Origin of the sequence: Occallatibacter sp. (assembly GCF_049582745.1) — a bacterium.
GTDB lineage: Bacteria > Acidobacteriota > Terriglobia > Terriglobales > Acidobacteriaceae > Telmatobacter.
In genome coordinates this window covers 1-40,708 of the sequence record NZ_JBAUUO010000025.1, presented here as the reverse complement: position 1 = coordinate 40,708, position 40,708 = coordinate 1, and the positions used below count along the sequence as shown (strand labels likewise).

Genomic DNA, 40,708 nt, shown 5'->3' with positions numbered 1-40,708 from the left:
GGCTACAAAGTGAAACACTGTCTTCCCTAAATCAATACCGATCGTACGAATCTCCATGGAACACCTCCTTTGCTTACCTCTACACCCTCCGGGAGGGCTTAGGCGGCGGACCATGCCAGTAATAACCCCTGTTTTGCCGTTTTGGGGTTACTTCCCGGTGAAGATGATCCTTTCGAAGGCCGAGCATTCACTTCACCTTACCGGTGTCACGAAACCTGCCTCTAACGGTTGCTACAACTGAGTACAAGACTGCGACCGCGAAGCCAGATCCCAACCAATATGAATGTGCGCGCAAGAGAGCAGAGGCAATGAGGCTGAAGCTACATAACAAGAGCACTTGACCCCAGATGCTCCACGATCTCGGGGCGCCAAACCTAAACGCAATCATCATTAGAATTGCGACTGCCCCAGTCAGATAAATCGCGAAAAGCATCGCGCCCTCTCTGCCACTCCAAGTGGCAAATCCGGATCATTGTGAAGAGTATATGTCTGGATAATCAGTTTCGCTTCGGTTCTGGGTGTGTGGTGGACAACTCGTCACTATGCCTTTCCTTCGCCTCCCGATGCTTGCTCCCGGCTACGGCCCCCGGTTTGGGACGAGTCGGCGGTGATCCGCACCGAACCGCTCAGTAGGGATCGTGGTCGATCTTGAAGGAAAGCCGGAGTTGTCTCGATTCAGCACACGGCTCATTCCCGGATCACCAGGATCATAACGAACATGGAGTGCGTTGATTGGCATGATGGCTGACTGGACAGTCTCGCCGGATGTCTCGTCAACCGGGTAGCCGACGCACGAGCCATAAAACGTCTCGCCATTGACCGAATACGAGAAGACAAGAACAGGACGGACACGACCCACCAAAACCGGATCGGTTGTGAATCTCGAAACAGCAGCATTGGCGAGTGGCCAATCCTCGGCTTCGTGAGCACGTCTTTCCGTGCGAATCTTCTTCACGATCGACTCTATCAACGGAAAGATATCTCTGCCGCCCATATCCTGCCGGAAGTATACGTTGGCCCTCCGCACGCATGCTTGCGGTTGTGGGCTATTCGGAAATGTGCGATCTGGAACCAAACGAAGAGCAACTGCAGGTTCCTCCACTGCGCTACGCTCCGGTCGGAATGACAGTCCTGGAAGGGAGGAGTCATGGTTCCGGGCGAGTGGTGGTCAATTGGGAAGTGAACTCGTTTTTGGGCTGTTTCCGTTTGCGGGGCAGATTGGTTGTTTTGCCTGATGCGGGCGTGTGTTTGGTCAGGCGGCTCTGGAGGCGAGGAATGCGATGTAGAGGCCGGAGCCGACGATGAGCGATCCGCCGAGGACCATCCAAAGGGTAGGAAACTCATGAAACGCGAGAAAGGAAACGATGGCGCCGGTGACCAGCTGGGTGTAGTGGTACTGGGAGACGTTGGACGCCGCGGTGTGACGCCGGGCGATGAAGAAGCAGATGCTTCCTGTCGCGCAGAAGGCACCCGTTGCAAAGAGCGCCAGGAGCAATCGCGCAGTGATTGGCTCGGCATGCCAGAGCATGCAGCCGGAGCCGGCCACGGCCATGACGATTCCGGAGAAGACGGTCAGGCTTTCGGGAGTTTCGGTCTGGGTAAGGATGCGGGACCAGACCATGTTCACCGAGAAGCAGGAAACGCAGACGAGACATGCGGCGTAACCGATCCAGTCGCCCTGGCGGGAAGAGCCGAAGGGATTGACGGCGATGACGACGCCTGCGAATCCGATGGCGATGGCGAGCGACTTGCGCAGGCCTGGATTCTCGTGGAGGAAGATCGCCGCGAGAACGGTGATGACGCCGGGCGCCATGAAGACGAGGATGTAGAAGAGCGTCAACGGCACATGGCGCAGTGCAACGACGACGCAGAGGTTGTTGGCGAGATCGAGAGAGGAGCGGACAAGTTGACGGCGCGGATGGGTGGGCCAGAGGGATGAGATTTCGCGGCGTGCGAGTGTGTAGGCAGCGAGGAACAGCGTGATGAATAGGCCGAGAAATCCGATGACTTCGTAAGCCGGGAGGCGCGATCGGCCGACGAACTTGATGATGCTGTCGGCGAAGACCCAGCATGTGAATCCGCTGACGGCGAGCAGGATTGCGGTGAGATCGGACGGTCGAGTGGGCGCTTTGCTTCGGAGAAGCTCGGGTTGGGGATTGGTGGTCAGGACGGCAGGACCGCAGTTGGGCTGAGATCAGGGTAACAGCGAGGTTGGCGGGGTTAGCGGCGGGGTTTGGGTTTGGCGGGCGGGATGTAGTGGAAGCGGACGAGATAGATTTTGTCGCCGCTGCCGTGTTTAGCGACTTTGAGCAGGTCGAGGACGCCGAGGAATCCGGATGCGCGGGCCAGCGCGGGAGTGATGTCGGGGAAGCCGATGGGCTCGATGGAGTCGACTTGGATTTCGCCTTCTTCCATGCGATAGCGTCCGCCGACTTTGACGCGGGGGCTTTTCCAGATGCGGATACTCGAAGTGATGTCTCCGCGACGAACGCCTTCGCGGAGGCGCTTAGTGAACAACATGGGAGAGAGTTTACGCGGACGGCGTGCCAGGAGCGCGGGTCAGCGAGAATTGCGCGAGATCCGATGCTTTCAAGGAAACTATGGATTGGCTTGAAGACCGGAGAAGGGTCCGAATCGAGGCTCTGTAGGGTACCATCAAGACTGCAGGGAGTACGGAATGCAACAGTTATTGAATCTGGCTGGTTGGCCGCCTCAGGGGGGCGCTGGGCCATTTGATACTCGCAAAGCCGCCTTTGCGAAGTCTCCGGAAACGGTGACTTTCAGGAAAGTGGACAGGATTGTGGGCACGCGCATCGACATGACCTGCATGTTCGGCAAAGAGGTGGTGACGTTCCGGTTCTTTGCTTCGAGCAGGGGGATGGCGGAAAATGTTGCCGAGGTTCTCGGGCACAGCACGGGTCAAAGCTTGCGCGACCTGGGTTTGCTCTACGTTGCCGACATCGAAGAATAGGGACTGACCATCAAATCTCCCAATGAAACGAGCCACTGCGCGATGTTGCGCTTAAAAACGCCTACGGTATGGTGATCCGTGGCGGGACACAAGAATCGGCCTCGATTCGGCGTCTGAAGGCCTCGAAAGCGCTCCTGTTCGTGACGGCAATGCTGCGGATGAGCGGGTAAATCGCTGTATTTTCGGTGCAAGCTTTCTTTTTTGCGGCTTTGCGGTGTGGTTTGTCGTCTAATTGAGCAAGATGAGTACCGTTTCGGCCATACGATCGTTGTTTGTACCGGGCGCTGCAGCCGCAGCCGAAGAGCAGGTTCGACAGGAGAATCATGCTGTATCTGAAGGACTTAAGCGGCAAGATGTTGGACTGCTGGATCAACTGATTGTGCGCTATCAGCACCGGCTGCTGCGGTATCTGCTGTTTTTAACCGGAAACCGCGAGATGGCCGAGGACATGTTCCAAGAGGTCTGGATGCGGGTGCTGACCCGTGGTGGGCAGTTCAACGGGAAGGCCCGGTTTGAGACCTGGCTGTTTACGATTGCGCGCAACCTGGTGATCGACCAGCGGCGGAAGCGGACGATGAGCAGCCTGGACGAGATGTTTGAGGCAGGCGGCGATGACGACAAGCCGATGACCTTTGAGGTTGCCGATCGCGAGCCGGGACCGTTTGACCGCGTGGCGAACGTGGAAGACCGGGAACAGATTTCGACCGCGCTGCTGCAACTGGATACGCTGTATCGCGAAGTTCTGGTGCTGCGGTTCCACGAGGACCTTTCGTTGGAAGAAATTGCGAAGGTGACGCGGGCTCCGCTGTCGACGGTGAAGTCGCGGTTGTATCGCGGCATGGCCTCGATCAAGCCGCATCTGGAACGCGAGCGCACGCAGGCGCACCGCCGGGAGGCTGTGTGACCGCACCGGGGCCGGTGACGGAACCCTCGGCACGTGGCGAACTGGTGAAAGCCATGGCGGGCTTTGGCGCGGATCGCGAACGAGCGACGGCAGACCGGACACGGCGCGTGGTGGTCGCTTCAGCAGGGGTAATGCAGGAACAGCGTGCGGGCCGGAAGCGGGTGCGCGCGATGGTGCTGGCGGCGACGCTGGTGGTGTTCTTTGTAGTGGGGCCGCCGGTGTGGTGGGTGGCGGAGACGCTGATTGAGGAAGAGCACCTAACCAGCTTGATGAGCGAGCTGGCGGTGTGGGGATTCTTCTCGGTGACTGCGCTGTTGGGTTCGGCGCTGCTGGCGGGGTGGTTGCGGCGGAAGTCGTAGGGTGCTGCTTTAAACATCTCTCAGGTGCTAAAGCCCTCAATTGTTTTGTTGCGATTGGGCCCGCGACCCATAAATGGGTTCCCCGAGCCGTGCCCTTGTTACAAAGCAGTGGGTTCGTCGAGTTTTTCAGCAAGCTGTGAAGTCGTGCCCTTTCAAAGCCAAATCTATGGCGGTTACGGCATGACTCAAGCCGCTCCACGGACGAAGACCTGTCCGTGGGGAACCCGGAGAGTCATGCCCTGATACAAACCCTCCCTCGCGTAACTTCGTAATGTGCAAAAGCCAGGAAACTATCGCAGGCGAGATGCATTTCCTCTATACTCAGTCGCAACTTCACTGCGATTGTGTTCGTCCATTGAATAGTATTCGGTGCGGCCAGATTGCTGCTCGATCCCTCGGGGCGGGGGTGAAACTCTTATGCGTAAACCTGAACTGATCAACCCGAACGAAGATACGCGGCTGGTGCCGTTGTGGTCGATTGCGATCGCGGCGGCGGTGTTTGTATTGGTGGAGTACTACTTCTGGCTGGTGTTTCCGAAGACACAGCACCATGTGACGCCGCTCGGGTTCCGCATCTACCTGAACCTGTCTTGGGGGTTGCTGGCATCGCTCTATTTCCTGATGGTGGGATACGTGAGCAAGGACGCGCCGCGGCGGGCGATGAGTGCGCGATTCTGGATGCTGATCTGCTTTGTGATGCCGGGCGGGATTGGGGCGGTGCTGTACTTCCTGCTGCGGGCGCCGCTGGTTTCGAAGTGCCCGGCGTGCGGGACACATGTGCAGAGCGATTTTCACTTCTGTCCGCAGTGCAATTATCAGCTAACGGCAAGCTGCGGGAGTTGCTTCAGAACGGTGCGGGGAACGGATCAGTACTGCACGCGGTGTGGGCATGAGCTGGAAAGCGACAAGATGCCGGCGCGGCTGCATTTACAGGGATTAGGGATTAGGGATTGAGGGACACGACAAGGGACAAAGGGACAAAGGGACGTGGGGACATAGGGACATAGGGACGTAGGGACAAAGGGACAGTAAGACTAAAGGTGGTCGTTCTTACACGCTGATTTTTAATTGAAGATAGATTAGAGATTCATTCCTTACCGCGGTTCGCTTCACCGCACAGGCGGGTACACTGTAGTTTGCGCCGTGGCTGTGCCTTCCGTTCTTGTTATGACAATTTCCGCGCTGATTATCGATGACGAACAACTGGCTCGCGACGAGCTGGCGTACCTGCTTGAAGCAGCCAAGGACGTTGAAGTTGTGGCGCAGGGAGCGAACGGCATCGAAGCCGTGGAATTGATCGAAGAGCATCACCCGGACCTGGTGTTTCTGGATGTGCAGATGCCGGGGCTGGATGGGTTTGCGGTGATCCAGCGGGTGATGGATCGGCATCGCAAGCACAAGGACAGCAACGGATGGGGTCTGCCGCAGTTTGTGTTTGCGACGGCGTATGACCAGTACGCCGTGCGCGCATTTGACGTGAACGCGGTGGATTATCTGCTGAAGCCGTTTGATCGGGAGCGCGTGGAGAAGGCGCTGGAGCGGGTGCGCGGGCGGATCACAAACGGCGCGGCTGCGGCAAATGGGAGCGGAGAGTCGCCGATTGAATCGCAACTGGACGCGCTGCTGAGTCTGCTGAAGAGTCCGCAGGGCGGGGCACGCGGGACACAGCCGGCAAAGCTGATTGTGCAGGCGGGAAGCAGGCTACTGTTGGTGGACCAGGCGGATATCTGCTTCGCGGAGATTGAAGAAGGCGTGATCCGCGTGGTGACGCAGCAGTTTGAAGGACAATCGAAATGCCGGACCATTGAGGAGCTACTGGATCAACTGGATCCGGCGGTGTTCTGGCGGGCGCATCGCAGCTTCGTGGTGAACATCAACCAGATTCGCGAAGTGGTGCCATGGTTCAAATCGACGTACCAGCTGCGGATGAATGACAAGAAACAGACGGAGATTCCGGTGAGCCGGGCGCAGACGAAACGGCTGCGGGAATTGTTCAATCTGTAGCGCTGGTATCGCAGCGTCGGTGGGCGAATCTCGCGAGAAAGCTCCCAACTACAAAAACAGGTCCTTCGACTCCCTGCGGTCGCTCAGGATGACACATCGTCTCTTCATTCCGCCCAGGTACTTCTGCGCAGACGCCCTGGGTTCAATCGTAGCGTTCGAAGATGATTTGTTTGCGGTGCCAGCCAAAGCCGGCGAGTTTTTCGCGGACGCTGGCGACCATGTTATTGAGGCCGCAAATGTAGGCGTAGATGTCGAACTTGAGGTCGGACGGGAGAATGGACGGATCGGGCGCGGGCACGGGGAGCTGCTGTCCGAGGCGCGCGGCACGCTCTTCGACGATGCGGGCGACGTGGTCCTGCACGTAGCCGCGAAGGCCTTTCCAGCTTTCGTCGGCGCGGCTGAGCGTGTGCAGGTAATGGAAGTTGGGCTTGCGCGCAGCGAGTGCTTCGAATTCTTCGCGGTAGTAGAGCTCGCTTTCGTGGCGGGTGCCGTAGACCATCCAGATCTCTTTGCCTTCGCTGCGGTCGATGCCGGCGTCGGGACCGGATGCAGGGAAGAGCCACTGCGCAAAGGCGCGCATGGGTGCGATGCCGGTGCCGGTGGAGATGAAGATGGAGTCGGTAACGGGCTGCTTGAGGATAAAGTGGCCGTGCGGTCCGTGGACCTGGATAGTCCCGCCTGGGGGGAGATCGGTGAGATCAGCGAGGTGGTTGGAGAAGAATCCCTGGGGCACACGATTGACGCAAAGCTCGAAATGGTTGACGTTGGCGGCGGAGGCGATGGAGTAGGCGCGGGTTTGCTGCTTACCGTTTGGGTCGGTAGCGACGGCGGAGATGAACTGGCCGGAGACGAAGGGGAAAGATTCGATGTCTTCAAGAACGAAATCGAAGTGGTAACACTGGGCCGATTCAGAGATGCACGTTTTGCTTGCCAGACGTGCTGTATACAGTTCACGCGCCAAGGTGGATTCTCGCTTGCAAAAGGAAATCAGGCAAAAAGAGCGCCAAGCACAGTATATCGTCCGGCGTGCGCGGAACTGGCGGGCTTCGGGACGGGCTGATAGGAAAGTTTGCGCGATGAAAGCCGCGGCTTCGGAGATTTCGCTTCAAGCCAGTGCGTGCCAACAGAGTTGGAGACCCATGACGAAGAGCCAAAGAGAGAGCGCGAGGCGCATGGTGCGGACCGGGATGCGGGAGGCGAGTCCAGTGCCGACGAGAGCGCCGAGGACTCCGCCGCCGATGAGATTGACGAGGAGTGCCGAGTTGAGACCGGCACTTTGAAGATGGAGCGTGCCGCCGATGAGCGCCAGGCAAAGGCCGAAGGCGAGATCGGTGCCTACGATGCGGCGGGCGTCGAGCGGGGTCAAGCCGAGGAGTGCGAGGGTGCCGAGTGCGCCGGCGCCCGAAGACGAGAAGCCGACTTCAGCGCCGATGGGGAGCATGACGAGGGCGAGCCACCTAGGGGAGTTGGTACGCTGCGCGGGTTCGGCGGCGGGGCGGAAGTGGCGGAAGATGTGCCACGCGGAAGAGACGGCGATCATGATGCCGAGCGCGAGGAAGAGCCAGAGGTTGTTGGCTGCGTTGTGGGCGACGCGCTGGAAGATGAGCGAGCCGATGGCTACGCCGGGGATTCCGGTGGCGAGGATGATGGCCAGGGTGCGCCACTCGACCTGGCGACGCCAGATCTGCACGGGGACGACGACAAGCTTCACAGCGGCGGAGTAGGCGAGGGCGGTGCCGACGGCTTCGGCGACGGGCACGTGGAGAAACAGGATCAGCAAGGGCGCGATGAGCGTGCCGGCGCCGACGCCGGTGATGGCGATGAGCGCGGCGATTGCGAATCCCAGGATGAGTTCCATGGCGGTCTCCGGTGTTAGTGAGCCTGCAGGTGGATGCCGCACTCGAGCTTGCGGCCGGACCAGCGGCCGGAGCGCGGATCGTTTTCGTCGAAGGGCAGGCTGGTGCAGGGAGCGCAACCGATGGAGGTGTAGCCCTGTTCGTAGAGCGGGAGGAGCGGGATCGAATGCTGCTCGGCGTAGTGCCAGACGTCGCGGGTGGTCCACTCGGCGAGAGGGCTCAGCTTGGCGAGAATTTTGCCGGTGGGCAGGGTGAAGAACTCGTGCGTCTGGAGGTTGGCGCGCGATTTGGACTGCTGGCGACGCAGGCCTGTGACCCAGGTGGTGTAAGAGCCGAGGGCGCGGAAGAGCGGCTCGACCTTGCGCAGACCACAGCAGCGATCGGGCGCGGTCTGGTTGAGAATGCCAAATTGCGATTCCTGCTCGGCGACGGATTGCTCGGCCTGGACGTTGACGAGATTCAGGTTCCACTCGGAGGCGATGCGATCGCGATAGGCGAGCGTTTCAGGGAAGTGGTAGCCGGTTTCGAGGAAGATGACCGGTATTCGGGGTTGAAGCTGGAGCACCATGTGAAGCACGGCGACGTCTTCCGTCTGGAAGCTCGAGGTGATGCAGGCGCGCTGCGCGTGCTGGAGGTGCTGGCGGAGGAAGCTCGAGGCGGTGAGAGCGAGAGCGTCAGATGCCGAGGCCGTTGTCATTGTCGTCTTCTCCTGTGGGGATTGAAGCGAGGCGGTGAATTTCGTTGAGGATCTGGTCAGGGGCAACGTAGATGAGGTCAGAGGAAATCTCAGCGGGGGTTGCATTGACTCCGTCGGCCCGCGTGAATGTAATGGGCGTGGCTTGATTTGACTCAAGGATCACGAATGCGCCGAGACGCGCAAAAGTGAGGAGCTGAGGCGAGACCGACGTCCATGTGCGGAGGACGATGGCGCCGTCAGTGAGAAGCGACCTTTCGATCTGAGCGGCAAGGTCTGCGCGGTTTCCGACATTGAGCAACCCTGCGGTTGCATGTTCGCGAGCTGAATTGGATTCGTCGTGGATGGCGCGAATCATGCCGGCGCCGGCGGTGGTGTTGTCTGAGGGATCGATGAGGATGAGACTGCCGGTGACACGGCTTTCGCGGTAGAGATCGGCGAGCAGGGGGCGGCTGGTTTCGATAACGACGTGGCCGATGTCGTTGAGAGCGAGTTGGGAGGCTGAGTTTTCGGCGAGGTGTTCGACGTCGATGCGGGAGCGGAGCTCGGTGATAGTGGCGCGAACGGTCTGGCTGGTGTGCTTGAGATGGTAGGTTGCGCCGGGGCGCAGAGGCTTGGAATGCATCCAGACGACGGTGGCTTCCATGCGGCTGGTTTTGCGGGGCGGCGCGGAGATGGAGGCGATCATGTCGCCGCGGCTGAGATCGATTTCGTCTTCGAGGGTGAGGACGATGGGCTGGGGCGCGCGGGCGCGCGGGAGATCGCCGTCGAAGGAGGAGATGGTGCGCACGCGGGTGCGCCGGCCGCTGGGAAGCGCGAGGACTTCGTCACCGGGATGGATGGCGCCGGCGGTGATCTGGCCGGCGAAGCCACGGAAATCCTGATGTGGGCGGACGACGCGCTGGATGGGCAACCGGAAGGTTGCCTGTGTGCGCTCGATGGCGAGAGGCAGGGTTTCGAGGAGTTCAAGAATGCTGGGGCCGGTGTAGAACGGCATGCGCTGGCTGCGATGGACGACGTTGTCGCCGTCGAGGGCGCTGACGGGCACGGGGATCAACTGCGGAATTTCGAGCTGACGGGCGAGGCCCTGCAGGCTGGCGCTGTGGCGGTTGAAAACTTCTTCAGAGAAGTCCACCAGGTCCATCTTGTTGATGGCGGCGATGACGATGGGAATGCCAAGCAGGCCGGCGATGCAGGCGTGGCGGCGGGTCTGGGCGAGGATGCCTTTGCGCGCGTCGACGAGGACGATGGCGACGTCGGCGGTGGATGCGCCGGTGGCCATGTTGCGCGTGTACTGCTCGTGTCCGGGGGTGTCGGCAATGATGAATTTGCGTTTCGGTGTGGAGAAGTAGCGGTAGGCGACGTCGATGGTGATTCCCTGCTCGCGTTCGGCGCGAAGGCCGTCGGTGAGCTGGGCGAAGTCGATCGCGGCGTTGCGGGTGACGGAGCGGATGTGGTCGTCGTAGACGTTGTGGGAGTCGTAGAGCAGGCGACCGATGAGCGTGGACTTGCCGTCGTCGACGCTGCCGGCGGTGGAGAAGCGGAGCAGGTCTTTGGACAACTCGGCTTCGAGGCGCTGTTCGATGGGGATTTCCGGAGTGGCTGCGGGAGCACCTTCTGTGGCCTCTGGAAGAACTGAATGGACTCCGAGGATTTCCTCAGGGGCTAAAGCCCCGACTATATTTGGGCTCTTATCGGCACGACTGAAGTCGTGCCCTGACGCTTCTTGTTCTCTCGAGAAAGTTCTTTGGGGACCGATGGAGTCATGCCCTGACGCTTCTTGCGTTTCTGACAGAATCTGGCTTACCTCAATTGTGCTTGGTTCGACGGTGGCCATTAGAAGTAGCCCTCGCGTTTTTTCAGTTCCATGGAGCCGTCCTGATCGTGGTCGATGATGCGGTTGGCGCGCTCGGAATTGCGGACGGCCATTAATTCCTCGATGATTTTCGGAACCGTATCTGCTTCGGAGCGGATGGCGCCAGTGCAGGGGCTGCAGCCCAAGGAGCGCAGGCGGCAGGTGACCCACTGCTCTTCGCCGGGGAGGCCCTGAATAAAGGGCTGTTCGAGGGGGATGATCGAGTCGGCGCGGACGAGCATTTTTCGCGGCTTGGCGAAGTAGAGCGGGACGATGGGGATCTTTTCGAGATGGATGTAGTGCCAGATGTCGAGTTCGGTCCAGTTGGAGAGCGGAAAGACGCGGATGCTTTCGCCGGGACCGATGCGGCCGTTGAAGAGCGACCATAGCTCGGGGCGCTGGTTCTTGGGGTCCCACTGACCGGTGGCATCGCGGAAGGAGAAGATGCGCTCCTTGGCACGGGATTTTTCTTCGTCACGGCGTGCGCCACCGAAGGCCGCGTCGAAGCCGTGAGCGCGGAGGCCATCGAGGAGAGCCCGGGTTTTCAGGAATCCGCAGCAGCGCTGGGTGCCGAGTTTGATGGGATTGGCGCCGTCGGCGAGGGCTTCTTCGTTGCGCCAGACGATGAGTTTGAGGCCGAGTTCGGCGGTGTAGCGGTCGCGGAATTCGAGCATCTCGCGGAATTTGTAACCGGTGTCAACGTGCAGGAGCGGAAACGGAATGGGCGCGGGATAGAAGGCTTTCTGCGCGAGTCGCAGCATGACGGAGGAGTCTTTACCGATGGAGTAGAGCATCACCGGGTTCTGAAACTCGGAGGCGACTTCGCGGAAGATGTGGATGCTCTCAGCCTCGAGGAGCTGGATGTGGCTCAGGCGCTCGGCGTGGTTGCGCTCGGCTAAGAGTTGCGCGTCGCGGCTCTCGGCGTGAATTATGTTTGGCTCGACGGCGGCAGTGGCTGTCATGTTTCTCCGAATCGATGTTTTGAGGGCAATAAAAAACCCGCGGCGGCAGGGAGGCTGCGGCGCGGGGTATGGGGGATTCCTGGTGAGTCTAGTGGAGGCTTATCCCATAGTCCGGCGCGGCGCACAACAACATGCGCAACAAGCGACCGGCATGGAACAGAGACTCATTGGGTCTACTATACGGGGGACTCGATGTGAGGTCAATCACACGGAGCTGCGTGGCGATGGAACGGGGTTCGCTGTTGAGGCCATGCGGACATTGAGACGCGCGGCCGCCTGGTCTTCCAGAAGGAAGGTTCAACGGAGATCGATCAGCAGAGCTTGTCGGCAGCCGCGGCGAGGTCAAAGTCTTTTTGGGTAATGCCGCCGGCGTCGTGGGTGACGAGGGCGAGACGGACCTTGCTGTAGCGGATGTCGATGTCGGGGTGGTGGCCTGCGCTTTCGGCAAGATCGCCGACCTTGTTGACGAAGGCGAGAGAGGCGCGGAAGTCCTTGAAGAGAAAGGTGCGGACGAGTTCGCCGGATTCGATCTGCCAGTCGGGGACGGCGACCAGACGGGATTTAATTTCAGCGTCGGATAGAGGTGGCATGGAGTTCCTCCCTGGGGAATCGGTCCGGCGAGTCAGGCGGACCCAAGCACTCACTATAGGTTGGGATGCGAGGCAGCAGTTGAAATTTGTGCGCCAGATATGGTAACTAATCGTTTAGTTGTTGCGTCCAATAGATGCAAGGATGGATCAGGCTGGTTGCCGGCCGAATGGAATCAATGAGTTAAAGATGCCTCCGAAGAAATCAAACACGTTAACCGAAGCCGAGTTGAGGCTGATGAAGATTCTGTGGCGGCGCGGCGAGTCGGCGGTAAACGATCTCGTTGCGGCGATGCCCGAGGATGAGCCGCTGGCGTACAACTCAGTGCTGACAACGATCCGGATCCTGGAGCAGAAGGGCTACGTGGAACACCGGCAGGAAGGGCGCGCGTTTGTCTACCGGCCCTTGATGCTGGAGCAGGAGGCGGGCCGCAGCGAGGTGAAGCACGTGCTGAGCCGGTTTTTTGGCAACTCGCGGGAGCAGTTGTTGCTCACATTACTCGGAGACGGCGAGATTTCGCGGGAAGAGCTTGAGCGACTAAGGGCGGCGATTCGAAACGCAAAACCCGACGAGGTCAATGAGATCTAGATGATGCACATGGCGACACTAATCGGCGATCTTGAAATGACGGTTTCAGCAGTCTGGGCGTGGCTTGCCTGGGTGTGCGAGCCTGCCGCGACGACGCTGGTGACTTCGATCTGGCAGGGCGCGGTGATTGTTTGCGGGTTGGAGATTGCGCTGAGGCTGATGCCGCGGATCTCAGCCGCGCATCGCTTTGCGGTGTGGGCGGCGGGATTTGCGGTCGCATTGGGACTGCCGTGGTTGCCGCTGTTGCATTTCGGTACGAGCGGCGCTGAATCTGCCGGCGCGGCATTGGCAGGGAGCGCAACGGCTCCGCTGCTGCAGCTGGATGCGCGATGGGTGCTGGCGATTGCGGCGCTGTGGGCTGGAGCTTCGGTGGTGCGCGGGGCACGTGTGGCGCTGCACTCGGTTCGGCTGCGGCGGTTGTGGAAGGCCGCGCGACCCGTTGAGGTGAGTGCGGCGCTGGTTGACGCGCTGAAGGATGTGCGCGGCGGACGGGTAAAGATCTGCACGACAGAGACGCTGGGCCGGCCGAGCGTGATCGGGTTCCTGGCACCTCGGATTCTCATTCCCGCATGGCTGATGGCGCGGTTGACGACAGGCGAACTGGAACAGATTGTTCTGCATGAAGCGGAACACCTGCGCCGGCGAGACGACTGGACGAACCTCGCGCAGAAGCTGGCACTTGTTGTGTTTCCGCTGAATCCCGCGCTGGTGTGGATGGAGCATCAACTGTGCCGCGAGCGGGAGATGGCGTGCGACGAGGGCGTGGTGCGTATTACGAATGCGCCGCGCGCGTATGCAGCATGCCTGGCGAGCCTTGCAGAGCGAGGACTGGAGCGGCGGGCTGAGGCGTTGTCGCTTGGTGCGTGGCAGAGGCGGTCAGAACTGGTGCACCGGGTGCATGGAATTCTGTGGCGGAAGCGGAGGCTGAGCACGGCTGCGGCGGGTGCGCTGCTGGGCACGGTGGGCTGCGCGCTGGTCGCCGGATCGGTCGAGATGGCGCGGTGTCCGCAACTGGTGGCGTTTGTGCCGGAGCAGAAGAGCCTGGCCATGACACCGGCGAGACAGCGCGAGATGACGGCGATGCTGGCGCGAGAGAATGCCGAGGCGCAGATGACGTTGCCGCCGGGATTCCGCGCGGTGCCGGCCAGGGCAGTGATGCCGAAGATTGGCCGCAGGAGCCTGGTGAAGTTCGCACATCACGATGCGCGGAAGAGCTCGGCCACAGTGAACACGGATGCAACCGAGAGTGCACGCGAGAACGCGAAAGCCGATGTGGCCGGCGACCGCGTGAACCCGGGTCCGGAACAGCAATGGGTGGTGCTGGCGGCGTGGGAAGAAGTGCAAACCGTAAGCCGCACTTCCTCGAGCACGGCGCGTGATTATGAGGCGAGCGCCGTTGCGCAGGATGGCGCCGCAGAAACAGAGCAGAACAACAACGGCACACCAGCAGGACAGGCGGCAAGCAAGACGCCGCATCAGAATCAGACAAGCAGCCAATACACGGTGACGCGGCTGATTCTCAGAGTGATCCCAGCAAATGCAAAGTCCACTCAGCCGGCGACCGGGGCGGTGCGCGGCGGCTGGTTCGTGATTCAACTGTAAGCTCAACTTCAAAACATCAAGGTGAGGTAACTATGTCGGTAACAACTAATTCATTAGTGGCAAAGATGAGGAAGTTTGGGGCACCGGCCGGAGCGGCTGCAGCAGTGCTTCTCGGCTTTTCGTTTCTGATTGGGCATTGTGTTGCGCATGCAGCGAGCAATGGAGCGGCTTTGAGTGGCGGCGCTCCGATGGATGACAACAGTGTGTCGTCGCTGGTGGCCCTGGATAACGCCGTGGAAGCCGTGGCGGCGAGGGTAACGCCGGCGGTGGTAAACGTGTCGGTCACGGCGCATGTTTCCGGGCAGGATGCGGACAGTGAGGACGACGGGCAGGATTCAGGCGGCGGTCAAGTTCCGCAGAATGCGATTCCGCCGGAGTTCCGCCGGTTCTTTCAATTTGGCGGCGGCGGGCAGGCGCAGCCGCAGATCGAGCATGGAATTGGCAGCGGCATCATCATTTCGCCGGACGGCTACATCGTGACCAACAACCACGTTGTGAATGGAGCGACGCAGGTTCGCGTAACGCTGAATGACCGGCGCGTGTTTCCGGCGAAGGTGGTTGGTGTGGACAAGCTGAACGACCTGGCGGTGATCAAGATCAACGCGCACGATCTGACGACGATTGCGTGGGGCGACTCGACGAAACTGCGTCCGGGGCAGACGGTGCTCGCGTTCGGGAGCCCGTTTGGCTACTTCCAGTTTTCGGTGACGCGCGGCATTGTGAGCGCGCTCGATCGGCCGAATCCGTACTCAGACGATGCGCGGAAGCCGGGGGATTTCATCCAGACAGATGCGGCAATCAATCCAGGCAACTCGGGTGGACCGCTGGTGGATGCGCATGGAGAGCTTGTCGGGATCAACACGTTCATCATCACGAATAACGGATCGTTTGCAGGCGCGGGATTTGCGATTCCCTCGCACATCGTGCGGGCATCGGCCGAGTCGATCATCAAGGACGGAACGGTCCACCATGGTTATCTCGGCATCAGCATGAACGATGTGACGCCGGATAACTCGAGCTTCTTCAACCTGCCGGATGCGACGGGCGCAATCGTCAGCCAGGTGACGCCTGACTCGCCCGCAAGCCGCGCCGGATTGAAGAGCGGCGACGTGCTGCGCGAATTGAACGGCAGCAAGATCAGGAATGGCAGCCAACTGCAGGTGGCGGTGAGCCAGACTGCGCCGGGCTCCGACATCAAGCTGGGGATTCTCCGCGATGGAAAGCCAGAGACACTGAGCCTGAAGGTCGGCGAATACAAGGGCGGCAGCCAGGTTGCCGAGAGCGGCGGCGGTTCGAAGCAGCGTGGAAAGCTGGGGCTGGCAGTCGACGATCTGACCCAGGATGCACGTCAGCAGTTCAATATTCCGGCAGGTGTGCATGGCGCAGCGATAGCGAGCGTTCGGCCGGCGAGCCCCGCGGATGATGCGGGCCTTGCCCCTGGCGATGTGATCGAGGAAGTGGATCGCAAGCCAGTGGCGAATGCGGAAGAGTTTGCGAATGATGTCCACGCTGTTCCGGCGGGCAAGGACATCCTGTTGCTGGTTTGGTCGCATGGCGGCGCAAGCTACCGCGTGGTGCATCCGGCACAGAGCGAACAGAACGGCGATTAAGCAAAGTGTTGTAAGCAAGACTGACGGCCGCCGCATCTCCTCGAAGTGCGGCGGCCCTTTTTGCATATGGATGATCTGCGTGAGGAGTCACGATACGGCGATGTGGCCGAAGAAGAGGGAAGCAGCAACGATTGGAGATCGTCACTCGACCGTGACGGATTTTGCGAGATTGCGGGGCTGGTCAACGTCGCAACCGCGGCGGACGGCGATGTAGTAGGCGAGCAACTGCAGCGGGACAATTTCGATGAGGGGCGAGAGGAGCTCGAATGCGGGGGGGATGAGGATGACGTGTTCTACGAGGCCGGCGAGCGTGGTGTCGCCCTCGGTGGCGATGGCGATGACGCGGCCGGAACGCGCGGTGACTTCCTGGATGTTGGAGAGGGTTTTCTCGTAGCGGAGTTTTGAGGCGGGATCGGCTTCGTCGCGAGTAGCAAGGACCACTACGGGAAGGGTCTCGTCGATGAGGGCGTTGGGGCCGTGCTTCATTTCGCCGGCGGGGTAGCCCTCAGCGTGGATGTAGGAGATCTCTTTAAGCTTGAGCGCGCCTTCAAGCGCGATGGGGAAATGAATGCCGCGGCCGAGGTAGAGAAAATCGCGCGCGTTGGAAAAGCTGGTCGCGAGTTGCTCACATTGAGGGGAGCAGGACTTGAGGACTTCTTCGATCTTGGCGGGAATACGGCTGAGCTCTTCAATGAGCTGAACCGAGCGTTCCTTGTTGAGGCGACCGCGGAGTTGACCGAGTTTGACGGCAAGCAGAAAAAGCGCGGTGAGCTGGGCGGTAAAGGCTTTGGTGGAGGCGACGCCGATCTCAGGGCCGGCGTGGGTGTAGATGGCACCGTGGGCTTCGCGGGCAACCATCGCTCCGACAACGTTGCAGATGGCAACCGTTTTCGAACCCAGGCTGATCATCTCGCGCTGGGCGGCGAGGGTGTCGGCGGTTTCGCCGGATTGGGTGATGAGCAGGCCGAGGGCGTTGCGATCGGGGATGGGATTGCGGTAGCGATATTCGCTGGCGTAGTCGACATCGACGGGAAGGCGCGCGAGACGTTCGATCATGTATTTGCCGGCGAGAGCGGAGTGCCAGCTGGTGCCGCAGGCGGCGATGTTGATGCTGGAGGCGCCGGCGAGTTCGTCGTCGTCGATATCCATTTCGCCCAAGTAAATGCTCCCTGAATCCAGAGAGACTCGGCCGAGGGTGGTGTCGCGAATGGCGCGCGGCTGCTCCCAGATTTCCTTGAGCATGAAGTGCTTGTAGCCGCCCTTTTCCGCCTGGATGGGGTCCCAGTGGATGCGCTGTAATTCGCGCTCGATGGGCTTGCCGTTGAAGTCGGTGAGCTTGACGCCGTCGAGGGTGAGGATGGCCATGTCGCCGTCGGCGAGGAAGTAGATGTTGCGGGTGTGGTGGAGGATGCCGGGAACGTCCGAGGCAACGAAGTATTCGCCTTCGCCTACGCCGATGACGACGGGAGGTCCGGAGCGGGCGGCGACAATCTTGTCGGGCTCGGCGGAGGAGAGGATACCGAGGGCGAAAGCGCCGGTGAGGCGCTTGACGGCGCGGCGGACGGCATCTTCAAGGAGGACGGGCGTGCCGGATGCGACGGCATCGTTCTGAATCTGCTCGATGAGGTGGGCAATGATTTCGGTGTCGGTTTCCGTAACGAACTTGTGGCCCTGGGCGGTGAGTTCGCGCTTGAGGTCGAGGTAGTTCTCGACGATGCCGTTGTGGACGACGACGATGCGGCCGGTGCAATCTCGGTGCGGGTGGGCGTTCTCTTCGGTGGGTCGGCCGTGGGTGGCCCAGCGGGTGTGACCGATGCCGAAGGTGCCGTCGATGGGATGGTCGCGCAGGACTTCTTCGAGATTGCCGAGTTTGCCGGGGGCGCGGCAGACTTCGAGGAGGGCGGTGTTGGGGCTGCCGACGGCGATGCCGGCTGAGTCGTAGCCGCGGTATTCGAGGCGACGCAGGCCCTCGATGATGACGGGGACAACCTTCTTACGACCGACGTAACCGACGATTCCGCACATGATTGGATTCTATGCGAGGCAGTTGGACGGAGGTTATAGCACTTTCGATGAATGACCGTGAACAGCGGCGAGTTCGACGAACACGATCTATTCCTCTATGCGGTATGTGAACTCTTCGATGACGGGGTTGGTGAGAACTTCGCGGGCGATGCGCTCGACCTGGGTGCGCGCAGCCTGCGGATCGAGGCCATCTGCAAGAGATAAAGCGAAGTACTTGCCCTGGCGGACGGAGGAGACCTCGTTGAAACCGATCTTACGCAAGGCATTGTGGATGGTTTGGCCCTGTGGATCGAGGACCGATGTCTTTAACGTGACGTAGACATGCGCCTTCATTATCCGTGATTATATAAGGGTCAATTGACGTTGTCGGGCACCCGCTATATTCGTGCATCGAGCCCCGCGTTCTGAAGGTGAGCGGGGCCGTACGTTTATCAGGGCGTCATTCAGGGCGCCGGACTACTCCCCCAACGGCTGAAGGAGAAGGAAGAACGATGGTTAATTATCTTGAGTTGCCGATCGGCGACCGCGCGCCCGAGGTGTTTCGGGCAGTAATTGAGATTCCCAAGGACGGAACGAACAAGTTTGAATATGACAAGCAGTTGCACGTCTTCAAGCTGGACCGGAACCTGCATTCGCCAGTGCACTACCCTGGAGACTACGGGTTTATACCATCGACGCTGAGCGACGATGGCGATCCGCTGGACGTTCTGGTGCTGGTGCCGGGGCCAACGTTCCCCGGATGCGTGCAGGAGGTGCGGCCAATCGGCCTGCTGGAGATGATGGATCAGGGTGTGCTGGACGAGAAAGTGCTGGCGGTAGGCAAGAATAATCCGCGTTACGCGAATGTGTGGAATTACACGGATATTTATCCGCACATGCTGAAGGAGATTACCCACTTCTTCTCCATATATAAGGATCTGGAAGGCAAGCGGGTTGAGATCAAGGCCTGGCACGATGCGGCATATGCACGGGACCGTGTGATTCGGGCCGCGAAACTCTTTGTTGATGGAAAGCCAAGGCCTGTCGCAGTGAAGCAAAAGGTGGCGAAATAGACTGACGGGTTGGCAAGCTGAAAAGGCAGGCCGCGCGAGCGATTGCGCGGCCTTTGCTTTTTGGATTGCGGAAATAAGACCTAGTCTGCCGAGGCGGCAGCCAGCCGGCGACGCGCAAAACGCGCTGCCGTAAGCCAGTAGAGAACGGGGCCAAGCAAACCGACGGCGAGTGAGAACACAAGCGCGGAGACCGTGTTGTGCGCCAACGAGATTTCTTCTCGGCGGGATGCGTATAGGGCGTACCCGATCAGCACGGCGGGACCAATTCCGAGCGAACAGGCAAATGCGAGATTGCCGGCTTTGAAGGGCCGGGTGAGATTGGGCTCGCGGATGCGGAGCACGACCAGCGCGACAAACTCGAGGAGCAGGCTCGAGCCGTAGAGAATGAGATCGATGGAGATGAGGCGTTCGAATTTCAGGTTGAGGGCGAGCGCCCATCCGAGTCCGCAAAGCAGCACGCTGACCCAGGGAACATTGTGGCTGTTGCGGCGAGCGACAAAGCGCGGAAGCATGCCGTCTTCGGCCATGGCCATGGGCAGGCGCGTGTAACTCATCATCAGCGCGTTGAACATGCCGATGCCGCAGAGGGCACCGCCGGCGACGACTGCGACGCCGAGCAGTGGACCGCCGATCGCGTCGGCCGCGGTCATCCAATCACCTGTAGAAAAGCTGTCGACAGATAGGCCGGCGAGCGCCATTGCGAGGAGCGGCAGAATGTAGGTCACGGCGGCCAGCATGGCGGCAGCGATCATGGCTCGCGGATAATTGCGCTGCGGATTCTCCACCTCCTGGGCAACGGTGGAGGCGTTGTCCCACCCCATGTAATTCCACATGGCCACCAGTACGGCGGTCGAGAGCGCGGCATCAGAGCCGGCATTTGCCCAGTGGATCGCGGGATGGAGCGTGAATTCGCGCCAGAGGCCGAGCGCCATGAAGACGACGAAGGGCGCCAGCAGAAGCGCGAACAGGCCGACGGACCCTTCGCCGACAGCAGGCGCGCCACGCAGGTTCCAGGAGCAGCAGAAAATGACGACGGCCAGCGACCAGGCATATCCATGCCAGCCGGAGGTCAGGCCCGGATTGAATTTGCCGAGATAGAGAACAAAGATCGCCGGGTAAATGGCCATGTCGAAGACGCTGGCGGAGAGCGAAAGCCAGCCTTCCTGGTATCCCCAGAAGGGACCAAGCGCGCGACGCACCCAGACATAGAAGCCACCCTCAGCGGGAATGGCGCTGGCCAGTTCGCCAATCATGAGAGCGGTGGGCAGCGACCACAAAATCGGCAGGACGAGAAGAATGATGATGGCGCGCGCAAATCCCGCTCCGCCGAGGATGTCTTCAATGCCGTATGGGCCGCCTGACACCATGAAGTACGTGGCGGCAATGAGCGGCAGCAACCGCATCTTGCGCTGTGCGGGTTTGAGTGTCCGGGGCATTGATGTGAATGTAACAAAAAGTCAAGGTCAGTTGAGACTTGTCGGGACTGATTTGAAGTTGAGTTGAGACCTTGGATTTGCTGAACATGCTTCTGCATAACCGGGGGAGCTGATCAATCTTGCTCTGAATGGCCTCATCGGGATTGGGCGTAATGCGTTCGGGTTGAGGTCCATGATCATGAATTCTAGGAACTTGCCGACAGCCTCGATTACGTCCCACCTCAAGTCGATGTTTGCGGATCGAGGAAGCAATCCCCTCGGCGATAATCTTCAAACCGCGCAATGGGCTGGTAAACATCTTTCAAAAACCGCAGGTGAGCTGGTCGACGGAAGCCCGAGTATCGCGCTGAATGTCGTACATGGGTTTCACGAATGCCACTTCATCGATGCCAACGGTTATGGAGCCAACGCGCTGTGTGCAACGGCGGCCAAACGATGTGTTCGTTTAGGGCGACGACAGCAACAAGAACCTTCTCAATGACGTCTTTCCTCGATTGATTTGGAAGGCCGACTCTTATCCGACCCTTCCCAGAAACAACCTGGCGACTGGATGTCGCTCTGTACTCAGCTATCACATCAGTTGGCATTCTCGACAAAACGCGTTTGTGTGACTCCAAGCGATGTGACGCCAATCACCATATGTTGTTCATCCACTCCTGCTCCGCAGAAATGGGATTGTCTACTCACTGCTTTAGGCTCACAATGAGTCCGGTTACTGGCGTCCTTTCGCGTGGTGTTCGGGCCGATGCAAAGCGTTTTACTAACGAATTGGGCCTGTCGAAAACGACGGGAGTTTTTCCTAAATGACTCTAGAAGTTGTCGCGATAACGCATCCGAGAAAGCCTCCTGCAGAAGCTGTCGAATGCAAGGAGGAATTGGTTCGGCGGGTGGCAGCGAGTGTGACCTTCGCGAAATCGCCGCGACTTCAAGCGTTTTTCCTCTACGTATGTCGATGCGCCCTAGAGGACAAGCCCCAGGAGGCAACTGAGCAGCCAATCGGGATCTACGTCTTCGGGCGGCATTCCGGATACAACCCAAATGACGACAATATCGTTCGCTCCCAAGCTCGCGTACTAAGGATGAAGTTGGAGCATCACTTCGCCAACGAGGGCAAGGACGAAGCGATCGTCATCGCGATTCCGAAGGGCCAATACCTGCCGATCTTTGAGACTCGAACTGCTGAGAAGCTTGCCCTGCCGGAGATTCCTAGACCAACGGAACGAGAGAATCGCCACTTGAGATGGACTCTGGTTGGAGTGGCGATTGTGCTAGGCCTCCTACTGGCATGGCTTGGAAGCATCGCGTTGACGCCAAGATCCGTGGACTCGCTGTCCACGGTCACTCCATCCAACCGAGGGTCAGTGGGGACCCAGCCCGTAACCAACGAACCAACAAGAAGTCAACGAGTATCGAACTCGGGAACCAGCGAAATCAGGATCGCAGCCGGTCACGCTGGAGCGCCTTATATTGACGTGTTGGGGCATCGGTGGGATGCAGATCACTACTTCGAAGGTGGAGAAGTCAAGCCCGGCCCCGCGCACTTCTTTCCCCCGGTGCCCGACGAGGGTTTGTTCAAAACGATGCGGGAGGCTGCCTCAGCCGACCTCATGTTGCCGCAATGGCAACGAGGATTTCAATACGACATCCCGCTACCTGCCGGAGTGTACGAGTTGAGACTCTACTTTGCCGATCCAATTCGGCAGCCGGATGTAGACCGGAAAGAGGACGCGCAGAACCTCCGCCACCTTGAAGTTGAGTTGAATGGACATCCATTGTTGGTCGACCTAGACCCAATCGCCGACGCCGGCGCCGCCGCCGTAGATGTCCGTGCTTTCAAGGATGTGCAGCCGGCACAAGATGGCAAACTCCATCTCGAGTTTCGCTCGCGTTGGGGGCAGCCCGCATTTGTAAGCGCCATCGAATTGACTCCCGGTACACCGGGAAAGCTGAGGCCGATCCGAATCTCTGCGCACCAACTCGATTTCATCGATGCCGATGGCACACGATGGAGCGGGGACAACAACTTTATTCAAGGGCGCACCTGGACAGAGCCGAGACCCCGCGGCAGCTCCAAAGTTTCCGCCCTGTACGAAACAGAGCGACACGGCAATTTCAGTTATGCTATTCCGGTTCCACCAGGCAGTTACACCGTCAAACTTCGTTTTCTTGAGTCGTTCTTCAGCCCTCTGGTTCCGGAGGCGTTTTGTCATGGCGTGGGCTGCAGAGTGTTCGATGTGACTTGCAATGGCGTTGTACTGCTGCAGGATTTCGACATCGTGCAGGCTGCGGGTGGCGCTTTCCGACCCGTAGTACGCGAATTTCACGGTCTTCACCCTAACGGCCAGGGAAAGCTCCTGCTCTCCTTTTCGCCCAAGGCGAATTATGCTGAAGTCAGGGCTATTGAAGTCATCGATGAAGGCGGGAACTAGCTCACATGGTTTGCTCTCGGCTGCAAGCATCTCCCTCCAGCTTCGCGGTCCTCGAAACTCCTGCACTCCAACGGGTAGGCCCCTCATATGGTGATCCCGCAAGCGGCTCAGTCCACTACCGCGCCGTTTTCGCCAAAGTTTCGCCGTGATTCACGGTGTAATCCCGCATATACACACCGTGATACCCCTTGACGTCATTTGGCCTAGCTGATTAGATTCACGCGGCATTATCGCAGAGGGAAAGACAGCGTCAGCTTGTCGTCTCATTGTAGTAAATCGATTTTCTAAACCGATTTAGAATGTGCACGGCGCACTGGCGGAACCTCTGCAGACTCGATGCCAGAGGAAGTGAGGAGCGCTCTGAAGGTTGTTGGCATTAATACCCTGGATGGCGTTGGCCAAAGGGCCTAGGGCTCGCATAAATGTTTCGCGGGGTATGAGTTCCTGTGAGCCTGAATAAAGACAGATAAGCAGAATTCGAGCATTGCGTACCTGGCGTGAATTTCACGCTTCGGAAGGAGAGGCTAATTATGAAACATTGGATTTCTCGCATGAACCCACGGCGAGGGAGAAGCTGGCTACTAGCGGTTGGGGCAGTGTTTCTCTTCTTGTCGAGTCTGGCCACAGCGCAAGAAGGAACGATCCTCGGCACCGTCAGCGACCCCACCGGCGCCGTGGTTTCGCACGCCAGCGTGAGCATGGTCAACCTCGAAACAGGGTTGAACTCGGTGTTCGTTTCGGACGGCGCCGGCCTATATGTCGCACCGGGTCTGCCCATCGGCCACTACACCATCAAGGTCACGGCATCCGGCTTCAAAGCAATCGAGAAAACCGGTGTGGTGCTCCAGGTGGGCGACCGCCTGCGCCTCGATTTCGCGCTGCAGGTTGGAGCCCAGACTCAGACCGTCACTGTCGAGGCCGATGCCCTCCACCTGCAAACCGATACCGGCGAGGTGAGCAACATGATCACCGCCACGGACATCGAGAAGCTGGAGATGAACGGCAGAAGCCTCGTGTCGATGGAAGCGATGGTTCCCGGCGCTGTCAGCATGCAGGGCTCTCAACAAGTGCCGTCCTCGCAGGGCTCGGACGCAGCCGTTGAATTCAATGGCCAGCGTGTAAGCCACAACCTGTGGTTGATGGATGGCGGCGAAGCCGCGGACCGCGGCGGCGGCGGCGCTCCGATTGTCTCGCCCTCGCTAGAGGCCGTTGCCGAAGCCCGCACCATGACCTCGAACTACAGCCCCGAGTATGGACTCTCTTCGGGCGGGACCATCAGCTCCACGTTTAAGTCGGGAACCAGGCAGTTCCACGGAGAAGGCTGGGAGTTCTTCCGCAACGACTATCTGGACGCCAGGAACTACTTCACCAAGGGCAAACCCGAGAAACTGCGCTACAACATTTTCGGCGCCAACATTGGCGGTCCGGTCAGTTTCCATCCCAACCAGAGCGAGCCCAAGACTTTCTTCTTCTACAACCAGGAGTGGAGAAGGTTCGTAAACAGCAGTGGAGTCATCAATCAGCTGGTTCCGATGACATCCGAGTACCAGGGCAACTTCGCGGGAACGGGATTGACCCCGTCGACGCCGTGCGCCTTCCAGATCAACCCAGCAATGCAGACTGCCTTCGCGAATGCCGGCGTACCGCTCAGTACGAGTACGACGACAAACGGGGTCACGACCTGCAACGGCGACAAGACCTTCCCGAACAATGCGATCCCCAGCTCGCTGCTCGACAAGAATGCGCAAGTGCTGCTGACCGAGGGAAAGATCTTCCCGGCGCCGAACAAGGGCACAACTGCCGCTGACTCGTATTTCAATGAGCCGGTCGCCGAGCCGAACATCATTACGGAAGAGCTGGCTCGCGTCGATCACAAATTCAGCGACAAATTTTCGGTGTTCGGACACTGGGTCTCAGAGCAGACCACGCAGGGCTACGCCACGGTGATGTGGAGCGGCGACAACGTGCCCACCGTCGGCAACACGTTTGGCAATCCGGCGTACAGCGCGGTGATCCACAGCACTTACATGATCAATCAGAACCTGGTGAACGAGACCGCGTTCAACTATGACTCCAATCAGATCCACATTCTGCCTTTCGCGGCGTATGGCGCCAAGCTGGCAGCGCCGTCAGACTATACCTATGACCGCGTGTTCACGGGACCGATTCCGGGAAGCGTAATGCCGTCCATTGCTCTGCAGAAGCAGACAGGGACCAATTACAGCCCCAACTGGTCGCCCTGGAACAACGTGGCGAAGGACTACTCCATCCGCGACGATATCTCCTGGGTTAAGGGCGCGCACCAGTTCAAGTTTGGTGGAAGCTGGGCGTTCTTCACCAAGGTGCAGGACGCCTTCGCCCCGGTAGAGGGCAACTTCGGGTTCAACGGGTATTACACCAACTACGACTTTGCCGACTTCCTGTTAGGTCTGGCGCAAAACTACAACGAGTCAGCGGTTCACCAGGCGGGCACGTGGAACAACATCAGCCCGGCAGTTTACTTTGGTGATAACTGGCGCGTAAGCCCGCGGCTGACCTTGAACCTGGGCCTGCGCTGGGACGGTATCCCGCACACCTACGAGGCACACAACCGTTCCTCAAACTTCTATCCAAACCTCTACAACCCTGCCAATGCAGCCACGTTCGACACGGCCGGCAACCTTTGCAGCGGCGCGTCCGATCCCGGCTGCACGGCCATCAGCCCTGGGCTGGGTTCGGGTTCCGGCTCCATTCTGAGCTCTTACAAGTTCTATCTGAATGGAATTGGTATCGGCGGCGTCACTCCCGGGATCTCCAAAGGATTGGCTGCCAACCAGAACGGATGGGCCCCGCGTCTCGGCTTCTCTTATGACGTAAGCGGACAAGGGAAAACCGTGGTTCGTGGCGGCTTCGGCATGATGTACGAGCGCATTCAGGGCAACGACATGTATGACGGCGCCACCAACGTTCCCGCTAACGCCTCGGTCAACTTCAACAACGTCCTGCTCGCCAGTCCCAAGACCAGCGCTGCCACTGGAACCGCGCTGACGGCACCGATCGTGGTGGCCAGCATCCAGGGGATTGAAGCGGACAGCTACAAGCTGCCATCGACAGCGCAGTACAGCGTTGGAGTTCAGCACCAGCTCGCCGCCGGCACGATATTCGATGTTTCGTACGTTGGCACCCTGCTGCGTCACCAGAGCGACGACAGGGATATCAACCTGCCGCCCGTCACCGCTCTGCCTGGGCTGATTGCGAGCAGCAGCAACTACAACCAGCTTCTTCCATATCGCGGATTCGCCGGAATCAGGCAGTTCATGAACGAGGCTAACGGCGAATACAACAGCATCCAGACGAGTTTGCACCTGAATATTCACCAGGATCTGCAGGCTCAATTCGGCTACACCTATGCCCACGCTTACGACACCAGTCAAAGCAACGGGAACGGGTTCGATCTGGATAATATTTCCAATCCCTACGCGGGCTGGAAATTCGATTGGGGTCCGTCAATCTTCGACCGGCACCAGGTGGCATTCCTCACATACGAATGGTCCATGCCGTTCTTCCGTCATTCCACGGACCTGGCCTCAAAGGTACTGGGAGGCTGGGAACTGGCCGGAACTTCTGTCTTCCAGGGAGGAGGGCCGCTCAACGTCACTCTCGGCGGCAACCAGGGCAGCAACGGCCTGCAAAATGGAACCAACCGGCCAAATCTGCTCGGGTCTGTTTACTATCCGAAGGTGCAATCCTCCAAAGGCATGCAATGGTTCAGCCCGGGCTTCGGGGTGAATAATCCAACCTTTGGAACCCCGGCTCTGGGTTCGTGGGGCAACCTGCCCTTCAACGCACTGCGTGGACCGGGTACTCAAAATTGGAATATGGCCTTGCATAAAATCTTCCGCTTCACAGAATCCTCGAACGTCGAGCTCCGCCTGGAGGCGTTCAATGTCTTCAACCACACGCAATGGCAAGCGAACGGCAACCAGGGCGGCATCGGAACCAACCTGAACGGAGGAAACTTTGGACTGATCACCTCCGCGGCCGCTTCCAGACAGCTCCAACTCGCCGGGAAAATCCACTTCTAACCGCAGTTAACACTGCATTTCTTGAGGCCTCGCTCCCGACGGGAGCGGGGCCTCTGTTCCTGTCCTGCGGTATTCGATCTCCTTGAAGTGCGCGGTTGTGGCGCGAGAGCTAATCTATCGCCTGACCATTCGCTGTCATGGACGCCATCCTTTTCGGCTCCAGCTAATAGGCTCTAGGGATGTGCGTCCGTCGCGTCCATTTCCGACGCTAGCTCGACTTTGCCGGGGACCGGGGTGAAAATGGGGTCGTCGCCGGCCCAGGGCGCCGGGCATGTTTTTCCCTGCTGGTAGCGAATCAGGTTCTGGCGCAAGGAACGCGCGAGCCCGTCCTGGTGAGACGCTTCCAACTGCCCGATGACCGCCTGCTGATACGCGGCGGCTTGCTGAAATTGGCCATCCGCGGCGAGAGCCATGGCCAGAGTGATTCCAACCTCCAACGGGTTGCCTTCCTGATTCCTCACGAGAGTTTCGACAATGCGTAGCGAGCGGCCCGGGTCGCGCACGGCCGGATCGGGCGCGGCTGCCAATACTCTCGCCAGTGCATCGGCGATGTCAGGATCGCGGGGAAGCGCCGCCGCGGCGTCCTCAAGCAGCGTCCGCGCCCGCGCGTACGAACCCGCGTGCAGCGCGGCCATCGCCTGCATCAAACGGGCGAATCCATTCCGCGGATCGAGCGCGACAACTGTTCCATATTCTCCCTCTGCGTCGGAACCTTTTCCTCTCCGCATGAGGAGATTTGCTAGCTGAAAATGAGCCATTACGCGTCCCGGATCCAATTGGACCGCTTGCCGGAAATGGACGATGGCCTCCTTTTCCCTCCGCTCTTGTATCAGCAAAATGGCGATGTCGTAGTGCGCGGAGGCGCTGCGCGGGTCGAGTTGCAAGGCTTGCGCAAATTGCTTGAGAGCGTCGTCGCGCTTTCCCTGCCGGGCCAGAGCGACTCCGAGGTATTCGTAGGCGAGGGGATCGGAGGGGTCCAGACGGACCAACTGATCGTATGCGGAAATGGCGTCGACAAAACGGCTTTCCCGCATAGCCGCACCGCCGCGCTGAACCAGACTAAGCCTACCCTGTTTAAGAAGATTGACCTTGTCGAGCAGGGGATCCTGGATGTCAGGCTCCGTCTCGCCGCGAGCTTGCAGTTGTTCCTGAGCGCGAGCGAGATTGCCCAGCCCGCGATAAGCCAAGGCCAGTTGATAGTGGATGCTCGAAGCGTTCGGCTCGCGGGCTAGAGCTTCAGTGAAATCCTTGACGGCGGTGCCGTACTGATGCTCAGTCAGAGCCACCTTGCCCAGTCCGGTCAAGGCGGCTGCAGAATGTCGCTGCGTCATCGCTTTCGTGAAGGAATCTTTGGCTGCGTCGGGATGATCCAGGGTCAGTTCCAGTGTTCCCAAGCGCAGTAGGGCCGGATTATAGCTTGAATTGAGAATAAGGACGCGCCGGTAATCGCGCGCCGCCTCCTCGGAATCGCCATTCTTTTCGCGCAGATAACCCAGCAAATAGAACCATTGGAACGACTGAGAATCGAGGCGAGAGGCGTTCGTATAGCAAGCCAGCGCAGCGTCGTCGAAACCATAGGCTTGGTAGATCTGCCCCAGCGTGCCAAAAGCCGCGGTCAAGCGAGCGCGAGGAGCGCTTTGCGCCATACCGGCCGCGAGCGCCGTCTGGGAGGTGCGAATCTGGTCCCTGACCGGAGCGTCCACTCCGGCGAGGTCCGGTTGAGGAACTTCGATGAGACCGACCTGGCTATTCGCAGGACGCGAAGGCCCGTTCTGCGCGGCACAACCGTCCGAACCGGCGCTTGTGCTCGCGGCAACAATCGCGATCGCCAACAAAACGGTCCCTTGTCGGATCCCCATCATGGCGCTGCTATCGACACGCCGCTTCCCTCGCGCAGCGTGGTGTACTTCCCGAGCGGCAAGCCGGTCCATTCCTCGACCCTTCCGCTGACCCAGTGGGCCTGCACCTTGGTGATTTGGGGAGCATCGCCCAGCCCGAACACGATGCGGGGGTCGCTGGAGGAACAGTAACTTCCGTCTGTATGAACGCGCCGCCAAAGTGGAGACGCGTTGCGGCGAAAGACAGCCACTCGTGTCCCCAGCATATCGCGGTGGAATTTATCTCCCACCATGCGCAATCCGATCCACGGCTTGCGATGTCCCACGTTGTTCATCAGGAGTCGTGCAGGGCCGCTACTGTTGACCACCACGACGTCGATCCCTCCATCGTTGTCGATATCGCCGAAGGCTGCGCCGCGACCCACTTCCAAACTGGAAAATGCGCTTCCCGCGCTGCTGCTGACGTCTTCAAACTTCCCATTGCCGTTGTTGTGCAACAAGAGGTTGGGCTCGGCATACGGATACATGCTCCCCTTGCGGGCTTCTTCTTCGATGGTTCGGACCGCTCCATTAACGATCAACAGATCCAGCCATCCGTCGTTATCGTAGTCCAGCATCCCGATACTGAATCCCGTGTATCGCTGGGTAGCGCGAGCGAGGCCGCTCTTATACGACATATCCTCGAACCATCCCTTGCCGTCGTTGGCAAACAAGTCGGCGTGTTGTCCGCCGATCGTGGCCACCACAAGATCTTCGGCGCCACGGCCCAGCAGATCTCCAGCATCCACGCCCATGCTGGATTGCGGGTAGCCGTCTCGATTCACGGCGCAGCCCGCAATCAGCGCCTCGTTCTTGAAGGTTCCGTCGTGCTGGTTCATCCAAAGTTGATTGGGGCGAAGATCGTCGGAGATGAAGATGTCGGGCCAGCCGTCGCCGTTAAAATCCGCGCAGATGGCGCCCATCGAGCCACTGAACTCAGTGGCGATTCCCGAACGAATAGTCATATCTTCAAACGTACCATCGCGCCGATTGCGGAACAGGCGATTGGGCAGAGGATTGAACGCCAGGGGACTGCAATAGTCTGGAGCGCCGCCGGGTGAGAGACACTTGGGCAGATTGGTAAACCTGAAGTCGAGGTAGTTGGCGACAAACAGATCGAGCCAGCCATCCCGGTCAAAATCGAAGAAGCTGGCGCAGATGCTCCATCCTGGAACATCTGTGCCGGATTTCGCAGTGACGTCGGTGAAAGTTCCATCGCCGTTGTTGCGCCACATTTGATTGTGGCCAAAATTCGTGATGTAGAGATCGACCCAGCCGTCGTTGTTGAAGTCCGCCGCTGCTACTCCCATGCCGTATCCCTCGGCTCTGATCCCGCATTGCTCCGTCACGTCAACGAACTTGAGCGTGCTGGTACCGTCGGAGTGGCGAACCGAATCGTTGCGGTAGAGCCGGCCCCGTAGCGGTAACTGCGGAGGGTATAGGGTCTGGCTCGAACCGTCGGGTCCCAACCGTGTGCCCTGGACCAGGAAGATGTCGAGATCGCCGTCGTTGTCGTAGTCGAAGAGCGCCACTCCGGACCCCATCGTCTCCGGATAATAATGAAATCCCGACGCGCCGTTGAAATGGACAAAATCAATCCCGGCTTCCCTGGTCCGGTCGCTGAAAATTCCCTCGGCCGTGATGGGGAGCGCAGCTAATCCAAGCGTGGGCCGCAGAGTGGCGCAGGCCCCCATTTTTACGAAGTCGCGCCGGTTAAAACGATTCTTCATGAATTCGACTGCCCCGAGACAAGTGTGACGACGCGGGGGTTGACCGACTTTGCGAGTGAATTCTTAAGGGCATGTTAGCAGAGTTCGTGACTGATCGCGATGAACCGGCCTATGCGACATCATCAGCTTTCTACTTCCCAATAACCCCTCGACATGAACGGCAACTTCGGTGCGATGACCGGAGCCTGCGATCCCAGAGACCTTCATCTCCACGGGAAGATCGCCTTTCGGAAGACCCGCAAGCGCGTTACCATAAGTACAGTCTTCGAGAAAGCCATTTGCAATGCCTATGAAGTCCGTAGCGCTGCTTTCCACGCTCCTAGTCCTGCTGACAGCGCCGCTGATCGGCCCGCAGACGCCAGAAGCCTCCCGTGCAATCTCGTTGGAACAAGTGGGCGACCTACCCGGCGCCGAGAAGGCGTGGCGCGTAGTGACGACCGACAACCCGCGCGATGCGGGAGCCTTCGCCAGCCTCGGAGTTGTCCTGTCGAAGGAAGAGAAGTACAGCGATGCTGCTGCTGCTTACCGTCAGGCGCTGGCGTTGAATTCGAACCTCAGAGGAATGCAGCTCAACCTGGGTCTCGCCGAATTCAAGCAGGGGCATTTTTCGCAAGCTATCGCGCCCTTTAAAGCTGCCTTGCGCGCCGATCCGGCAAGCTTGCAGGTTGATACGCTGCTGGGAATGAGCTACTACGGCGCAGCCGAATTCTCCAAATCGGTTCCCTACCTTCAGATCGCGGTAAGGAGCGAGCCCGAGAATCTGGAATTGCGCGGAGTGCTGGCGCAGGCCTGCCTCAACATCAGGCAGTACCACTGCGCCCTGGAACAAGACCAACAGATCAATATGATCAACCCTGACTCTGCGCAAGCGCACATGCTCACAGGCGAGGCCCTCGACGGCTTGCGCCGCACCGACGAAGCGATCGCCGAATTCCGGCTAGCCGAGAAGGTTTCCCCCAACGAGCCGAACGTGCACTTCGGCCTGGGGTATTTACTGTGGGAGAAGAAGGAATATTCCGATGCAGCAACGGAATTCCAGGCGGAGTTGGATAACAGTCCCAACCATGCCCAGGCACTTACTTATTTAGGAGACTGCAGTCTCACGCTGAACCATCCCGATATTGCCCGTCCGTTGCTGGAAAGAGCCGTACAAGCCGATCCAGGAAACGAATTGGCGCACCTTGATTTGGGCATGCTCGATGCCGATGCAAACCAGCGGGAGGATGCATTACGCGAGTTCGTTACCGCAGAAAAGCTCGCACCCAACGACGTGAATGTGCACTGGCGGCTGGGGCGTCTCTACCGCAGCCTGGGGAACATGGACCAGGCCAAAGCAGAATTCGACAAAGCAAAGACCATCACCCAGACCGCCGATACCAACCTCGCCAACCAGTTGAAGCCCCAAGGCGGAAAAACGCCCGAGGCCGGAGTTAGGTGAATGTGCAAGCGGCAACGGTACTAACGGTACTGTTGATGGGAGAGACACTCTCACAGTTCACAATTGATTGAGATGCTGCTTTCATGCATGACACACAGGTGACAATCCAACACGGCTCGACCGTGAGCACAGCCTATGGGGAACTGACGTGAGCGAAATCGCGTTAGGGAAGTATGGTCCACAGACGTACGGTTTCACATACTGTGCAGGCATCAGGCGTACATCTGCCGTTGTTCGCGAAGAGCCCGGCCTAAAATGCGCTCCTCCGCAAGCCTGTCGAGCAGAGGTCAACATTCCACTTGAGTGAGTAGTCGGCTTCTCGGACAACTGATGCTCTCGTAAAGCTGTCGCCGACAATCCAAGGCACTCATCGCGAGTGTTTAAGTATGGTCTGACGGATTAGTACCGATAGACGCACATATGGATCGGAGGCATACTTGGACGGACTGGGTCACTTGACCCACTACCCGATTCTCGGTTGCTATCAGATCACACCCACCCGGAATCTACTGGTTGATCAACGCCCCACACGCGTCTTCGGCGTCGATGGAGCTGCGCATATCCTCTCACCGCGCACCGAGGGAAATGCGAGATGATGAATTGATCGCGCTCAGTCTGGGTTCATCTGTATATTCAGTCTGGGTTCATCTATATATAATGATCCTCAGCGTGGATTCCGCACGGCCATTGGAATGCTTTGCAGGTCGCCAGTGAAAGAATATACAACCGCAATGCAACTGAGGTCGACCTCTTACTTGGTCAAACCCTCGTAAGAGTCTTAGAATTAAGCGGTTCCAATTTGCGGAGAGATGGCCGAGAGGCTGAAGGCGGCGGTTTGCTAAACCGTTATAGGGTCAAAAGCTCTATCGGGGGTTCGAATCCCCCTCTCTCCGCCAGCACTTTCCCTATCCACCTCAATCTAAACGCAAACATCAGATAATAGAATAGTTACAAGAATTCTCATGCGTCGCATCTGTCGCATGAATTCGCATTTGTAGCCTCAGTTCTGGCGAAAAACTATAGCAAGGCCAAATCGCTATAGCAAGCAATCCCTCAAAAGACGCTTGACTCGGTTCTCGGTCCATATGCGGCCTGCTGAACCGAAGTCACTCTTTGGCACTTGACGGACTGCAGAACAGCGGCCCGAAACCCTCTTGCAGCCTTTTGTCACGCTCTCGACCGCGTTTTGTGCGAGGTGCCGAGTCCACTCCATGGATTCTTGGCAACATTGGGCCCAAGGTTGCAGAAATGCCTCCCTTGCGGGAGGCGTTTTGGCTTCGGGAGAGGCCGGCGGAGCTCACGTCAATCACCGCTGGGTCCCCACATGGACTTTATGCGCTTCCCGAAATGCCGCCAGGACGCTCAACTCGTAGCGTATGGGACCGCCACGTCCGTATTGGATATAGTCTGGCCCTTGATCGCGTTGTCGCCACTTTTTCAGCAATTCTGCAGAAATGCCGATGAGTTCAGCCGCACCGCGTTCGTTGAATACGGGATTGTCGTTGCAGGCCCACACGGGCTGCGGCTCAACATTCAGATACTCCATGGGAATCTGAATACGATGCCCATCGACGACAACGAGCGGCCTAAATACCCTTCTCTTCGCAACCGGTTTTGAAGGTGGGCATGTTGATGGAGACTGCAGTTGATCTGTTGAACGAACTGGCGGTTCAGCCGATGTTGCTTCGCTAGTCTGGAGACTGGGCGGGAGGACGATGTGGCGCCGCTTATCGATTGGGATCACTTGGCTCCGTTGATCGGATGGATTCGAAGAAGCGCAATGAAGGGCGCCACTCAAGCAGGGAGAAGGTCATCCGCCCAGCACAGCTAATTGTTATTCGACTCTAAATCCGTACTGTGAGTTGGGATGTGACGTGGAGTACGTTTCGCCTTCTGTGCCAGAACTGGGTCTAATCCGAACGGTTTGAAAGCCTTGGCGAGCAACCGTCACCGCCCGATTTCCCCTTAAGTGGTCCTGCACTTCACGCGGCGCACCGTTTGCACACCTCCCGACACGCGACATAGCGAATCTTGCAATAACATGGCCTGGGTTCGCTGATGCCGGATCAGTAGCCCATGTCGGCACTGCGCTGGTTTTCTGGATACTGTGTGCCGATGGCACATCGCGGGAGCCTAGCGCGTTTTCGGGAGTAATGCGATTCCCGGCTCACGCTGGACAGATCTTGCTTTTGAATCCGCCAGCTTCGAGGAAGCAGCGGGAATTTGTCTTCCTGCCGCGTCGCCGCACTAGGTGGGCAGGGGCGAGATTAGTATTGGGCATGGCAGACGGTGACAAAAGCGACTACCCGAGGATACCGCCTAAGGCTCTGGACTTGAAGCTCAATCTCAAGAACCTTGGATTCCCGGGTGAACCCTACTGGCTGCTATTGACCAATATCTTCAAGGGACCTGATGCCCATCTAAATGAAGTTCCACCATTAGGTCTGCCGGGACTCTATCGGGTGACTATTGTCCTTGGTAAACCCGGATCGCGCACCTTTCCGGAAAATGAGGTCAAATTTGCAGAGTTTATGGAAGGAAACTCCCATCTTGCTATCCTCAAACCTGCGTTTCCCGCACCCGCTGACGCAGTCAAGATTCGGCTTGAGGTAAAAGGTGAGAGCGATTCTTTTGTCTTTGAAGGGTGGCCGGACAAAGGGGGCTTCCTTGCCAAGTTGGAAACGCAGTCGTTCCACGCCAATAAACGAAATGATGCCGAAGTGCGCGCAACGAAGGCAGCGCAAAACGTGTTGAGCGAGTATGCGGCAAGTCTTGATAACCCACTTCAAATAGATCTAATTGAAGTTACAGAGGTGGCCACATCCAATAAGAGCCTCGCCGTCATCGCCCCATTTCTAGGTGGTGGCAGTTCAGCTCCGATCGAAGCCTATGACCCAGAGTTCGCAAATCTTGCGGCACTTTACCGTGAAGCCTTGGTTTCCAACACGCCCGCCTATCGCTATCTCTGTTTTTACAAGATATTGGAAGCAAGCCGAAAACAACGTGAACGCCTCAGCCGAAAGCTGAAAAAGCAATATCGTCCAAATAGATTTGGCGAGGTTATACCGGCGAGGCGCCCGGGACAAATTGCTTGGCTTAATGCGATTTTTATCGGACCACGCGAATGGACCGAATTGGCTCTGAATCGGATATTTCCGCTGGAAACGCATGACAAGAAGATAAATACAATTTTCGATGGTCCATTGCGCCGGATGAGAGACAGAATCGCTCACGGCATTTTGGATTCAGGCAGCTACCTCCATCTCGATGACCTGACCTCGACGCGCGAAATTAACAGGTGGTTACCCTTCTTGCGTTGCGCCGTGAGACGAATATTGAAGAATGACTTTCCGGAGCATTATCTTCGATTCCTCCAAGAGGACGGCACTGTCACTCATGACTACTTGTTAAAGGGAACTGCGAAATAAAGAATGCGATGTCGACTGCTCTTCATCTTTCCTGCAGCCGCCCCGGACTCGGATTGCTGGATCAGAAGGCGTTTATGAGGACTATTCCTGCTTGCCGGGCTAGAAACGGTTGAGTTTGAGTATCGACGGGAAGTCATCGCAACCGCAACCGATGAAGTTGGCTGCACGGACTCATTGCAACAGGTACACGTAGACCACTGAGCCGGCGATGCCCAGCATTAGCAGGAGCGCCAACTCCCAAGTTTTAGGCTTGATGACTTCTAAGTTAAATTCGCGGATTCTGAGCCGGATCATGCTTGCCTCCTCCTCAACCTAGGTGCAAGATTACTCGATTTAATGTCGTCGAAGATGGAATACATATCGCATAATTGTCATATTTTGTGCAACTTACTTGCGTATACTTAGTCGGGAATATCATGCATGAATTAGGGATTGAAGTCCAGTTCTCAATGCCTTAGCCTCAGTAGCTATAAGGGGGGTGGAATGCAATGCGTGGTCTGAAAAGGGAAGAAATCGAGTTTGCTGTCGGTCGCCTCGAAGCCTGCATGACCTCACGCGGCCTTAATCAAAGCGATCTTGCGAAGTTCTCGAATATCGAGCAGTCGACAATCTCGAAAATTCTGAGCAAGAAGCAAGATCCGAGCTCAGAGAATCTGCAGAAACTCTTTGGAGGTCTGGGACTGCAGATGACGGATGTGCTGAGAGATGCGGCCGATTGTGTCCCGAAGGTTCTGCAGGGCTATCTGGCGACGCCGCTGACTGGCTTGACCGACCCGCAGGACACTTCCCTCAAGGCCGTCGTTGAAACAGTCCGACAGTGCTGCGGCGCGGCGGAGTTTTCGAATCCGCCAATCAATATCTACTGGCCTGGAGAGCATACGCATCCGAAGAACAACCCGAATTACAAGGCTTCCAGTGTGTATTTGATCGATCGATCTCGGGCCTCGACGTTTCATTTTTTGGTTATCTTGTGCGGTGCCCCGAGCTACGGCGTGGGACAGGAAAACGAGATCGCGACGCAGGCAGGTGTTCCCGCTATCCGTCTCGTGAATTCTCAGGTATCGCGGATGATGCGAGGTTCGTTTGTGAAGAGCTACGACATCGAATACACCGGAAGCCTAGAGAGAGGCCTGCACTTCGATGAGGAAGAATTCGCCAACGCACTTCGAGCCATCGTAAAGCTTCACTACCATCACAGTGCACTATATTCCAGCGTAAACGGCAACGATTTTGGACCGCGATTAAGGAAGCTTGTTGATGAGCGCGCTCTTGATAACAGAGCCTTCGCGGAAGAACTGGGCGTCGGCCTCGATTATGTGCATGCGATGATGGATGAGCCAATCTCCGTTTCGAACCCGAGCGCCCGGCTTCTGAAGCGGATGAGCACCCGACTGGGAGAGAGCGTCGGCTTCCTTCTTGGCGAGAAGCAGCAGGATGACGCGATCTATCGGGAAAGCAAAGAAAACTGGCACGCCTGGGTTCGTGAGTCGGACGAAAAAGTGGACGCCCGTACTGCGATCGAAATCTTCGACGAATGGAAAGCCGAATATTTCGATGGGAGGTTGGAGAGCAGCCCGATTTCATTCAGAGCTGACGTTAAGCCTATGGGAAAACCCGATTGGGATGGGAGGTTTCAGCGTGCTAAGGCTAATAGGCCCGCCCCAAAGCAGCGGCACTTATTCGGTTCGTAAGGGGGAAGAATGTCTCTCTTGATCGAACGGTTCACAGCGGCGACAGATGGCTTGATGCCCGGCGTCGCCGAGGATGAAATCGTCAAATGCGTAAAGGCATTACGACGACGCAGCGGCCTCCGTGCCGCGGTGTCTAGCAGCCTTGAGCCTTTTCTAGCCTCGCGAAACATAAGGGATGTCGCAATTGATGATGAACTAAAGGCAGACGGGGCGCTGGTACCGTTGGGCGAGGACTTCGGGGCTGGATTTCGTATGGTCCTGCGGCGTGATCTGCCCGAGGGCCGCATTAATTTCACGGTCGCACATGAAATATGCCACACGTTCTTCTATGAGCGCGTGCCAGAGATTAAGTTCGCGTCTCACACGGTCGATCAAGAGGAGGAGCGTCTGTGCAACTGCGGAGCCGAGGAAATCTTGATGCCCGCTATGGATGTAAGGCGCTGCGCAAAAAGCGAACCGGTGTCGCTGGACGCCCTGCAGGTGATGGCAACCCGCTATCGGGTTAGTATTGCAGCGATGCTCATCCGGCTGCAGAGGCTCGGTCTTTGGCATGCAGAACTCTTTCTCTGGCACGAAATGACCAACGGCACATTTGCGGTGAAACGAGCGTGGGGTGGAAAGCTGGCCGATTGGGAATGGATGGAGCCTGAGATTCCCCGCAGGGTGCTTTCCGCGCCCGCCGATTCGGTCATCTCGGGATCTACTTACTGGCTGGTCAGGACGCCTAAATGCCGAACGTCCAAGGCGTTGTCCTTTCAGGCCAAGCGGCACGGGAACGACGTGCTGGTCCTCGTGATTAATAAATTCAAGAAAGCGTCTACGCTTGCCATGCCCCAGCAATGCGAGCTTTTCTTGCGCCCCGCAACACTCAGGCAGGCAGTTTGTAGTCAGCGCACCGTACTTGACGCCGCTTGCTAAAGTCGGATGATTGATCAAGAGTCGGCTAGCATCTGTTGTCGGCTAGCATCTGTTTACTATTTTCTAAATTCAGGCCGGACTCTGCCGGGGGGGGCTGGCGCGTTTTTCAGGATTAATCCATGGTTGCGAGGTATTCCTCCGTCCCCCGGCCTCAAAAGCAGGACTTGGGCACCCACCGCTTAAGGTATTTCCTGTGAAGGTTCAGTTCGCATTGAACCGTGCTAGAATCCGCTAACTAAAACATCAGATCTCCGAGGCCCGACATGTGGTGCTTGCCGACCAAAAACTCTGACCAGCGACTGACGCTCTACAAAGCGATCCAGAAACTCTGGGTCGCAGGCACAATGGGTGCATTCTTCACTGCTTTCGCCCGCAACCTGCCAGGGCATCTCCGGGAGTTTAGCCTCCATCCCAATTGGGCCTACTCGATAGATCTCTTTGTCAGATATCTGTACCTATCATGGTTCCTGATGTACTTCTTTATTTCTAACTTAGAGAATGAGAATGCGAAGACGGTAAGGGGGAAGGATGTATCGTTTGACGTGTTGCAGTCTGGTGGAGCATTAGTTGGAGCCTACATGCTCGGTTTCGTGGTCCCAACCGTATCGTTCACGGTCCAGGCCGCATACCTCTTCACCAACGCCGCGATTCTGGTCATCTGCTTGTTCTCGTTGATCCTCTTTAGGAAAGACCCGGACCGATCCCACACCAACCTGCTTCGGAGCCTGGGATGCGTTGCTTCGGGAATAGGTGTTGGGCTCGCGGTTGTCGTTTTTCTATCCACCGGATTGCAGACCGTAAGTGCGGTTCTTGGATTTGGCGTAGTCGCACTTTTCCTCTGGATCTTATTGATCGCATTTAGCTGCGGGCGTTTGACCAAACCTATCGGCTTCTGGATCATCGGTGACGATACCAAAGTAGGCGCCCCTGACACCGGAAAGGGAGTAGACATTTCTACAGTTCCTTATAAAAGATGGAAGCTGGTCCTAGACATCGCGGAGACCATTCCTGGGAAGGCGGTCGCTGTGACCGTTCAGAGTTCCGGCGACGGCATCAAGTGGGAGAGTAATCCCGGGTGTCAGTTTCCGACCAAATCTGGTGTAGGTACGACTCCGGCAGAGCTCGATCTTTCCCTTAAAGGGTGCCAGCAAGTCAGGTTTTTGCGAGCGACCTGGAATATCGAAGAGCTTCCCGAGCGACAGGAATCCACGGGGGCCGGCCCGCTGTCAACCAAATTCACGTTACGGCTAAAAGCGGAGGAAATGCAGACTACCATCGGGATAGGGACTTGACATCTGTGATCCGGTGCCTTGTCCCTTCAGTCCCAATCGCCCATGCGTTCATCGAGTGCTAATCAGTAATGTGGCATTTTCCGTTATCGCCGGCTATGGCTGAGGATGTGGAGATGGCGCCAGACGCCGGCCTTTTCTGGGCGTAAATAACCTGTACTTACAACTGCTTACACGCTTACACGACGTAACAAGACACTGAAATACGGGGAAATACATGTAAGACGGAACAATCACGGGTGGGAATCGCGGGTGGAGAAACCTACTGGCGTTGTTGCAGCAAACCAGAAGCCTCTAGGCCGTCAACAAAGGAGAAATAGGTAGGAGGTGAGGATTGTGAACCGTGCTACCGTCTCTATTCATTCCTATGTGTCAATCGCGATGACAGCGACGAATCATCCACCAAGAGTGAAGAGCACGTTTATTGTCGTTGTGACTTCGACGGGCTCGTTATTCACGATATATGGCCTGTAGCGCCAGAGTTTCACTGCCTCAAGCGCAGAGTCCTGCAGCATTGCGGGACCACTGACGACGCTCAGGTTTCCGATCCTTCCATCCTTCGTGATAAGTGCGCGCAGCACGACAGTCCCCGATACACCAGCGGCTTTGGCTATTGGTGGGTAGTGGGGGTCAAGTTGTGCTACCAACCTATCGGCGGCGAGAGCGGCTGGTATGCTCAGTACTCGATCTGCCTGTTTTGCAGCAGCATCGTTGGCACCAGAGTTGCCGCTTGCTCTCGTGGCGACTGCGTCTGAGGTAGCGACAGCCTGATTTGCCGCGGAACCGTTATGTTGCACCTGATTTCCTGTATCAGATGCTTTGTCCTGTATAGAGCTGCTGATCTGTGTAGCGGCAGCTGGGGTTGTTGAAGCGTCATCTGTCGAACTGGGAACAAATGGTGATGACTTCTCCGTTAGATGAGCAGTCGCAGAACTGGTGTATGGAGCTACCTGTGAAAACCTGAAAATGAACTCGGGCGAGCCGACTTTTCCTTGGAGAGTCATGCTGCCTTCACGTAAACAGTCACCTTCAGACCCGCGCAAGAATGTCCCGGAAAAGATGATGGATTGTCCTGGCTTCGTCGCAGACGCAGCATTGAATACGGCGGAGCTTGGCGGCATGAGAGTGTTGTCCTCTATATCCGAGAATGCATTGTTCCATGTCTGCACGCTTATATCTGGAGCTATGTTGACGGAGAAGACACCCTTACCGTCACTATTTGAATCCACTGTGGCCACTGTTCCAACCCAATCTGAAACATTCAGTGAGGACATCTGCTGACAAACCGCGTTGTCTCTCCTCGCTTTAACACCGCCCCGCTGCATGTCATTTTCGACC

At 58.0% G+C, this 40,708-nt stretch carries 33 protein-coding genes and 1 tRNA gene; 18 read left to right on the top strand and 16 right to left on the bottom strand.

From position 1 onward, the window contains the following. Window positions 1-577 precede the first annotated feature (577 nt). The 3 genes from WCA10_RS03305 to WCA10_RS03295 all read right to left on the bottom strand — a co-directional run bounded on the left by WCA10_RS03305 (window position 578) and on the right by WCA10_RS03295 (window position 2,520). Window positions 578-955, bottom strand: coding sequence for a hypothetical protein (locus tag WCA10_RS03305; protein ID WP_472821064.1), 378 nt, complete (start codon window positions 953-955; stop codon window positions 578-580). A gap of 297 nt (window positions 956-1,252) precedes the next feature. Next, complete coding sequence (locus WCA10_RS03300) at window positions 1,253-2,095, bottom strand: DMT family transporter (RefSeq protein ID WP_472821065.1); 843 nt, start codon at window positions 2,093-2,095, stop codon at window positions 1,253-1,255. Between the two features lie 125 nt (window positions 2,096-2,220). Then, the gene (locus tag WCA10_RS03295; protein ID WP_472821063.1) at window positions 2,221-2,520 is read right to left on the bottom strand and encodes an ASCH domain-containing protein; all 300 of its coding nucleotides are present in this window, start codon (window positions 2,518-2,520) and stop codon (window positions 2,221-2,223) included. Window positions 2,521-2,677: 157 nt separating this feature from the next. Here WCA10_RS03295 and WCA10_RS03290 point away from each other — a divergent pair, with 157 nt between their 5' ends. The 5 genes from WCA10_RS03290 to WCA10_RS03270 all read left to right on the top strand — a co-directional run bounded on the left by WCA10_RS03290 (window position 2,678) and on the right by WCA10_RS03270 (window position 6,238). Then, entirely contained in the window at window positions 2,678-2,971 is a 294-nt protein-coding gene (locus WCA10_RS03290; RefSeq protein ID WP_472821062.1) for a hypothetical protein, read from the top strand. Between the two features lie 241 nt (window positions 2,972-3,212). Next, on the top strand, window positions 3,213-3,875 hold the full coding sequence (locus tag WCA10_RS03285; RefSeq protein WP_472821061.1) for an RNA polymerase sigma factor: 663 nt from the start codon (window positions 3,213-3,215) through the stop codon (window positions 3,873-3,875). Further along, window positions 3,872-4,234: a hypothetical protein gene (locus WCA10_RS03280; RefSeq protein WP_472821060.1), complete on the top strand. Its 363-nt coding sequence runs from the start codon at window positions 3,872-3,874 to the stop codon at window positions 4,232-4,234. The genes WCA10_RS03285 and WCA10_RS03280 overlap by 4 nt, the downstream gene beginning before the upstream one ends. 417 nt (window positions 4,235-4,651) lie before the next feature. Continuing rightward, a complete protein-coding gene (locus WCA10_RS03275; protein WP_472821059.1) occupies window positions 4,652-5,188 on the top strand; it encodes a zinc ribbon domain-containing protein in 537 nt (178 codons plus the stop codon). A gap of 213 nt (window positions 5,189-5,401) precedes the next feature. Further along, a complete protein-coding gene (locus tag WCA10_RS03270) occupies window positions 5,402-6,238 on the top strand; it encodes a LytR/AlgR family response regulator transcription factor (RefSeq protein WP_472821058.1) in 837 nt (278 codons plus the stop codon). Window positions 6,239-6,380: 142 nt separating this feature from the next. On the opposite strand, the gene WCA10_RS03265 is transcribed toward WCA10_RS03270, so the two are convergent. The 6 genes from WCA10_RS03265 to WCA10_RS03240 all read right to left on the bottom strand — a co-directional run bounded on the left by WCA10_RS03265 (window position 6,381) and on the right by WCA10_RS03240 (window position 12,195). Beyond that, window positions 6,381-7,199 carry a ferredoxin--NADP reductase gene (locus WCA10_RS03265; protein ID WP_472821057.1) on the bottom strand — a complete coding sequence of 273 codons (819 nt, stop codon included), beginning with the start codon at window positions 7,197-7,199 and terminating at the stop codon, window positions 6,381-6,383. A gap of 144 nt (window positions 7,200-7,343) precedes the next feature. Beyond that, window positions 7,344-8,096, bottom strand: coding sequence for a sulfite exporter TauE/SafE family protein (locus tag WCA10_RS03260; protein WP_472821056.1), 753 nt, complete (start codon window positions 8,094-8,096; stop codon window positions 7,344-7,346). Window positions 8,097-8,110: 14 nt separating this feature from the next. Continuing rightward, window positions 8,111-8,791, bottom strand: a complete 681-nt coding sequence (locus tag WCA10_RS03255) for a phosphoadenylyl-sulfate reductase (RefSeq protein WP_472821055.1) — start codon at window positions 8,789-8,791, stop codon at window positions 8,111-8,113. Next, window positions 8,769-10,349, bottom strand: coding sequence for a sulfate adenylyltransferase subunit 1 (locus tag WCA10_RS03250; RefSeq protein ID WP_472821054.1), 1,581 nt, complete (start codon window positions 10,347-10,349; stop codon window positions 8,769-8,771). Before WCA10_RS03250 ends, WCA10_RS03255 begins: the two co-directional genes overlap by 23 nt. Window positions 10,350-10,624: 275 nt before the next feature. Continuing rightward, complete coding sequence (cysD, locus tag WCA10_RS03245) at window positions 10,625-11,605, bottom strand: sulfate adenylyltransferase subunit CysD (RefSeq protein ID WP_472821053.1); 981 nt, start codon at window positions 11,603-11,605, stop codon at window positions 10,625-10,627. A 311-nt stretch (window positions 11,606-11,916) separates the two neighbouring features. Further along, window positions 11,917-12,195, bottom strand: a complete 279-nt coding sequence (locus WCA10_RS03240; RefSeq protein ID WP_472821052.1) for a 4a-hydroxytetrahydrobiopterin dehydratase — start codon at window positions 12,193-12,195, stop codon at window positions 11,917-11,919. 187 nt (window positions 12,196-12,382) lie between these two features. On the opposite strand from WCA10_RS03240, the gene WCA10_RS03235 reads away from it, so the two are divergent. The 3 genes from WCA10_RS03235 to WCA10_RS03225 are packed head-to-tail and all read left to right on the top strand — an operon-like array spanning window position 12,383 to window position 15,993. After that, window positions 12,383-12,781 (top strand): BlaI/MecI/CopY family transcriptional regulator, encoded by a 399-nt coding sequence (locus tag WCA10_RS03235; protein WP_472821051.1) that lies wholly within the window; start codon window positions 12,383-12,385, stop codon window positions 12,779-12,781. A gap of 9 nt (window positions 12,782-12,790) precedes the next feature. Further along, on the top strand, window positions 12,791-14,383 hold the full coding sequence (locus tag WCA10_RS03230) for a M56 family metallopeptidase (protein WP_472821050.1): 1,593 nt from the start codon (window positions 12,791-12,793) through the stop codon (window positions 14,381-14,383). Window positions 14,384-14,415: 32 nt separating this feature from the next. Continuing rightward, on the top strand, window positions 14,416-15,993 hold the full coding sequence (locus tag WCA10_RS03225; RefSeq protein WP_472821049.1) for a trypsin-like peptidase domain-containing protein: 1,578 nt from the start codon (window positions 14,416-14,418) through the stop codon (window positions 15,991-15,993). A 141-nt stretch (window positions 15,994-16,134) separates the two neighbouring features. On the opposite strand, the gene glmS is transcribed toward WCA10_RS03225, so the two are convergent. Next, a complete protein-coding gene (gene glmS / locus WCA10_RS03220) occupies window positions 16,135-18,018 on the bottom strand; it encodes a glutamine--fructose-6-phosphate transaminase (isomerizing) (RefSeq protein ID WP_472821048.1) in 1,884 nt (627 codons plus the stop codon). Window positions 18,019-18,105: 87 nt separating this feature from the next. Further along, window positions 18,106-18,351 carry a phosphoribosylformylglycinamidine synthase subunit PurS gene (gene purS, locus WCA10_RS03215; RefSeq protein WP_472821047.1) on the bottom strand — a complete coding sequence of 82 codons (246 nt, stop codon included), beginning with the start codon at window positions 18,349-18,351 and terminating at the stop codon, window positions 18,106-18,108. A 158-nt stretch (window positions 18,352-18,509) separates the two neighbouring features. Between purS and WCA10_RS03210 the strand changes: the two genes are divergently transcribed. Then, the gene (locus WCA10_RS03210) at window positions 18,510-19,070 is read left to right on the top strand and encodes an inorganic diphosphatase (protein ID WP_472821046.1); all 561 of its coding nucleotides are present in this window, start codon (window positions 18,510-18,512) and stop codon (window positions 19,068-19,070) included. Between the two features lie 80 nt (window positions 19,071-19,150). Here the strand turns inward: WCA10_RS03210 and WCA10_RS03205 are convergent, their stop codons facing one another. After that, window positions 19,151-20,506 (bottom strand): APC family permease, encoded by a 1,356-nt coding sequence (locus tag WCA10_RS03205; RefSeq protein WP_472821045.1) that lies wholly within the window; start codon window positions 20,504-20,506, stop codon window positions 19,151-19,153. Between the two features lie 178 nt (window positions 20,507-20,684). On the opposite strand from WCA10_RS03205, the gene WCA10_RS03200 reads away from it, so the two are divergent. From WCA10_RS03200 to WCA10_RS03190, 3 genes are all read left to right on the top strand, one after another. After that, window positions 20,685-20,987, top strand: coding sequence for a hypothetical protein (locus WCA10_RS03200; RefSeq protein WP_472821044.1), 303 nt, complete (start codon window positions 20,685-20,687; stop codon window positions 20,985-20,987). 406 nt (window positions 20,988-21,393) lie between these two features. Next, entirely contained in the window at window positions 21,394-22,935 is a 1,542-nt protein-coding gene (locus tag WCA10_RS03195) for a malectin domain-containing carbohydrate-binding protein (RefSeq protein WP_472821043.1), read from the top strand. Between the two features lie 551 nt (window positions 22,936-23,486). After that, window positions 23,487-26,999: a carboxypeptidase-like regulatory domain-containing protein gene (locus WCA10_RS03190; protein WP_472821042.1), complete on the top strand. Its 3,513-nt coding sequence runs from the start codon at window positions 23,487-23,489 to the stop codon at window positions 26,997-26,999. A 173-nt stretch (window positions 27,000-27,172) separates the two neighbouring features. Here WCA10_RS03190 and WCA10_RS03185 read toward each other — a convergent pair whose 3' ends face one another. Continuing rightward, window positions 27,173-28,930, bottom strand: coding sequence for a tetratricopeptide repeat protein (locus WCA10_RS03185; protein WP_472821041.1), 1,758 nt, complete (start codon window positions 28,928-28,930; stop codon window positions 27,173-27,175). Further along, window positions 28,858-30,606 carry a CRTAC1 family protein gene (locus tag WCA10_RS03180; protein ID WP_472821040.1) on the bottom strand — a complete coding sequence of 583 codons (1,749 nt, stop codon included), beginning with the start codon at window positions 30,604-30,606 and terminating at the stop codon, window positions 28,858-28,860. Before WCA10_RS03180 ends, WCA10_RS03185 begins: the two co-directional genes overlap by 73 nt. Window positions 30,607-30,889: 283 nt before the next feature. Here WCA10_RS03180 and WCA10_RS03175 point away from each other — a divergent pair, with 283 nt between their 5' ends. Together WCA10_RS03175 and WCA10_RS03170 are read left to right on the top strand one after the other, a co-directional pair. After that, window positions 30,890-32,044 carry a tetratricopeptide repeat protein gene (locus WCA10_RS03175; protein ID WP_472821039.1) on the top strand — a complete coding sequence of 385 codons (1,155 nt, stop codon included), beginning with the start codon at window positions 30,890-30,892 and terminating at the stop codon, window positions 32,042-32,044. Between the two features lie 803 nt (window positions 32,045-32,847). Continuing rightward, window positions 32,848-32,940: transfer RNA gene (locus WCA10_RS03170), tRNA-Ser, on the top strand. Between the two features lie 410 nt (window positions 32,941-33,350). Here WCA10_RS03170 and WCA10_RS03165 read toward each other — a convergent pair. Beyond that, window positions 33,351-33,590 (bottom strand): hypothetical protein, encoded by a 240-nt coding sequence (locus WCA10_RS03165; protein ID WP_472821038.1) that lies wholly within the window; start codon window positions 33,588-33,590, stop codon window positions 33,351-33,353. Between the two features lie 733 nt (window positions 33,591-34,323). Here WCA10_RS03165 and mauJ point away from each other — a divergent pair. From mauJ to WCA10_RS03145, 4 genes are all read left to right on the top strand, one after another. Continuing rightward, window positions 34,324-35,472, top strand: a complete 1,149-nt coding sequence (gene mauJ / locus WCA10_RS03160) for a methylamine utilization protein MauJ (RefSeq protein WP_472821037.1) — start codon at window positions 34,324-34,326, stop codon at window positions 35,470-35,472. A gap of 488 nt (window positions 35,473-35,960) precedes the next feature. Then, window positions 35,961-37,163 (top strand): helix-turn-helix domain-containing protein, encoded by a 1,203-nt coding sequence (locus tag WCA10_RS03155; protein WP_472821036.1) that lies wholly within the window; start codon window positions 35,961-35,963, stop codon window positions 37,161-37,163. A gap of 9 nt (window positions 37,164-37,172) precedes the next feature. Further along, window positions 37,173-38,081 (top strand): ImmA/IrrE family metallo-endopeptidase, encoded by a 909-nt coding sequence (locus tag WCA10_RS03150; protein WP_472821035.1) that lies wholly within the window; start codon window positions 37,173-37,175, stop codon window positions 38,079-38,081. 272 nt (window positions 38,082-38,353) lie between these two features. Continuing rightward, window positions 38,354-39,373, top strand: coding sequence for a hypothetical protein (locus tag WCA10_RS03145; RefSeq protein ID WP_472821034.1), 1,020 nt, complete (start codon window positions 38,354-38,356; stop codon window positions 39,371-39,373). Window positions 39,374-39,765: 392 nt separating this feature from the next. On the opposite strand, the gene WCA10_RS03140 is transcribed toward WCA10_RS03145, so the two are convergent. Further along, window positions 39,766-40,708: energy transducer TonB (locus WCA10_RS03140; RefSeq protein ID WP_472821033.1), on the bottom strand; the 943-nt coding region annotated here is incomplete at its 5' end.

Excerpts from the sequence above, each read along its gene's own strand:
- WCA10_RS03295 (WP_472821063.1), bottom strand. The coding sequence starts at position 2,520 with ATGTTGTTCACTAAGCGCCTCCGCGAAGGCGTTCGTCGCGGAGACATC.
- WCA10_RS03290 (WP_472821062.1), top strand. The coding sequence starts at position 2,678 with ATGCAACAGTTATTGAATCTGGCTGGTTGGCCGCCTCAGGGGGGCGCT.
- WCA10_RS03285 (WP_472821061.1), top strand. The coding sequence starts at position 3,213 with ATGAGTACCGTTTCGGCCATACGATCGTTGTTTGTACCGGGCGCTGCA.
- WCA10_RS03275 (WP_472821059.1), top strand. The coding sequence starts at position 4,652 with ATGCGTAAACCTGAACTGATCAACCCGAACGAAGATACGCGGCTGGTG.
- WCA10_RS03270 (WP_472821058.1), top strand. The coding sequence starts at position 5,402 with ATGACAATTTCCGCGCTGATTATCGATGACGAACAACTGGCTCGCGAC.
- WCA10_RS03260 (WP_472821056.1), bottom strand. The coding sequence starts at position 8,096 with ATGGAACTCATCCTGGGATTCGCAATCGCCGCGCTCATCGCCATCACC.
- WCA10_RS03255 (WP_472821055.1), bottom strand. The coding sequence starts at position 8,791 with ATGACAACGGCCTCGGCATCTGACGCTCTCGCTCTCACCGCCTCGAGC.
- cysD (WP_472821053.1), bottom strand. The coding sequence starts at position 11,605 with ATGACAGCCACTGCCGCCGTCGAGCCAAACATAATTCACGCCGAGAGC.
- WCA10_RS03240 (WP_472821052.1), bottom strand. The coding sequence starts at position 12,195 with ATGCCACCTCTATCCGACGCTGAAATTAAATCCCGTCTGGTCGCCGTC.
- WCA10_RS03235 (WP_472821051.1), top strand. The coding sequence starts at position 12,383 with ATGCCTCCGAAGAAATCAAACACGTTAACCGAAGCCGAGTTGAGGCTG.
- WCA10_RS03230 (WP_472821050.1), top strand. The coding sequence starts at position 12,791 with ATGGCGACACTAATCGGCGATCTTGAAATGACGGTTTCAGCAGTCTGG.
- WCA10_RS03225 (WP_472821049.1), top strand. The coding sequence starts at position 14,416 with ATGTCGGTAACAACTAATTCATTAGTGGCAAAGATGAGGAAGTTTGGG.
- glmS (WP_472821048.1), bottom strand. The coding sequence starts at position 18,018 with ATGTGCGGAATCGTCGGTTACGTCGGTCGTAAGAAGGTTGTCCCCGTC.
- purS (WP_472821047.1), bottom strand. The coding sequence starts at position 18,351 with ATGAAGGCGCATGTCTACGTCACGTTAAAGACATCGGTCCTCGATCCA.
- WCA10_RS03210 (WP_472821046.1), top strand. The coding sequence starts at position 18,510 with ATGGTTAATTATCTTGAGTTGCCGATCGGCGACCGCGCGCCCGAGGTG.
- WCA10_RS03205 (WP_472821045.1), bottom strand. The coding sequence starts at position 20,506 with ATGCCCCGGACACTCAAACCCGCACAGCGCAAGATGCGGTTGCTGCCG.
- WCA10_RS03200 (WP_472821044.1), top strand. The coding sequence starts at position 20,685 with ATGAATTCTAGGAACTTGCCGACAGCCTCGATTACGTCCCACCTCAAG.
- WCA10_RS03190 (WP_472821042.1), top strand. The coding sequence starts at position 23,487 with ATGAACCCACGGCGAGGGAGAAGCTGGCTACTAGCGGTTGGGGCAGTG.
- WCA10_RS03185 (WP_472821041.1), bottom strand. The coding sequence starts at position 28,930 with ATGGACCGGCTTGCCGCTCGGGAAGTACACCACGCTGCGCGAGGGAAG.
- WCA10_RS03180 (WP_472821040.1), bottom strand. The coding sequence starts at position 30,606 with ATGAAGAATCGTTTTAACCGGCGCGACTTCGTAAAAATGGGGGCCTGC.
- WCA10_RS03175 (WP_472821039.1), top strand. The coding sequence starts at position 30,890 with ATGCCTATGAAGTCCGTAGCGCTGCTTTCCACGCTCCTAGTCCTGCTG.
- WCA10_RS03165 (WP_472821038.1), bottom strand. The coding sequence starts at position 33,590 with ATGGAGTATCTGAATGTTGAGCCGCAGCCCGTGTGGGCCTGCAACGAC.
- mauJ (WP_472821037.1), top strand. The coding sequence starts at position 34,324 with ATGGCAGACGGTGACAAAAGCGACTACCCGAGGATACCGCCTAAGGCT.
- WCA10_RS03155 (WP_472821036.1), top strand. The coding sequence starts at position 35,961 with ATGCGTGGTCTGAAAAGGGAAGAAATCGAGTTTGCTGTCGGTCGCCTC.
- WCA10_RS03150 (WP_472821035.1), top strand. The coding sequence starts at position 37,173 with ATGTCTCTCTTGATCGAACGGTTCACAGCGGCGACAGATGGCTTGATG.